The organism is Nocardia sp. NPDC049526, assembly GCF_044465765.1.
GTDB lineage: Bacteria > Actinomycetota > Actinomycetes > Mycobacteriales > Mycobacteriaceae > Nocardia.
In genome coordinates this window covers 57,672-115,342 of record NZ_JBITMA010000002.1, presented here as the reverse complement: position 1 = coordinate 115,342, position 57,671 = coordinate 57,672, and the positions used below count along the sequence as shown (strand labels likewise).

The 57,671-nt window shown below is 65.5% G+C and carries 48 protein-coding genes and 1 pseudogene (2 of these 49 cut by a window edge); 24 read left to right on the top strand and 25 right to left on the bottom strand.

The genetic code is table 11. The features are described from left to right. The 3 genes from ACIBW7_RS05410 to ACIBW7_RS05400 all read right to left on the bottom strand — a co-directional run. Positions 1–7,764, bottom strand: the 5' end (the start) of a protein-coding gene (locus ACIBW7_RS05410; RefSeq protein WP_397044408.1) for an amino acid adenylation domain-containing protein. 8,856 nt of this gene lie to the left of the window's left edge; only the first 7,764 of its 16,620 coding nucleotides appear in the window; the start codon lies at positions 7,762–7,764; its stop codon lies beyond the left edge, outside the window. Positions 7,765–8,102: 338 nt separating this feature from the next. Further along, entirely contained in the window at positions 8,103–8,261 is a 159-nt protein-coding gene (locus ACIBW7_RS05405) for a hypothetical protein (protein WP_397044406.1), read from the bottom strand. 40 nt (positions 8,262–8,301) lie between these two features. After that, positions 8,302–8,508, bottom strand: coding sequence for a hypothetical protein (locus tag ACIBW7_RS05400; RefSeq protein ID WP_397044404.1), 207 nt, complete (start codon positions 8,506–8,508; stop codon positions 8,302–8,304). Between the two features lie 225 nt (positions 8,509–8,733). Between ACIBW7_RS05400 and ACIBW7_RS05395 the strand changes: the two genes are divergently transcribed. Next, complete coding sequence (locus tag ACIBW7_RS05395; RefSeq protein ID WP_397044402.1) at positions 8,734–10,899, top strand: acyltransferase family protein; 2,166 nt, start codon at positions 8,734–8,736, stop codon at positions 10,897–10,899. A gap of 21 nt (positions 10,900–10,920) precedes the next feature. Here ACIBW7_RS05395 and ACIBW7_RS05390 read toward each other — a convergent pair whose 3' ends face one another. Continuing rightward, a complete protein-coding gene (locus ACIBW7_RS05390; protein ID WP_397044401.1) occupies positions 10,921–11,823 on the bottom strand; it encodes a class I SAM-dependent methyltransferase in 903 nt (300 codons plus the stop codon). A 47-nt stretch (positions 11,824–11,870) separates the two neighbouring features. Continuing rightward, a complete protein-coding gene (locus ACIBW7_RS05385) occupies positions 11,871–14,126 on the bottom strand; it encodes a serine/threonine-protein kinase (RefSeq protein ID WP_397044400.1) in 2,256 nt (751 codons plus the stop codon). 338 nt (positions 14,127–14,464) lie between these two features. Here ACIBW7_RS05385 and ACIBW7_RS05380 point away from each other — a divergent pair, with 338 nt between their 5' ends. After that, positions 14,465–17,740, top strand: a complete 3,276-nt coding sequence (locus tag ACIBW7_RS05380) for a protein kinase (protein ID WP_397045720.1) — start codon at positions 14,465–14,467, stop codon at positions 17,738–17,740. Positions 17,741–17,797: 57 nt separating this feature from the next. Here ACIBW7_RS05380 and ACIBW7_RS05375 read toward each other — a convergent pair whose 3' ends face one another. Next, on the bottom strand, positions 17,798–19,222 hold the full coding sequence (locus ACIBW7_RS05375) for a CHAD domain-containing protein (RefSeq protein WP_397044398.1): 1,425 nt from the start codon (positions 19,220–19,222) through the stop codon (positions 17,798–17,800). 601 nt (positions 19,223–19,823) lie between these two features. On the opposite strand from ACIBW7_RS05375, the gene ACIBW7_RS05370 reads away from it, so the two are divergent. From ACIBW7_RS05370 to ACIBW7_RS05355, 4 genes are all read left to right on the top strand, one after another. After that, on the top strand, positions 19,824–20,951 hold the full coding sequence (locus ACIBW7_RS05370) for a hypothetical protein (protein WP_397044396.1): 1,128 nt from the start codon (positions 19,824–19,826) through the stop codon (positions 20,949–20,951). 534 nt (positions 20,952–21,485) lie between these two features. Then, entirely contained in the window at positions 21,486–22,049 is a 564-nt protein-coding gene (locus ACIBW7_RS05365; protein WP_397044394.1) for a hypothetical protein, read from the top strand. A gap of 144 nt (positions 22,050–22,193) precedes the next feature. Next, the gene (locus ACIBW7_RS05360; protein ID WP_397044392.1) at positions 22,194–23,825 is read left to right on the top strand and encodes an MDR family MFS transporter; all 1,632 of its coding nucleotides are present in this window, start codon (positions 22,194–22,196) and stop codon (positions 23,823–23,825) included. A gap of 40 nt (positions 23,826–23,865) precedes the next feature. Beyond that, positions 23,866–24,297 carry a MarR family winged helix-turn-helix transcriptional regulator gene (locus tag ACIBW7_RS05355; protein WP_397044390.1) on the top strand — a complete coding sequence of 144 codons (432 nt, stop codon included), beginning with the start codon at positions 23,866–23,868 and terminating at the stop codon, positions 24,295–24,297. Here the strand turns inward: ACIBW7_RS05355 and ACIBW7_RS05350 are convergent. The 7 genes from ACIBW7_RS05350 to ACIBW7_RS05320 all read right to left on the bottom strand — a co-directional run bounded on the left by ACIBW7_RS05350 (position 24,275) and on the right by ACIBW7_RS05320 (position 32,021). After that, entirely contained in the window at positions 24,275–25,183 is a 909-nt protein-coding gene (locus ACIBW7_RS05350) for a bile acid:sodium symporter family protein (protein ID WP_397044388.1), read from the bottom strand. The two genes, ACIBW7_RS05355 and ACIBW7_RS05350, sit on opposite strands and share 23 nt — an antisense overlap. A 94-nt stretch (positions 25,184–25,277) precedes the next feature. Further along, the gene (locus tag ACIBW7_RS05345; protein ID WP_397044386.1) at positions 25,278–26,543 is read right to left on the bottom strand and encodes a dihydrolipoamide acetyltransferase family protein; all 1,266 of its coding nucleotides are present in this window, start codon (positions 26,541–26,543) and stop codon (positions 25,278–25,280) included. An 11-nt stretch (positions 26,544–26,554) separates the two neighbouring features. Continuing rightward, the gene (locus ACIBW7_RS05340; RefSeq protein ID WP_397044385.1) at positions 26,555–27,538 is read right to left on the bottom strand and encodes an alpha-ketoacid dehydrogenase subunit beta; all 984 of its coding nucleotides are present in this window, start codon (positions 27,536–27,538) and stop codon (positions 26,555–26,557) included. 41 nt (positions 27,539–27,579) lie between these two features. Next, on the bottom strand, positions 27,580–28,647 hold the full coding sequence (pdhA, locus tag ACIBW7_RS05335) for a pyruvate dehydrogenase (acetyl-transferring) E1 component subunit alpha (RefSeq protein WP_397044383.1): 1,068 nt from the start codon (positions 28,645–28,647) through the stop codon (positions 27,580–27,582). A 9-nt stretch (positions 28,648–28,656) separates the two neighbouring features. Continuing rightward, positions 28,657–30,111, bottom strand: coding sequence for a dihydrolipoyl dehydrogenase (gene lpdA, locus ACIBW7_RS05330; protein WP_397044381.1), 1,455 nt, complete (start codon positions 30,109–30,111; stop codon positions 28,657–28,659). A 155-nt stretch (positions 30,112–30,266) separates the two neighbouring features. Beyond that, a complete protein-coding gene (locus tag ACIBW7_RS05325) occupies positions 30,267–31,466 on the bottom strand; it encodes a PucR family transcriptional regulator (RefSeq protein WP_397044379.1) in 1,200 nt (399 codons plus the stop codon). Between the two features lie 72 nt (positions 31,467–31,538). Then, on the bottom strand, positions 31,539–32,021 hold the full coding sequence (locus tag ACIBW7_RS05320) for a MarR family winged helix-turn-helix transcriptional regulator (protein ID WP_397044377.1): 483 nt from the start codon (positions 32,019–32,021) through the stop codon (positions 31,539–31,541). A gap of 87 nt (positions 32,022–32,108) precedes the next feature. On the opposite strand from ACIBW7_RS05320, the gene ACIBW7_RS05315 reads away from it, so the two are divergent. The 15 genes from ACIBW7_RS05315 to ACIBW7_RS05245 all read left to right on the top strand — a co-directional run bounded on the left by ACIBW7_RS05315 (position 32,109) and on the right by ACIBW7_RS05245 (position 43,159). Then, positions 32,109–32,480 carry a VOC family protein gene (locus ACIBW7_RS05315; RefSeq protein WP_397044375.1) on the top strand — a complete coding sequence of 124 codons (372 nt, stop codon included), beginning with the start codon at positions 32,109–32,111 and terminating at the stop codon, positions 32,478–32,480. 175 nt (positions 32,481–32,655) lie between these two features. Further along, positions 32,656–33,324, top strand: a complete 669-nt coding sequence (locus ACIBW7_RS05310) for a hypothetical protein (protein ID WP_397044374.1) — start codon at positions 32,656–32,658, stop codon at positions 33,322–33,324. Positions 33,325–33,329: 5 nt separating this feature from the next. Beyond that, a complete protein-coding gene (locus tag ACIBW7_RS05305; protein ID WP_397044372.1) occupies positions 33,330–34,529 on the top strand; it encodes an SRPBCC family protein in 1,200 nt (399 codons plus the stop codon). Next, entirely contained in the window at positions 34,526–34,930 is a 405-nt protein-coding gene (gene gvpJ, locus ACIBW7_RS05300) for a gas vesicle protein GvpJ (RefSeq protein WP_397044370.1), read from the top strand. Before ACIBW7_RS05305 ends, gvpJ (ACIBW7_RS05300) begins: the two co-directional genes overlap by 4 nt. Then, entirely contained in the window at positions 34,930–35,688 is a 759-nt protein-coding gene (locus ACIBW7_RS05295; protein WP_397044368.1) for a GvpL/GvpF family gas vesicle protein, read from the top strand. The genes gvpJ (ACIBW7_RS05300) and ACIBW7_RS05295 overlap by 1 nt, the downstream gene beginning before the upstream one ends. A gap of 3 nt (positions 35,689–35,691) precedes the next feature. After that, positions 35,692–35,949: a gas vesicle protein GvpG gene (locus ACIBW7_RS05290; protein ID WP_397044366.1), complete on the top strand. Its 258-nt coding sequence runs from the start codon at positions 35,692–35,694 to the stop codon at positions 35,947–35,949. Positions 35,950–35,963: 14 nt separating this feature from the next. After that, the gene (gene gvpO / locus ACIBW7_RS05285) at positions 35,964–36,290 is read left to right on the top strand and encodes a gas vesicle protein GvpO (protein ID WP_397045718.1); all 327 of its coding nucleotides are present in this window, start codon (positions 35,964–35,966) and stop codon (positions 36,288–36,290) included. Beyond that, positions 36,287–36,679, top strand: coding sequence for a gas vesicle protein GvpJ (gene gvpJ / locus ACIBW7_RS05280; protein ID WP_397044365.1), 393 nt, complete (start codon positions 36,287–36,289; stop codon positions 36,677–36,679). The genes gvpO and gvpJ (ACIBW7_RS05280) overlap by 4 nt, the downstream gene beginning before the upstream one ends. Beyond that, on the top strand, positions 36,672–37,466 hold the full coding sequence (locus ACIBW7_RS05275) for a GvpL/GvpF family gas vesicle protein (protein WP_397044363.1): 795 nt from the start codon (positions 36,672–36,674) through the stop codon (positions 37,464–37,466). The genes gvpJ (ACIBW7_RS05280) and ACIBW7_RS05275 overlap by 8 nt, the downstream gene beginning before the upstream one ends. Continuing rightward, positions 37,463–37,696: a gas vesicle protein gene (locus tag ACIBW7_RS05270; protein WP_397044361.1), complete on the top strand. Its 234-nt coding sequence runs from the start codon at positions 37,463–37,465 to the stop codon at positions 37,694–37,696. The genes ACIBW7_RS05275 and ACIBW7_RS05270 overlap by 4 nt, the downstream gene beginning before the upstream one ends. After that, on the top strand, positions 37,693–37,983 hold the full coding sequence (locus tag ACIBW7_RS05265; RefSeq protein ID WP_397044359.1) for a gas vesicle protein K: 291 nt from the start codon (positions 37,693–37,695) through the stop codon (positions 37,981–37,983). Before ACIBW7_RS05270 ends, ACIBW7_RS05265 begins: the two co-directional genes overlap by 4 nt. A gap of 52 nt (positions 37,984–38,035) precedes the next feature. After that, positions 38,036–39,328 carry an ABC transporter substrate-binding protein gene (locus tag ACIBW7_RS05260; protein WP_397044357.1) on the top strand — a complete coding sequence of 431 codons (1,293 nt, stop codon included), beginning with the start codon at positions 38,036–38,038 and terminating at the stop codon, positions 39,326–39,328. Continuing rightward, positions 39,325–41,145 (top strand): hypothetical protein, encoded by a 1,821-nt coding sequence (locus tag ACIBW7_RS05255; protein ID WP_397044355.1) that lies wholly within the window; start codon positions 39,325–39,327, stop codon positions 41,143–41,145. Before ACIBW7_RS05260 ends, ACIBW7_RS05255 begins: the two co-directional genes overlap by 4 nt. Beyond that, positions 41,142–42,776 carry a tetratricopeptide repeat protein gene (locus tag ACIBW7_RS05250; RefSeq protein ID WP_397044353.1) on the top strand — a complete coding sequence of 545 codons (1,635 nt, stop codon included), beginning with the start codon at positions 41,142–41,144 and terminating at the stop codon, positions 42,774–42,776. Before ACIBW7_RS05255 ends, ACIBW7_RS05250 begins: the two co-directional genes overlap by 4 nt. Before the next feature lie 122 nt (positions 42,777–42,898). Continuing rightward, positions 42,899–43,159 (top strand): hypothetical protein, encoded by a 261-nt coding sequence (locus ACIBW7_RS05245; protein ID WP_397044351.1) that lies wholly within the window; start codon positions 42,899–42,901, stop codon positions 43,157–43,159. A gap of 67 nt (positions 43,160–43,226) precedes the next feature. Here the strand turns inward: ACIBW7_RS05245 and ACIBW7_RS05240 are convergent, their stop codons facing one another. Continuing rightward, the gene (locus tag ACIBW7_RS05240; protein ID WP_397044349.1) at positions 43,227–44,213 is read right to left on the bottom strand and encodes a GlxA family transcriptional regulator; all 987 of its coding nucleotides are present in this window, start codon (positions 44,211–44,213) and stop codon (positions 43,227–43,229) included. 74 nt (positions 44,214–44,287) lie between these two features. Here ACIBW7_RS05240 and ACIBW7_RS05235 point away from each other — a divergent pair, with 74 nt between their 5' ends. Continuing rightward, positions 44,288–45,127 carry a dienelactone hydrolase family protein gene (locus tag ACIBW7_RS05235; RefSeq protein ID WP_397044347.1) on the top strand — a complete coding sequence of 280 codons (840 nt, stop codon included), beginning with the start codon at positions 44,288–44,290 and terminating at the stop codon, positions 45,125–45,127. Between the two features lie 439 nt (positions 45,128–45,566). Then, positions 45,567–46,166 carry an FHA domain-containing protein gene (locus ACIBW7_RS05230; RefSeq protein ID WP_397045716.1) on the top strand — a complete coding sequence of 200 codons (600 nt, stop codon included), beginning with the start codon at positions 45,567–45,569 and terminating at the stop codon, positions 46,164–46,166. Between the two features lie 29 nt (positions 46,167–46,195). Here ACIBW7_RS05230 and ACIBW7_RS05225 read toward each other — a convergent pair whose 3' ends face one another. Further along, entirely contained in the window at positions 46,196–46,858 is a 663-nt protein-coding gene (locus tag ACIBW7_RS05225; RefSeq protein WP_397044345.1) for a S1 family peptidase, read from the bottom strand. Between the two features lie 546 nt (positions 46,859–47,404). Here ACIBW7_RS05225 and ACIBW7_RS05220 point away from each other — a divergent pair. Then, the gene (locus ACIBW7_RS05220) at positions 47,405–48,883 is read left to right on the top strand and encodes a dynamin family protein (RefSeq protein ID WP_397044343.1); all 1,479 of its coding nucleotides are present in this window, start codon (positions 47,405–47,407) and stop codon (positions 48,881–48,883) included. 11 nt (positions 48,884–48,894) lie between these two features. Here the strand turns inward: ACIBW7_RS05220 and ACIBW7_RS05215 are convergent, their stop codons facing one another. The 10 genes and pseudogenes from ACIBW7_RS05215 to ACIBW7_RS05170 all read right to left on the bottom strand — a co-directional run. Then, the gene (locus ACIBW7_RS05215; RefSeq protein ID WP_397044341.1) at positions 48,895–50,322 is read right to left on the bottom strand and encodes an Hsp70 family protein; all 1,428 of its coding nucleotides are present in this window, start codon (positions 50,320–50,322) and stop codon (positions 48,895–48,897) included. A 134-nt stretch (positions 50,323–50,456) separates the two neighbouring features. After that, complete coding sequence (locus ACIBW7_RS05210) at positions 50,457–52,298, bottom strand: dynamin family protein (protein WP_397044339.1); 1,842 nt, start codon at positions 52,296–52,298, stop codon at positions 50,457–50,459. A 2-nt stretch (positions 52,299–52,300) separates the two neighbouring features. Continuing rightward, on the bottom strand, positions 52,301–53,023 hold the full coding sequence (locus ACIBW7_RS05205; protein ID WP_397044337.1) for a hypothetical protein: 723 nt from the start codon (positions 53,021–53,023) through the stop codon (positions 52,301–52,303). 186 nt (positions 53,024–53,209) lie between these two features. Beyond that, positions 53,210–54,322: a DUF4344 domain-containing metallopeptidase gene (locus tag ACIBW7_RS05200; RefSeq protein WP_397044335.1), complete on the bottom strand. Its 1,113-nt coding sequence runs from the start codon at positions 54,320–54,322 to the stop codon at positions 53,210–53,212. A gap of 126 nt (positions 54,323–54,448) precedes the next feature. Beyond that, the gene (locus tag ACIBW7_RS05195; protein ID WP_397044333.1) at positions 54,449–54,724 is read right to left on the bottom strand and encodes a cytochrome C oxidase subunit IV family protein; all 276 of its coding nucleotides are present in this window, start codon (positions 54,722–54,724) and stop codon (positions 54,449–54,451) included. Between the two features lie 4 nt (positions 54,725–54,728). Beyond that, a complete protein-coding gene (locus tag ACIBW7_RS05190) occupies positions 54,729–55,337 on the bottom strand; it encodes a cytochrome c oxidase subunit 3 (protein WP_397044332.1) in 609 nt (202 codons plus the stop codon). A gap of 31 nt (positions 55,338–55,368) precedes the next feature. After that, complete coding sequence (locus ACIBW7_RS05185; protein WP_397044330.1) at positions 55,369–56,118, bottom strand: hypothetical protein; 750 nt, start codon at positions 56,116–56,118, stop codon at positions 55,369–55,371. Continuing rightward, complete coding sequence (locus ACIBW7_RS05180; RefSeq protein ID WP_397044328.1) at positions 56,115–56,858, bottom strand: hypothetical protein; 744 nt, start codon at positions 56,856–56,858, stop codon at positions 56,115–56,117. Before ACIBW7_RS05180 ends, ACIBW7_RS05185 begins: the two co-directional genes overlap by 4 nt. A gap of 147 nt (positions 56,859–57,005) precedes the next feature. After that, positions 57,006–57,521, bottom strand: a pseudogene (locus ACIBW7_RS05175) (hypothetical protein); the annotation flags it as partial. 79 nt (positions 57,522–57,600) lie between these two features. Next, on the bottom strand, positions 57,601–57,671 hold the 3' end of the coding sequence (locus tag ACIBW7_RS05170; protein ID WP_397044326.1) for a sugar phosphate isomerase/epimerase family protein. The gene runs 745 nt beyond the window's last position; the window shows 71 of its 816 coding nt (coding positions 746–816); the start codon falls outside the window, past its right edge; its stop codon occupies positions 57,601–57,603.

Here is a 57,671-nt window from a genome sequence, read left to right as displayed (position 1 = left end):
GGCGACCGGGTCCACGGCACGCGTGCCGAGCAGTGGATCCGGTGTGGCCAACACCCGCTGCCAATAACCGAGTTCCTCGACACGGTCCGGTGTGGCAGCCGCTTCCACCAGGGCGTGCGCCCAGCGCCGGAAGGAAGTGCCGACGGCGGGCAATGCCACCGGCTGCCCGGCGCGGCGCTGCGCCCACGCCAGCACCAGATCCGGGATCAGGATGCGCCACGACACACCATCGATCGCATAGTGATGGACCGCGACGGCGACAGCGTCGCGCGCATCGGGTCTGCGCAGCCACGTGAACGTGATCATCCGGCCCGCAGCGGGATCCAATGTGGCCAGCGCGGAATCCATGGCCGCGTTGGCAATTCGGTTCAGCTCGGCCTCGTCGACACCCGTGGGCACCTCGACCTCGGCGACCAGCGCGTCGGCCTCGACGGCGCCACGCGCCAACACCTCGAACCGCCACGACCCGTCCGCCTGCCATACGCGCGAGCGGAGCACATCATGATGATCGAGCACCGCGTCGACAGTGGCCACCACACCCGCGCGATCGATCCCCTCCGGCAAACCGAGCACCATGCTCTGGGCGAACCGGCCGTATGAACCGTTGGCGAGGAACCAGGCAAGGACCGGAGTCAACGGAACCGCGCCGACACCACCGCCGGGCAACTCCGCCAGAACCGCCGCCGACTCCGCACCGACCACGGCAACACGCGCCAACCTCGCGACTGTCTTCTGCTCGAACACATCCCGCGCGGTGAACACCATCCCCGCCGCCTTGGCGCGCGACACCAACTGGATCGACATGATGCTGTCACCGCCGACCGCGAAGAACGAATCGTCCACCCCGACCCGCGCCACACCCAGCACCTGCGCGAAGAGCTCGGCAAGCCGCGACTCCACTGCGCCGACCGGGGCACGCGACACCGCCGTCGGGAACACCGGCTCCGGCAACGCTTTACGGTCCAGCTTTCCGTTCGAAGTCAACGGAACCCGGTCCAGCACCACAATCGCCGTGGGCACCATATGCGACGGCAGGATCCCGGCCGCATAGTCCCGCAGTCCGGCCGGATCCACCACCCGCCCCGGCGCCGCCAGCGCATACGACACCAATGCCGTTGCACCACCGGGCATCTCACGTCCCAGCGTGACCACGAAATCGATATCGGCATGTCGGCCGAGCACCGTGTCGATCTCGCCGAGCTCGATGCGGAAACCACGGACCTTCACCTGGAAATCGGCGCGACCGACGTAGTCGAGTTGCCAATCCGCCGACGGAACGGCGAGATTCCCCGCTCGCTGCTCCGGTGCCGCGTACCAGCGCACCAGGTCGCCGGTGCGATACATCCGCGAACCCGGCCCACCCCAGGGATTGGCGACAAATCGCTGCGCGGACAACCCGGCGCGGTTCCAGTAGCCACGAGCCAAGGCGGCGCCGGCCAGATACAGCTCACCCGTAACACCGGGCGGTACCGGATTCAACCGCGAATCCAGCACGAACGCCGAGCTGCCCAGAATCGGCTTACCGATCGTGATGTGCTGCCCCGCAACAAGTTCCACATTCGACGACATGACCGTCGCCTCGGTCGGACCGTACGCGTTGAACAACCGGCGGCCCGGCTGCCACTTGGCCAGCAGCTCCGGGGTGAGGACATCCCCACCCACGAACAGCGCTTCCATCCGGTCCACACCGGATGGATCGACCGTGCCGAGCACCGCCGGCGTGATGATCGTGTGCGTCACCCCCTCGGTCCGCAGCAACTCGCCGAGTTCGGGTCCGCCCATGACATCCGACGGCACGACCACCAACGTCGCCCCCACCGAGAACGCGCACATCCACTCCATCACCGACGGATCGAAACTCGGCGAACAGATATGCAGGTACCGGTGGTGCGGCTCGAGGCCGTACTGGCCGACCGAATGATCGACCAGATCGCTCAACCCGCCATGGGTTACGGCGACCCCCTTGGGCAGGCCCGTCGAGCCCGAGGTATAGATCACGTAGGCCGGATGTTGCGTCCGCAACGGCGCGATCCGCTCGGCATCGGTGACCGTGTCGGCGGACTTGCCGGCGCACAACACCGCCGTCGCCGGTGCATCCAGCACCAGCCAATCCACCGCATCGGGTAGGCGATCGGCGTAGTCGGATCCGGTAATGCCCAGGGCCGCACCGGAATCGGTCAACATGTGCCGTACCCGATGCGCGGGATGAGCCGGGTCGACCGGTAGGTGCGCACCACCGGCCTTGGCGATCGCGATGGCTGCCAGCACCATTTCGTAGGAACGGGGCAGTGACACCGCGACCGGCAGTTCGGGACCGACACCTCGATCGATCAGGATTCTCGCCAAACGTGACGATTGGTCGTCGAGTTCGCCGTAACTGATCGATCGACCCTGGTATCGCACCGCGATCCGGTCCCGGCCCATGGCGACTCCACGAGTCAGCAGATCAGGCAGCAACCGGTGCGCCCGCCCGTCGTGGTGGACCCGGGTCAGCAGGGCCAGTTCGTCGTCGTCGAGCAACGGCAGGTCACCGATCGGGTCCCCGGGGCGGTGCACCGCGGCCGCCAGCAGCCGGAGGAATCGTTCGGCGAAGACCTCCACGGTGCGCCGGTCGAACAGATCGGGCGCGAAAGAGAGGTTCGCGACGATGCGGGCGCTGTCTCGGTTCTCCCGAATGTGCAGGGCCAGATCGAACGGGCCGCGTGCGACGGGAGTCCGATCATCAGCGGACAACATCACCTGTACCAGTGGGTGACGTGCGTCCGACCGGACCGGATCCAGCAGTGCTACCAACTCTTCGAAGGGCAGTTCTGCTCGTGCGAATGCCTGTTGGGCAATATCTTTCGCCTGCGTGAGCAGATCGTCGAAGGAGATTTCACCCGGCACCCTGGTGCGCAGTACGACCGTGTCGACCGATCCGCCCGTTTCCGCGGGGGTGCCGATAGCGATGTCATCGGTACCCGATAGTCGCGCAAGCAGTACCGCGAGGGTCGCGTGTACGACGGTGAACACCGTCGTGTCGTGCGCGACTTGGTGTAGCCGGTGCCGCAGATCCGCACCGATCTCGAATTCGACGCACGAGTCCGCAAGGGAGGGGATCGCAGGCCGTGGACGATCCACGGGCAGGTTCAGCTCATCCGGCAGGCCCTGGAGCGCGGTGCGCCAGTAGCGCGTCTGCGAGATCAGATCGCCGCGATCATCGAAGAACCGATTTATTTCCGCCGGCGTGCGCTCCGGTGTCGCAACGAATTCACCGATGAGCAACCGCAACCGCGCGGCGAGCGCCTGTGCGGTCGCGGTGGTGATCATGTCGCGCCGGTACTGCACTTGTACATGCAGTTGGGTGCCCAACTCGACCACGACAGCCACCGGATAGTGCGTGAAGTTGCGACCTTGGAGATCGACGACCTCCAGCCCGTCGATCCTCGCGTGGGCCTGCCGCAAACCATCGGTGTCGATGGGATACGACTCGAAGGCCACGAGAGAATCGAACAACTCACCCGTACCAGCGGCGCGTTGAATATCGGCCAACCCGATGTGATGGCAGTCGAGCAATGAAACCTGTTCGGACTGCAGCCGAATCAGCAGCTGCCGCACCGGCGCATCGGAGTCGAACCGAACCCGAACCGGGACGGTATTGGCGAACAGGCCGACCATTTCGTCGACCCCGTCGACCTGCGGCGGCCGCCCGGAAACCACCGCGCCGAACACGACATCATCGCCGCCGGCACACGCCGCGAGCACCAGACCCCACGCCGCCTGGACCACCGTATTGACGGTGACCTCGGTTGCGGCGGCGAACCTCAGCAGCTCGGCTGTCTCATCAGGTGACAGATCGGCGGCGCAAACCCCGTGGCCGTCGGCGGGAGTCGCGGGCGGCGGCAGGGTCGTGGCCAGCCGAGTCGGTGTCGGAGCTGCCAGCGCCGCGCGCCACGTCTGCAGGGTGGCGTCCCGGTCGTAGCGCGCCAACCAGGCGAGATAGTCCCGATACGGCCTGACCCGCGGCAGCGGCGTCGAATCACCGTCGGCCGCATAGGAAACCAGTAGTTCCTTCATCAGCAACGGCATCGACCAGCCATCCAACAGGATGTGATGCGCGGTCAACACCAGATGTACGCGTCCGGAGTTCGTGCGATACACCGTGAATCGCAGCAGCGGCGCCACCGTCGGATCGAACCCGAGGCGTGCTTCGGCGGCCAGGAGCGAGGCCGGATCGGTGTCCGAGATGTCGACGATCCGCCACGGGACCTCGAGACCCTCCGCGACGATCTGGACCGGGGTGCCCTCGACCGAAGTTTGGAAGGCGGCCCGCAGGATCATATGCCGATCCAACATCGCTTGCGCCGCCCGCCGTAGGCGATCCAGATCGATCACACCGGACAACTCCACCGCCAACTGCAGCAGATAGGGATCTGCCGAATCATCCGAAAGCTGTGTCAGGAAAAGCAATCCGAGCTGCAGGGGCGACAGCGGCAGGACATCGACCAGACCCGGGTGCTCCCGCTGCCAGATATCGAGTTCACCCTGGGTGATCCGCACGAGCGGGACATCCGCCGGAGTCAGGCCACCGGCCGCCGGATCGTGTACATGTCCGGCGAGCATGGTCAGTGCGGCCACCCAGTACTCGGCCAGCTCCCGCACGGAGTCCTCGTCGAGGATCTCGGACGCGTAAGCGAAGGACGCACGCATCTGCGCGCCCGCGTCGGTATCGGTAACGATCGCGTTGATATCCACCACGGCGGCCGCGGGCATCGCCCGATCCTGGTCGGCTTCCGGGGTGCCCCAGTCGGCGGTCGGTAGCCAACTGTGATCCGTCAGCCCCTCCGGTACGTCGCCTGCGGAAATCCGACCGAGATAGTTGAAACCGATCTGGCCGAGCGCACCGTCGAGTTCGCCTGCGGTATCGGTGTCGAGATGACGCAGCATGCCGAAGCCGATGCCTCTATCCGGCACCGCGAGCAGCTGCTCCTTCACTGTCTTGAGCATCGCCGCGGTCGCGTCGGCGGTGTTCCATGCGGCATCGGCGTCGATGCCGGACAGATCGAGCGCAACCGGGTACATGCTGGTGAACCAGCCGACAGTGCGGTTCAGGTCGGCACCGGCGACGGCGGTTTCTTCACGACCGTGTCCCTCGAGCCGGATTCGCGTGGCCGCGGCATCGACCCCTCTTGTCGCTCGCCACGAGCGCACCGCCAGCGCCAACGCCGCGAGCAGACCGTCGTTGACTCCGCTCCGATACAGCCTCGGCAACTCGGTCAACACCGAATGGGTGATCTCGGCCGGCACCGTGACGGTGAAATGCCGCACCGTGGCCGCGGTGTCGACGACCGGGTCGAGTGGCCGCGCGCCCAATAGCGGATCAGCGACGGTCAGAACCTGCCGCCAATACGGCAGTTCGCTGGTACGGTCCGCGGCCGTCGCCGCCTCGACCAGACCGTGCGCCCACCGCCGGAACGACGTGCCGACGTCGGGCAGCTCGATCCGGTGCCCAGCGTCGCGTTGCGCCCACGCGGTCACCAAGTCCGAGATCAGGATTCGCCACGAGACGCCATCGATCACGTAGTGATGCGCGGCGATGATCAGCGCATCCCGGCCGTCCGGTCGAGACAGCCAGGTGCAGGCGATCATCCGGGCCGCCGCCGGGTCGAGCGTGTCGAGGGCGGAATCCATTGCCGCACTGGTGGTTCCGCATAGCTGATCGCTGTCCAGTCCCGCGGGCACGTCGATACGAGTGAGCAGCGCGTCCACGTCCACCGCATCCGGCGGCAGAGTGTGCAGCTGCCATCGCCCGTCGTCGGACCACAACCGTGCCCGCAGCATGTCGTGGTGGTCCAGCACCGCGGCGAGCGTGGCCACCAAACCCGCCCGGTCGATGTGCTCGGGTAGGGCAAGCACCATGTGCTGGGTGAACCGGGCGAACGACCTCCCTCCGACGAGGTGGGCGGCCAGCACCGGTGTCAGCGGAATCTCCCCGATACCGCCGCCGGGCAACTCCGAGAGCCTCGGCACGGGTTCGGCACCGACAGCCGCGACCCTCGCCAACCCGGCCACGGTGCGCTGCTCGAACACGTCCTGGGGGGTGAACACTATCCCTGCCGCGCGGGCCCGCGAGACCAACTGGATCGAGAGGATGCTGTCTCCACCGGCGGCGAAGAACGAGTCCTCCGCCCCGACCCGCACACCGAGCACTTGGGCATACAACTCGGCGAGCCGGGATTCGACGGCGCCCACGGGGGCACGCGTCACCGCCGCCTCGAACACCGGCTCGGGCAAGGCCTGCCGATCGAGCTTTCCGTTGGCGGACAAGGGGATCGCATCGAGCACGACGATCGCGGATGGCACCATATGGCCGGGCAATGCGGTTCCGGCGAAGCGCAGGAGTTCTCCGGCATCGAGGGAAATGCCGTTGCGCGGCAGCACGTAGGAGACCAGTACGGTCGCGCCGGAGGGCGCGAGCTTGCCGAGAGTCGCGGCGTATTCGATATCGGGGTGACCGGTCAGCGCGGCGTCGATCTCACCTGGCTCGATACGGAAGCCGCGGATCTTGACCTGGAAATCCGAGCGTCCCAGATATTCGATCGCGCCATCGGCCATGCGGCGCCGCACCAGATCGCCGGTGCGATACATCCGTGCGCCAGGGATGCCGGCTTCCCCGCCGAACGGATTCGCCACGAATCGTTCCGCCGTGAGCGCCGCCCGCCCCAGGTAACCCTGCGCGAGCGCGGGACCGGACAGGTACAGTTCGCCGATCACTTCGGCGGGTACCGGCCGCAACCGCGAATCGAGTACCACCGCGCCGACACCCGGTAGGGCGGTACCGATGGTGATCGGCTGACCGGGCGCCAACTCGGCGCTAGCAGTGGCGAGAACGGTGACCTCGGTGGGGCCGTAAGCGTTGTAGAAATACCGTCCGGCGACCGCCCACCGCTCGACCAGCCGGGGGCCGAACGCATCACCCGCGACTACCACGACCCGCAACGCGTCGAGTCCGGCCGGATCGACCGACTCCAGCGCCGCGGGCGTGATCAGCATGTGCGTGACACGCTCACGACGTAACAGGTCGCCGAGTTCGGCGCCGCCGAACACCGCCGGCGGGGACACCACGAGCGTCGCGCCGGAACTGAAGGCCAGCAGCAGCTCGAGTACCGATACATCGAAGTTCGGCGAACAAACGTGCAGCACCCGCGAATCGCCGTCGACCGCGTAGCGCTCTCGCTGAGCGTTCACCAGCATCGCAATACCGGCGTGAGTCACCACAACGCCCTTCGGGCGACCGGTGGAGCCGGAGGTGTAGATGACGTAGGCCGGATGCTGTTCGGTCGGTGTGCCCACCCGGTCGACGTAGGAGATCGGATGTGCGGGCTGTGCCGCGATCCGCTCCCGGTGCAGCGGATCATCGATGTCGAGCCAGTAGATCTCGCTGCCGAACCGCGAGCGATGCGTCGAGTCGGTGAGCCCCAGCACCGCCCGAGAGTCGGCGACGATGTATGCGCTGCGCTCCGGCGGAAGGCTGGGGTCGACCGGCACGTAGGCGGCACCGGTCTTGGCGATGGCCCATACGGCCAGCACGGATTCGATCGAGCGCGCCAAGCCGACGGCAACGACGTCGCCGGGGCCCACGCCCCGCCGGATCAGTTCCCGTGCCAGTCGCGATGACGACTCGTCCAGCTCCGTGTAGGTGAGTTCGCGCTGATCAGCGAGTTCGCCCGTCGGGTTGTAGCGGATCGCGATCGAGTCGGCCGCGGATTCGACCGCGGCCCCCAACAACTGCGTGAAGAGCGGGCTACTCGATCTGCGGCGAATTCGACCCCGAACAGTGCGACGAACCCTATCCATTCGAGTACTACAGTCCTCTCGCGTCGAGCCCACAGGTCTTGCCGAAACCCACGAACCCGGCCGTATCCCGGCACACCGTTGGCGGACCAGTGTCGAACAAAGCGAGAAGGAATCGATTTTGGAGTATTTGTGCCCTATCAAATCACAGGCACCGGCGTCATGACGTCAGACGGGTTGCATCCGGGGCGGGGCGCTCACCAGTTGCTGGATCAATAGCCACCCGCACGCGGAGCGGTCCTGAGACTCCGTATCCGGCGGGGAGTCACTCAGAGCGCTGCGAGAGCCAGTGCGGCGACCCACAGCTCTCGATCGATCGGATCGTCCGGCACACCGTGATCGGCCGACCGGAATGTTTCCACGACGTCGGCGCCGGGGTGCTCCCGGGACGCCGACCAGAGATTGCCCCGCGCGTCGGCGGTCCGCACAACAGCCGCTTCCGCGTGGAATCCGAACCCCCACAGCGTCTTACGGGGCGCCCGCGAGAAGCGTCGCCAGATCCTGGAACGGCGGATCAGCAGACGTCGGCAGCGTGAGAAGGCCGATCTGATCCGGACCCGCCAGGGTGAGGCCGAAAAAGAGGGGAGTCGAGTCCGACGGCTCGTCGGCTCCGAGCAAGGTGGCGGTCACGGTTCGGATCAACTCGTCGGATGGGTAGAGAATCGTTCGCGACATAGCTGCCTTCCGCCTTCCCAGGATGGACCGCGCTTGCCCCACGTGGTAGTCGGCCTCGATCGTGGGCGGGACCACAGTAGCGTCGGATTCGACCGCGCGCTCGGCGCACAGTGCAATCCCGATACCGAACTCGATCTGCCTGTGGTGCCGAACGTTCGAGGTCGGGCGCCTGGCGCGCGGTGAGTTGCCGTGACTTAGCCAGCGAGACCGATAACAATGCCGCCCATGACGGTGGCGGCGAGCGGCGGATTGATAAATCGGCGGATTGATCAGACGCCCGATGCGACGCCGCGCGGTTCATTTCGGGCCGACATCGAGGGGTTACGAGCAGTCGCCGTACTGGCCGTTGTGCTTTTTCATGCGAACACGCCCGGGCTCGTGGGCGGATTCGTCGGGGTCGATGTCTTTTTCGTCATTTCCGGCTTCCTCGTCACCGGAATCCTTTGGCGGGAAACGGCTTCCGCCGATACCGTCGGGCTGCTCCGGTTCTACGGCGCGCGTGCCCGCCGCCTGCTGCCCGCGGCGGGTGTCGTGGTGGTCGCCACCGCGATCGGCGCGGCGGTACTGCTGCCGCCGCTGCAGGCTCGTCAAGTCCTCGGCGATGGGATCGCCAGCGCCTTGTACGCCGGGAATTATCGGCTCGCGCTGCACGGCACCGACTACCTTGCCGGCGACACGCTTCCGTCGCCGTTTCAGCACTTCTGGTCGCTCGGTGTGGAAGAGCAGTTCTATTTGTTGTGGCCCGCACTGATCGCCGGCACGGCCTGGTTCGCGCGGCGGCGCGGGATCGGATCGGCCGCCGTGTTTCCGTACCTGGTCGTCCTTGCGGTTGTCACCGCGCTCTCCTTTACGATCGCGCTGACCTGGACCCGCACGCTGCCACCGTGGGCGTTCTTCTCGCTGCCGGCGCGGGCCTGGGAGCTGGGCGCCGGCGGCATGATCGCGCTCTCGGCCGGTGCGTGGTCCCGGTTGCCGAAATCGGTCGCCGCCCCGGCCGGATGGATCGGTCTGACCCTGATCGTTGCCGCGTGTACCCAGCTGAACGGGAAGACACCGTATCCGGGGACTGCGGCCCTGCTGCCCGCTCTCGGTACCGCACTGGTGATCGTATCGGGTTGTGTGGAAACAGGATTCGGGGTTGGTCGCGGACTGGCATTGCCGGTAATGCGGGCGATCGGCCGCGTGTCGTACTCCTGGTATCTGTGGCACTGGCCGGTATTACTGCTGGCGCCGTGCGTGCTCGGTCACCAACTCGGCCGGGGTGGCTCGATGGGGGCGGTCATGATGGCAGGCGGACTCGCCATGCTCACGTTGTGGCTGGTCGAGAATCCGGTTCGCTTCGCCGCCCCGTTGCGAGGGTCGGCGGCACGCAGCCTGGCCTGTGGTGGCGCGATTACCGCGGTCGCCGGTGGTGTGGCACTGATGCTGCTCGTGCTCACTCCCGTCCCGGTCGGCCGCGGCGCAGCCGCCGCGGCTCTCACGCTCGCCACGCCGGCCGCACCGGCCACTCCCAGCGCGGACGCGCGCGACGCAGCGGTCCGGCAGCTGACCGCACAGACGCAGGCCGCAGTCGCTGCCGCGGCTGGAATCCGTGCTGTCCCTTCGAATCTCACCCCGTCGCTGGCCGACGCGCCCAGCGACAAGGCGGGCGTGTTCGTCGACGGCTGCGTGCGATCGTGGCGTGACGTGGGACAAGCCGAGTGCGCCTCCGGCGATCCGGACTCGGCCACGACAGTGGCCCTGGTCGGCGATTCACACGCCGCGATGTGGCATCCGGCGTTCGAGTCGATCGCCGCGGAGCGGCACTGGCGGCTGGAAACCATGGCCAAGGTCACCTGTCCGTTGCTCGGCTTGCCCATCACCAGCCCTTATCTGGGCCGGGAGTACACCGAATGCGAGCAGTGGCGCGGCCAGATCCTGACCAGGTTGCAGACCGAACGCCCCCGGCTGATCGTGGTGAGCATGTCCCGGCGCTACGGCGCCGACTTCGGCTTCGTCTCTTATGACCAGGCCTGGATCGAGAGCCTGAACCGCCTGGTCGGCCAGCTGCGAGCGACCGGAGCGGCGGTCCTCGTTCTCGGGTCGATCCCCGATCCGCACACCACCGTGCCTGCGTGCCTGTCCGAACATATCGACAATGCCGCGGCATGCACGCCGACGCGGCCGGAAGCGGTCGACGACGCGGGTACGGCGGCTGAGCAGGCGGCAGCTACCATCGGCGGCGGCCAGTACGCCGATCTGACCTCACTGTTCTGTACCGCCGCCAGCTGCCCCCTCATCATCGGTGACAACCTGGTGTACCGCGACGACAACCATCTCACCGTCAGTTACGCCAGAACACTCGGACCGGTCATCGCCGCACTGGCTGACCGTGCGCTCGCCAACGGCTGAGCCGGCCACGCAGGTCCGCGTTCACCGGTGCTTCTCGGCCGATACATAGGACGCCTGCCGCAGCCGGTCGAGCAGCTCGGCGGGCAGGTCGGAGGGCAAGTCGGTGATCGGGTGGCCGTAGGTGGCGGCCAGGTCGATGGGGGTGACGCGGTGGACCGACCAGTCGTGCTGAGACAGCCAATCCCCGGGATCGGCGCGGGTGTCGTCGTACCACAGGTCGTGCACGTTCAAGTTGCCGAACGGGTTGGGGCCGAAGAACTTTTCCTCCATGTCGAAGTGGCGCTGGTCCATGCCGCGGCCGAAGTCGTCGGCGGCCACGCAGCTGCCGGGTACGGACAGGGCGTCGATGCGTTCGAACAATGCGTCGTGTGCCGAACCCGGCAGGAACGGCAACAGTCCCTCGGCCGACCACGCCGACGGCCGCCCCGGATCGAAACCCGCAGTAGTCAGCGCGGCCGGCCAGTCGTCGCGCAGATCGACCGCCAGCGCGCGCCGATCGGCCGTGGCCACGGCACCGTGCTCGGCGAGCACCCGGTTCTTGAACTCCAGCACATCGGGCTGATCGATCTCGAAGACGACTGTGCCCGCGGGCCAATCCAGCCGATAGGCCCGCGCATCCAGACCGGATGCCAGGATCACCGCCTGCCGCAGACCCTGCTGCCACGCCGCGGCGAAGAATTCGTCGAAGAACCTTGTCCGAACCCCCATGAACCGCCCGAACAATCCGGCCGAACCCGCCGACGCCGGCTCGTGCAGTTTCTGCAGAAAGTGCGGTTCACCCGCCGCCTCGACGAACCACGCTGCATAGACGTCGTTGATCATCGGCTCGGGATCGAGCGTCTCGAGTGCGCGAAACGTGGCGACGCCCAGGGCGGTCAGACCCACGCTCGTCACGATGTCCCAGCTGTCTCCGTCCGTTCGCATAAATATCACCCCATGGTGTCAGCGATCAATGGCAGGTCGTTCAGCGGTCAGGTGCGGGTACGGTAATGCGGGTTCACGATGCGCTCGAGGGCCGCCAGATCCGATTGCAGGGCGTAGAAGGTGCGTAGCGCGACAGCGAAAGCGACAAGCCCACCGATACACAGGGCTACTATCGAGCCGATCACCGTGTGCTGCTGATGCGGAGTCAGGAATATCAGCCCCAACGACACGCCGATCAGTGGAACCGATGCTGCCACACCGAGATACACGCGGCTGCGCCGGATCAGCCGATGCAGCCTGGGCGCGTCGTCGGGGGAGATGTGACCGGCGGCGACCAAACCTGGGTAGTACCAGCGCAAGACGAAAAAGGTGGCCGGAAAGTACGTGTACACGACCGCCACTGCGGCCGCGACGAGGCTCGAGGCAATCAGATTCGCCAGCAGCCCGGCCGGTATCGGCCCCAGCGACAGCAGCTTCACCGCGAAGATACCCATGGCCAGAACCCATCCGATAAGCGCGACTGCCGCGATCCGGTCGCCGCAGGCCAGGGTGTCGGCGCGGGCCCGGGCGAGAGTGGCCGCGTCGAATTGCTTGCCCCGGCGCAGGCCGTCGGGCACCAGAAAGACGTTGCGGCACCAGTACAGCAAGCCGGCGATGGCGATCGGATAGGAGATCGCGATCACCACGTACCCGAGATGGGTCAGCCGCCCGGCAGCCTCGGATCCCAGTTGGAGTTGGATCAGCCGGACGTTGTGCGCCGACAGGTACAGCCCCGCCGCGACCTGGCCGAACATGCTTGCCGGAATCACCACCGGGATCGGCCGCATGCGCAGCCGTGCCCGCAGGCTGTGTGCGGGCGGGTCGACCAGGTCACGGGCGGCCCGGTCCTGGCTCAATTCCAGCTGCTGGGCCAGTTCGGCGCCGCTGGGGTAGCGGTCTGCGGGGTCGGGGGCAAGGCAGGTGAGTAGTGCGTGACGCAGTAGAGCCGGGCAGTCCGGGGGCAGGTCGGCCTCCAGGTTCGCATCGACGAGCCGGCGGCGTCGATCGATCATCGCCTGCAACGATTGCTCCGATTCGCCTGCTCCGAACCCGTCGTCGAACGGTCGCCGTCCGGTGAGTAGTTCCCACAGGACCACAGCCAGCGAGTAGAGGTCGCTGCGCGTATCGAGATCGGCGGCAGTGGTGGCCAGGGTGGGGTGGCAGGCCTCGAGTTGTTCGGGGGACATGTAGGCCAGGGAGCCGCCGAAGTAGGCGACGGGGTTCGCACCGGGCAGGTGGCAGCTGAAGCTGATGTTGAAGTCGGCCAGTTTGGGCTGGCCGTCGGCGGTCAGCAGCACATTTGCGGGTTTGATATCGCGGTGCAGCACACCGTGGTGATTGGCGTACTCGAGCGCGGTGGCGAGCCGGCCGCCCAACCAGGCGACGGTTTCCGGCCAGGTGAGCTGTTCCAGTTCCGCGCGCGCGGGCGAGAGCTGCGGCTCGAGCACACCGCCACTCGTGGTGGCGGCGTCGATGGCCTGCAGTAGCAGCTTGCCGCTGCGTCGGACCGGTGGGGTGCTGCGCAGCTGCCGCAGCACGCCGAGCAGGGTGCCGCCGGGAATGTACTGCATGTACATCAGCTTCAGATGCTGTTCGGCGAGCTGACGCTGATCGAAGACGCGGACGATGTAGTCGTGGTCGAGCTGGGCCAGCGTCTGCGGTTCGGTGCCGCGGTCGCGGGAGATCTTCACAGCCACCAGCCGGCTCATCGATCGCTGCCGAGCCAGGAATACGCGTGCGAAGGCGCCGCGGCCCAGCGGCAGCAGCAGATCGAAATCGTCGATGGAGGCGCCTATACCGATGGACTCGAGGGCATCGAGCGCCCGGGGGTCGGCCAGCAGCGTGCTGCGCAGGCCGCCGACATCGAAAGTCTCGGTAATGCGGGCCATTTGGGTCGGATAGTCGTGCTCGTACTCGGTGAGGTCGACGTCGTCGCGGCAGCTGCGGGCACTGATCTCCTCGTAGATGAGATCCGGCGGCAACGGGGCAGTGCCCAGTTCGGGGAACTGTTCGCGATAGTCGGCGAGGCGCAGTGCATCGTCGCTGCGCTGCCACCTTTCGTGCAGATCCACTTTGATCAGCTCGATCAACGTGGTCCGCCGCAGCGCGGGCTCGACGGGCAGATGCGCCGACAGATCGGGCGGTTCGCTCGATGCCTTCCAGTCCCCGGCGAACTGGGCAACCAGAGTCGTCAACGCGGTCTGCGTTGCCGTCGCGCGGGCGACACCGGCGCCGGGTGTGCTCGCTCCGAGGTTCTGATCCATCGTCGCTCGCTTCGAAGTGGTCGAGCCCGGCCGCCGCACCGAGGGGTATCGGATCCCCTCCGGCGAGTAGCTGGCACTTCACTAACAGCCTTTCGCCCTTGTGCCCATTTGTCCACCCCCCGACCTCGTTTGGTGAACGGGCCTCGGCTGCCCCGAATCTCGCGACCGCCGACGGTCGACCGGCCGATATTCGAACCGTCGCTCCCCGCGAAGGCCGGGAACCGCGATGCGAACCGGCGGACCGTCCACCTTTGTTGGCGATACGCTGGGCAATGTCGGAAGGGTGAGCAGATGGTGCCCGGTTTCGGTGCACATGCCGAGTGGATCGCACGCCGCTGATGGTCGACGATGATCCGCCGCAGACCCAACGTGACGTGAGCATGCCCGTCGCGGTGGAGTTGAGTGCGTCCGGGTTCGAGGATGCCGAAGAGATCGGCCGCGGTGGTTTCGGTGTGGTGTATCGCTGTACGCAGGTGGAGTTGGATCGCACGGTTGCGGTGAAGGTGCTGACCGATGAGCTGGACGAGGACAATCGGGAGCGGTTCTTCCGCGAGCAGCAGGCGATGGGCCGGCTGACCGGGCATCCGAACATCGTGACGGTGCTGCAGGTGGGTGTCACCGCGGGCGGCCATCCCTATCTGGTGATGCCGTATCACCCGTTGGATTCGCTGGACGCGTGGGTTCGTCGGCAGGGCCCCTTGCCGGTGGAGACGGTGTTGTGGTTCGGGGTGAAGATCGCTGGTGCGCTCGAGAGCGCGCATCGGCTCGGCATCGTGCATCGGGATGTGAAGCCGGGAAATATTCTGCTGACCGATTACGGTGAGCCGGCGTTGACCGATTTCGGCATCGCGCGCATGTCCGGCGGGTTCCAGACGGCGACGGGCATCTTGACCGGGTCCCCGGCGTTCACCGCTCCGGAGGTGCTCGGTGGCGAGGCCGCGACTGCGGCCGCGGATGTCTATGGGCTGGGTGCGACTTTGTTTTGTGCGTTGACCGGGCATGCGGCCTTCGAGCGTCGTAGTGGTGAGCAGGTCGTGGCCCAGTTCTTGCGGATCACCAGTCAGCCGGTGCCGGACCTGCGTGCGGGTGGCATTTCCGATGACGTGGCGTCGCTGGTGGAGTCGGCGATGAACCGGGATCCGCAGCAGCGGCCGTCGGCGACCGGGGTAGGCGAGGCCATCCGGCAGGTACAGCGGCGTCACGGATATCAGGTGGGCGAGATGGCGCTGCGGACACCGGAGGGCGGGCCGCGCGAGCATACGCCGCCGTCGCAGGCATGGGCTGCGCCGCAGCCAACGGAGGGGCGCGGCAGTACCGGTGAGCTGCCGCTGGAGTTGACCAGTTTCGTCGACCGTCGCGCCGAGACGGCGGAGATCAAGAACCTGCTGTCGGTGTCGCGGTTGGTGACGTTGGCCGGGATCGGTGGTGTCGGCAAGACCCGGTTGGCGTTGCGGGCGGCGTCGAACGCGCGACGCGATTTCCCCGATGGGGTGTGGGCGATCGAGTTGGGCGACGTGCGCGACCCGTCACTGCTGATCGGCGTCGTGGCGTCCACCCTGGGCCTACGCGATGATTCGGCCCGACCGATGCAGGACGTGCTGGTCGAGTTCCTGTGTTCCCGGGAAACGTTGCTCGTTGTGGACAATGGCGAGCAGGTGGTGGAGGCGTTGGCGGAGCTGGTCGAAACATTGTTGCTGGCGTGTCCGAGCCTGCGGATTCTGGTCACCAGCCGCGAGCCGCTCGACATCGCAGGGGAAGCGGTGCTGCGGGTGCCGCCGCTGACTGTTCCGGGCACCGACGGCGAGCCGACGCTGCGGGGATTGCCCAAATACGATGCGTTGACGTTGTTCGCCGAACGCGCCGCGGTGGTCGTGCCGGGCTTCGAAGTCACCGACGACAACAGGGCCGCGGTGGCCGGTATCTGTTCGCGGCTGGACGGGTTGCCGCTGGCGATCGAACTCGCCGCGGCGCGGATGCGCGCCATGTCGCCCGAGCAGATCCTGGCGCGGCTCACCGACCGGTACGCGCTGTTGACCCGCGGCAGCCGCACCGCGCCGAAGCGGCAACAGACGCTGCGCTGGTGTATCGACTGGAGCTACCAGCTGTGCACGCCGGTCGAGCAGCGGTTGTGGGCCAGATTGTCGGTATTCGCCGGCGGCTTCGAACTCGACGCCGCCGAAGGGGTGTGCGGTGCGGACCTGGAGCGGGAGAGTCTATTGGATGCGTTGTCCTCCCTGGTGGACAAGTCGATTGTGAACCGGGAAACGCTGGGCGAGGTCGTGCGTTTCCGGATGCTCGAGACGATGCGCGAATACGGGCGGGAGCAGCTGCAAGAGACCAGCGAATATCAGGATCTGCGTCGACGGCACCGCGACTGGTACGAGCGGCTGGCGCTGGATGCCGAGGCCGGCTGGATCAGCGATCGGCAGCCCTACTGGGTGACCCGGCTCGAACGCGAGCAACCCAACCTTCTGGATGCGCTCGAATTCTGCCGGTCAGAGGACAGTGCGGAGTCGGCCGAGGCCGGTCTACGCACCGCGGCCGTGTTGGCTACTGTGTTCTGGGGCTTTCGGGGGCTGTGTGGGGAGGCCAGACGCTGGCTCGGCCGCGCCCTTGCCAACCCTGCCGCGCAGTCGATACCCGCCCGCGTCAGGGCGCTTCATGACAGCGTCAACATGGCCTCGATGCAGCGGGACCTTCAGTCCGCAGCTGTCTTCCTCGACGAAGCGCGCGCACTGACCGAACAGGATCCCACTCCGCTGAACCAGGCGCTGATTGCCAAGGCCGAGGGCACGTTGGCGCTGTATCGAAACGAACCTGCTCATGCGATCTCCTGCTTCGAGCGTGCGGTCGAAGTATTCAGCTCGAACCCGCGGGGACACCTCCATGTCGCTTCGTTGGTATTGCTCGGTTGGGCACATGCTCTGCAGGGCGATAAACGGCGGGCGATCGAATATCACGAGCAAATTCTTTCCATCACCGAAGCGGGCGGCGAATCGCTGTTTCGCTCGGCCGCCCTGGGGGCGAAGGGCATTGCCGTATTGCAGCAAGGCGAGCGGTCGGACGCACACCAGTTGCTGCAGGAATCGCTGCGAGTCAGCCGGTCCGCGCGCACCCCCCTCGTCACGGCCATCGATCTCGAGGGGCTGGCCTGGATAGCCGCCGATCGCGATGGTGAGCGCGCCGCCGTTCTGATGGGCGCCGTGGAAAATCTGTTGCGGTCCGCCTCCAGTTTTTCGATCTATTTCCCGGAGCTATCCCGATCTCACGACGAATGCGAGCGCACGGCGCGTCGCGCGCTCGGTGACCGCGGATTCGATGCGGCGTTCCGGCGCGGTCAGGTCATGGGAATGAACGCCGCGGTGGCCTACGCACTGGGGGAGCCGACAACTGCCAGCCCGCGAGCTTCGGAACTGACATTGACCAAACGCGAACAGCAGGTTGCAGACCTTGTGGCCCAAGGACTCACCAATAGGCAGATCGCCGCGAAACTGGTGATCTCGCAACGCACCGCGGACGGGCACGTCGAGCACATCCTGAGCAAGCTCGGATTCACCTCCCGCGCACAGATCGCGGCCTGGATCGTGGACCAAGCCCAGCAAGAGACTTCGTGACCAAATAGTCCAGCTGATCCGGCGCGCGAGTCGCGCCCAGACAACTCCAGCCGCTTGCTAACTTCTTGCGATTTTGGCGGCCTTACGCCGGGCGTCGTCTGCGGCGTGCATTTCGTTTGCGTACAGCAGGCCGAAGGTGAAGCCGTTCTCGCCCGCTGCTGTGCCTGCGGCCGTTGCGGTGCGCCACAGGAATTGTGAAGATACGATTCCGTCGTTGTAGTCGCCGAGTACGGTTTGAATCTTCTTGTAGTACTTGATGTTCGGCTTCGCTCGCGTATGTTTCCCCGCGGGCTCGAGTAGTTCGGCGGCGTAGCGGGCTCGTTTGGCGGCCTTGCGGGCACGATGCAATGACGCCTGCCGTTGATCGTGTAGGGCGGTCGCGAGCCGGTGATCGGCTTTGCGCGCGGCTTTACGAGCCCGCTGCACGAGTTCACGTCTGCGAAGTCGCCTGTCGAACGGCGGGTGCGATTGCCAGGCATGCAGGGTCGCGAGCAACTCCAGGTAGCGAGTCGAGTCCATGGCCTCGGTGAGTGCATTGCGGCTGGGCACCTGTCGAGCCAGAATCGTCGCGTCGATGCGCGCGGCGACCGGGCCGAGGACGAGTTCGGACGGCAGTTTGTGCACCTGGTCGGCCAGACGGCGATGTTGGACGTGGCAGTCGCGCACATCGCCGAGTAACCCTGCATACCACTTCAATTCGTCTTCGACAGCACCGATGGCGGAGCGGTCGAACAGCTTTTTGAACACGCGCAGGGTGCTGCGCAGGCGTCGCGTCGCGACGCGGGTGTCGTGGATCGGTTCCTGGCCGCGGCGCAAAGCGACGTCACCGGCGAAGATCATGTCGATCTGCGCGGTCATGTATTCATAGATGGCGCGTTCCGCCGCAGTGTCCGTGACCGGCCTGGGCTGCGCGGGCAGCACGTGCGACAGCTTGGAGGGAAACTCCGACCTGCGTGCGCCCGCCTCGGCGAGACTGTCCACCAGCGCCTCGGGTACAGCGTCGATCCGCGGGCCGAGTTCGACCTCGATCTCGTGCCAGGCGACGGAACTTCCGTCAGCCGGTGTCGTATCGACGATGTCGTCGTCGACTTCGAGTATCAATTCGCCGTCCGGCCCGAGTACGCGGTGGCGATTCCGCAGCGTGTGAATCGTGGTGACCGCGTGCAGTGGTTTGCCGAGCGCCGCGCCGGTGACTACCTCGACGAACTCGGGCGGCAGTCCCTCCGAGAGCGGGGCATGTAATTCGGTGCGACCGTTCGGCTGGGGAACTTTCAACTGCCAACCGGATTCGTCGGCACCTTCCCGGCGGCGCAGGGTGAGATTGTGAGCGAGCAGATCTCGCTCTGGGGTATCGAAATAGGTACTGGTCAATTCGACCGACGTCTTTTCGATACGACTGTCGGAGACGAGGTTGTCCAATGCCGGAAGAGAAAAGACCCCGTCGACCTCCCATTTGCTTTCACGTTCCAGTACTTCCTCCATAAATTGGGCGTTCCCGGCCCACCGCAGCTGAAACAGGCGGCGTCGCCTTCATCGAGATCGATCTCGTGGCGTATCCGGCCGCGCTTGCCGCGGCGCCAGATCGTGGATGACGATCTCGATCGTGCGGCGCACGTCGGGTTCGGTGAGTGTCGCCTTCTGCTCGTGCCGCTCGTAGACCGTTACCGGTTGCGATCACGAAGTCGATCACGGCCTCGGCCGGCGCCGCCCTTGTACCGAATGCCTGGTAGCCACTCTCCGCTGACCCGCCCGCCCGTTCGGCGACCGCGGCCACTGTCGTCGCCCGAAACCGTCGCGTTCGGAGAACTCCCGCGCGCCGACCACCATCGCGCCGCGCCGAGGCCTGCGTCGAACACCGATCGCCGGAGACGGTCGGGGTGATATCGCGAAACTGGAGCTGAGCGGCGTCGTGCGCGATTCGACTTCGCGGGTCCACGAAATCGGCTGCGGCAGTTGATCTTCGGCGTGCGAAACCGGAAAAACATCGGTCGCGAATTCGGTGAGTCGGCGGAGTGCGGGTGCGATCCTTGCTCGGGGGGCGAGAGTGCGCCCCGCGGTGCCGCACTTCATCGGAGGAGCAGTCATGACCCATTCAGTACCGAAGTCGACGGACGACGCGAAGGCGACTTCCGCCCAACCGCCGAAACCCGCTGCGGGGCAGCTGATTCAGCACCAACAACCGAAATCGAAGTTCAAGATTGTCGTCCGTGCCAAGAAGCCCGACAAGGAGCCACAGGCCGAAGTTCCGGCGCAACCGCCGACAGCGTCGGTCGTACAGCAACCCGCTGCCGCATCCACTTTCTCGCCTGCCGCCGAGCGGCATCTGAAGTGGTTGCACGACAGCGGACCGGCGGTACGCGGGGGCGGGCTCACGGATCTGTGGCGCTCCCATAAGGATTGGATGGATTACACGGCCGCGCACGGCTGGCGGCATTACACCGAATTCGATGACGCTGACCGCCAGTACATCTGGCGCTTCAGTGCGACGCCGTACGATGAGAAGATTTCGATCGGTGCCGATACGGCCATCTCGGAAATCATCAAGATCATCGGCGCACACAGTAGCGGGAACGAGAAGAAGAGCGCGCACGTGCGAACTTCTTCGTTCTGTCGCAACATCGGCGCACTCATCGGTACCGCCGCGTCGGCGGGCGGCGACAAGAATGTCCTGAACATCATCAACAAGGCGCCGTATCTGCTCTGCATAGATGTCGCCACCCTGCGCGACAAGGGCGTTTCCGCCATGCCCGCACTCGACCGCGGCATCAGCCTGTACGAGACGGAATACGTGCTCGTCGCGACACCTGGCGAAGAACACTTCCTGGCCTGCCACCCGGTGGACCTCGATCCGGTGCTGTTCCGCAATCCGTTCAAGGGATGCATCGACTCGACCGGAAAGTTCATGGGCTGCACGGTTTTGGACGGAACGCTGATCGGCGCCGATGTGCCGCTGACAATCAGGGCGACCGAATCGTTCGTCAAGACGGTCGTCGATTCGCCGCTCGTCTTCGAGGACATCGTCACCGACTTCGCTGAAATTCCGCCCGCAGACCTCGAGAACATCCTGTGGTTCGCCGCCGCTTCGGCCGACGCGGCCAGCGAACAATCCGGCTCGGTCCAGACCAAGGACGCGCTCGGCGGACTTGCCAAGGCCGCGAACATGATGAAGACCTACAACGACGATATCTACAAGCTGTACAAGAAGTCCTGATCGAACATCCGAATAGGTTGCGGGCCGGGCTATCAGGGCCACGAGCCCGCAACCGACGGTATGGATCGCGATCCAGTGCGATGCACGGCGAATGGCGGTATTCCGCGTGTCGGTGCGATGCCGAGGGCATACTGTGCGAGCCAAAGCTGCACCGAGGAGAGACAAGACCCGAAGGGGCCCGTCGTGACCAGTGCGATCGTCGCTCGTGTTGCCGAAATCGCCGAACCGTGCGCCGAACTACGCCAGACCCGCGCGGCGGTGGACGCATTGAAAATCCAACGCGCGCAGCTATAGGCGAGCACAGGTCAGCAGACGCGTCCGCAGCGAGCAGGCCGTATTCGACCGGCACGCGACTGGCTTGACGGCACTACACCAATTGCGGAGCACAGAGTGCGACGCCCGCTGTGCTGTGCGCCGGCTGTTCGCGAACCTGGATTGCCCACTGCCCGCGCTGATATCGCTCGATTCATGACCCCTACCAGGGCGGCAATCAACCCCATCGGTCGCCGCCTTCGCTAGTTATTGCCCAGCTGCATGTTCGAGGTCGGCGGCGGCGAATCCCAGCCATTCTCGAGCTTTCTCAACTCGGAGGAACGCATGAACCCATGGACTGAGCGACTCTCGGTCACCAGAGTCGCTGTCGTGTCCGCTTCGGTCCTGATTGCAGTGGCGGCGGTCGCGTCCTTCGCGTTCGCACACCATCTGGCAAGGTTGGCCGGAACGCCGTCGACCATCGCATGGCTGTGGCCGATCGTGGTGGGCCTCACGGTCTTTCAGATCGCTTACTGCTACGTGATGGTCGGGACGTTGCCGTATCGGACTGGAATCGTCCGACTGTACTTCGGGGTTCTCCTGCTGAGTGGTGTCGCCGCCGGCGTCCTCGGAAACGCCTTCAACGCAACGGATCCCGGCGAGCTTTCGCCGGCCGCCAAAGCAATCATGAGTGCGGTTCCGCCGCTGTGTCTGCTGCTGATGGTCCTCAACACCTCCATATTCCTCAGCGCAACCAAACCGTGGCTGCACGGTGCGGACAATTTCCCCCGACGTACAGCAGCTGAAACGCCCGTCGTCGACGCGGCCGGACGTCTTCTGTCGTAGCTCGGCCTGTCCTGGACTAGTTGCCTTGGGCAACTAGTCTGATATGGTAGCCCCGAGCAACTATCGACGGGGTCCGCGGTGACGTCCACTCAACGGGCAATCCGGTGCCGCGTGCACTAGCGCCACGAGAGAGTGAGGCCTGCTTTGTCGCAGAATTTGCAGGACGCCGACCAGCAGAACGCCGCACCGGACCTGAACAAGCACGCCGATCCCGGCGCTCCGATGACACACCGTCAGATCATGGAAACGCTGACCGGACTGCTGACCGGCATGTTCGTCGCGATCCTGTCCTCGACCATCGTGGCGAACGCGCTGCCGACGATCATCTCGGATCTGCATGCGGGCCAGACCGCCTACAGCTGGGTGATCACCGCAACCCTGCTCGCGATGACGGTGACCACGCCCATCTGGGGAAAACTGTCGGATCTGGTCGACAAGAAACTTCTCGTGCAGATAAGCCTGGTCATCTTCGTCGTGGGCTCGATCATCGCGGGACTGGCGGCCAACGTGGGACAGCTGATCGCGGCGCGGACGATTCAGGGTGTCGGCGCAGGCGGTATGACGGCGCTGACCCAGACCATCATGGCGGTCATGATCTCGCCCCGTGAACGCGGTCGCTACGGCGGTTACATGAGCGGTCTCTTCGCCGTCGGCACCGTCGTGGGACCGCTGGTGGGCGGTGCCATCGTGGATACTTCCTGGCTGGGCTGGCGGTGGTGCTTCTTCATCGGCATCCCGATCGCGGCGGTCGCATTGGTCGTACTCCAGAAGACGATGCGCCTGCCGATGGTCAAACGGCAGACATCGGTGGACTGGCTCGGAGCGTTGCTCGTGGCCGCCGCCACCTCGCTGCTGCTGATCTGGATCTCCTTCGCCGGCGACAAGTACGCCTGGCTGTCCTGGCAGACCGGCGTGATGATCGGTGGCACAGTGGTTTTGGTCGCGCTGTTGCTGCTGACGGAGTCGAAGACGAGCGAGCCGATCATCCCGCTGTACCTGTTCGGCAATCGCACCATCGTGCTGGCCGTTGTGGGCTCCTTGGTCGCGGGTGTGGCCATGTACGCCGGCACCACCTTCCTCAGTCAGTACTTTCAACTCGCCCGGGATGCGTCACCGACCGCGGCCGGCCTGCTCACCCTGCCGATGATCTTCGGCCTGGCCATCGTGTCGATCGTGTCGGGGCGGCTGATCTCCTGGACCGGTCGCTGGAAGATCGTCCTGGTCGTCGGCAGTGTGCTCATGGTGGTCGGTGTCGCCTCGTTGGGGACCGCCCGCGCCGATACCCCTTACGGACTGCTGGCCGTCTACATGTTCTGCGTCGGCGCCGGAGTCGGCATGACCATGCAGAACTTGGTACTCGCCGTCCAGAATCAAGTGCGCATCCACGAGATCGGCGCGGCCAGCGCGACGGTCGCGTTCATGCGATCTCTCGGCGGCGCGATCGGTGTTGCCGCACTGGGTGCCGTCATGGCGAACAGCATCACCCACTACACCGAAACGGGTTTGGCCCGGCTGGGAATCCCCGGCAGCGGCGTTCATTCGGGTAGCAGCCTGCCGAGCTTGTCCGCGCTCTCGGGCCCGGTCCGCTCGGTAGTGGAAGACGCCTATGGACACGGCGTCGCCGATGCGTTCCTCTGCACCGCGCCGCTGGCCGTGCTGGCGCTGGTCGCTGTCCTGTTCATCCGAGAGGTCCCGCTGCGCACCACGAATACCCCGGACCCCGTAGTCGAAGCGGCCGGGTCGCGGACCGAGGGTAAAGTCGGCACCCCTGAGTAACCCGTATGCTTCACGCGGTGCTGTGGAGGTGGGTAAGACGGTGAACGACACGATCGACGAGATCGAGGAACAGCTCATTGTGGCGCTGCGGCGCAGCCGCAGGACCTCGTTCGAGTCCGCGGAACGCGTCCATCCCGGTCTCGAACCCGCCGCCTACGCCTTCCTGATGCGGCTCGATGCCATCGGCCCCAGCCGTCCCAGCGACCTGGCCAGCTACTTCCGCATCGGGAAAGCCACTACCGGACGCCAACTTTCGGCACTCGAGGAACTCGGGCTCATCGACCGGCAACCCGATCCGGACGACGGTCGCGCCCAGCTGCTCGCACTGACCACGCTCGGCAAACAGCGGCTGGACGCGACCCGCGCGGTCCGCCGCCGAGTGCTGCACGAACGACTGTCGAGCTGGCCCGAATCCGACCTGGCCACACTCGCCGAACTCCTGCACCGCCTCAATGCCGAATTCGGCGACTGAGACCGTCACCCTCTTCGGTACGCACCGCGGCGTGTCGCCGGGTGATGAGCCAACCGACAGCGCCCGCGACCGGGAGCATGATTCCGCCGTAAACCCCTGCGGGCACACTTATTTCGGTGCTGTCGAGAACGCTGATGGCGATGGTGATGGCGATGGCGCTGTTATGGATACCGATTTCCATCGAGCAGGCTATCGCCTGGCGGATATCGACGCCGAGCCAGCGGGGGACGAAGTAGCCGACAGTCAAGCTGAGCAGGCAGAAGACAAAGGTGACCGCGCCGACGTCGAGGAGATATCCCGGCAGGTCGGCGGCACCGCTGATCATGCTTGCGGCTATGACGAGTACCAGGGTCAGCGCCGAGCCGATGCGCACCGGCCGGTTCATCCGGTCGGCGAAGTCGGTGGACAGCCGCCGCACCAGCATGCCGACGACGACCGGGATCAGGATCATCGCGAACACTTGGACCACCTTGCCGAACTGCAGGCCCAGTCCGCTCGCACCGGCTTCGGGTTCGAAGTAGTCGATTGCGAAGTTCGTGATCAGGGGTGCGGTGACGACCGCGATGATCGAATTGACCGCCGTGAGGGACACATTGAGCGCGACATCGCCGCCGAACAGGTGACTGAGCAGGTTGGCCGTGGTACCGCCCGGCGATGACGCGAGCAGCAGCATGCCGACGGCAAGGGTTGGCGGTAGATCGAAGAGCAGGACCAGACCGAACGCGATTACCGGCAGTACGAGCAACTGACACGCCAGCGCGATAGCGACCGTCCTGGGTTGGCGCGCGATCCGGGTGAAATCGTCGACGCTGAGCGAGAGTCCCAGCCCGAACATGATCACGGCCAAAGCCAGTGGCAGCGCCAGTGATACGAGCGATGAGTTCACCGGTGTTCCTTCGTCGCGTTGGAATGGACACGGAAACGGTATCCGGCTGGGGCGGTGAGGTGGCCTGGTCCTTCCGTTCAGCGAGAAGACCCGGTCAGGCGATGATGCGCAAGGGGTGTTCCAGGAGTTCGGTCAACTGTTGGAGGAACCGTGCGGCGGTGGCGCCGTCGATTGCGCGGTGGTCGGCGGAGAGGGTGACGCGCAGGATGCTGCGGGTGACGACCTGGGTGTCGTCGAGGCGCAGTTCGTCTTTGGCCGCCCCGACGGCGAGGATGGCGGATTCGGGTGGGTTGATGACGGCGGTGAATTGTTCGATACCGAACATGCCGAGGTTGGAGATGGTGAAGGTGCCGCCGCTCATTTCGTCGGCGCGGAGTTTGCGGTCGCGGGCGCGTTCGGCTTTGTCGCGGGTTTCGGTGGCGATTTCCGAGACGCTCTTGCGGTCCGCATCGCGGACGACGGGAACGAGTAGTCCGGCGGGGGTGGCGACGGCGATGCCGAGGTGAATTCCACGGTGCCGCAGGAGTTTGTCGTCGGCGATGGAGACGTTGACCGCGGGGTCGGTACGCAGTGCGGTGGCGACCGCTTTGACGAGTAGGTCGTTGACGCTGACCTTGGTTTTGCCTGTTTGTTCGAGAGTGCGGTTGATCTCGGCGCGGAAGGCCAGCAGGTCGGTGACGTCGATTGCGCTGGTCAAGTAGATGTGCGGGGCTTGCTGTTTGCTTTCGGTGAGGCGTTTGGCCGAGACCTGCTGGATGGTGCTGAGCGGGATCTCGTCGTAGTCGCCTGCAGAGGTCACGGATGCTACTGGCGGTGCGGCAGGAGTGGATTCGATAGCGCGGTAAGCGGATTCGACATCGTTGCGAGTCACCCGTCCGCCCGGCCCGGTGCCGGTGACGGTGGCGAGGTCGACGTCGAGTTCGCGGGCTATCTTGCGGGCCAGTGGTGAGGACTTCTTGCGAGTTCCAGTCTCGGTAGTCGCGGGCACAGTTCCGGCTGCGTCGATCGGATTATCGTGTGCACCAAGGCGTTCCGGCGATGCTATCTGTTCGTTCGCGCCCGATGCCGCACCACTTCCGGTAGCAGCGTCGTTCGATCCGGCAGAGCTGCCCGCCGCGGACCCGTTCCCGTCACCGATCAGCGCGATCGTGTTGCCGATCGGGACCCGCGAGCCAGGTTCGAACAGAATCTGTTCGAGGATGCCGTCCTCGTAGGCTTCGAGTTCCATCAGTGCTTTGTCGGTTTCGATTTCGGCGAGGATATCGCCGCGGCTGACCTTGTCGCCGACCTGCTTGAGCCAGGCGACGACGACGCCTTCCTCCATGGTGTCGGACAGGCGGGGCATGATGATGTCAGGCATGTGAAGTCCTCTCAGCGGCGTCGGCCGACGGCCGCGAGTGTTTCCGCGGCGGCGGTGTAAAGGGATTCGGCGGACGGCAGCGCGATCTGTTCGAGAGTCTTGGCGTAGGGCAGCGGCACTTCCGCGGCGGCGACTCGCCGGACCGGTGCGTCGAGATAGTCGAAGGCACCGTCGGAAATGGAGGCGGCGATTTCCGCGCCGATGCCGTAGGTGAGCCAGTCGTCTTCGGCGACCACGGCGCAGCCGGTCTTGCGTACCGAGCTGACAATGGTGTCGCGGTCAAGGGGGCGCAGGCTGCGCAGATCGATGACCTCGGCCGAGATCCCTTCGGTGGCCAGGCGTTCGGCGACCTGGGTGGCGATCGTCGCCATGCGCGAGTAGCCGATGAGGCTGATATCGGTCCCCGGCCGCGTAATCGCTGCCTTGCCGATCACGGCGGGCGGAAGATCCTCGGGCACTTCGCCTTTGGTGTTGTAGAGGGCGAGGTTTTCCAGGAACAGCACCGGGTCGTCGTCCTCGATCGCGGCGCGCAGCAGTGCCCGTGCGTCGGCCGGAGTGCTGGGGGCGACGACCTTCAGGCCGGGCACGAACGCGTAATACAGCTCGATGTTCTGCGAGTGGGTGGCGCCCAGTTGCTGGCCGCCGCCACCGGGAGTGCGGATGACCATCGGCACGCTGGTCTGTCCGCCGAACATGCCGTAGATCTTGGCGGCGTGGTTGACGATCTGGTCCAGGGCCAGCAAGGAGAAGTTGATCGTCATGAGTTCCACGACCGGGCGTAGGCCGAGCATGGCCGCACCGATGGCCGCGCCGACGAATCCTTCTTCGGCGATCGGGGTATCGCGCACCCGTTTCTCGCCGAATTCGGCGAGCAGTCCGGCGGTGATCTTGTAGGAGCCTTCGAAGATGCCGATCTCTTCCCCGATGAGCAGGACGTCGTCATCGCGACGCATCTCCTCGCGCAGGGTTTCGCGCAGCGCTTCGCGATAGGTCATGACAGGCACGGTGGTGTCCTCAGCGGTTGCGGGAAGTGTTTTCAGAACAGCGGATCGGCGGGTAGCCGCCGGGATTCACCGGCCACCGGGGTGGCGTAGGTGTAGTCGAACAGGCTCGTCGGCTCCGGGTGTGGACTGGCGTCGGCGAAGGCCACGGCGGCGTCGACTCCCTCGCGCACCTCGGCTTCGATGGCGGCAACGGCGTCCTCGTCGAGGACACCGGCGGCGATCAGCTGGAGCTGTAGCCGCGCTACCGGATCGGATTCGCGTGCGGTCGAAACCGCTTCGGCGCTACGGTATTTCGCCGGGTCGACCACCGAATGCCCCTTGAGCCGGTGGCTGACGGCTTCGAGCAGGGCGGGTTTGCCCTCCCGGCGAGCAGCTTCCACCAGATCGGTGGCGATATCCCGCACCGCGAGTACATCGGTCCCATCGACTCGTTCGCCGCGCATACGGTATGCGCTGGCCCGCTTGTAGAGGTCGGGTTCGGCGGAGGACTGTTCCACGGTGGTGCCCATGCCGGTCTGGTTGTTGATGACCAGAAACACGACGGGCAGATGCCACAGGGCCGCGATATTGAGCGATTCGTGGAATGCCCCGATATTGGTTGTGCCATCACCCATTTGGCAGACCACCACATCGTCGCCGCCGCGGTAGTCGATCGCCAGCGCGGCCCCGACGGCCAATGGCAATTGACCGCCAACGATGCCGTATCCGCCGAGCAGTCGGGTCGCGGTGTCGAACATATGCATCGAGCCGCCCCACCCCTTGGAGGTGCCGGTGGATCGGCCGTACAGCTCGGCCATCACCCGGCCGGGTTCGATGCCTTTGGCGATTGCGTAGCCGTGTTCGCGGTAGTTGGTGAACAGGTAGTCGGTCGGGCGCATCGCCGCGGCGAGTCCGACGACGGTGGCTTCCTCGCCGAGGTTGAGATGGCAGTAGCCGCCGATCTTGGCCTGGGTATAGCCCTGCGCGGTGCGCTCTTCGAAGCGGCGCACGAACAGCATGTCGCGGAAGTAGCCACGCAGGGTGTCGGTATCGGTGCCGGCGAATGCCTTGCGAGCCGCGGCCTTCGACGTGGCCTTACGGGGTGCGGTGGTCGTGGTCACGGTGGCTCCTCAGCGTTTGCGTGGCGCGATGTGTACGGGCAGTCCGAGGCCGGCCAGCGCCGCCTCCATGCCGATCTCGCCGAGGGTCGGGTGGGCGTGGATGGTGCCGGCCAGCTCGTCCAGCGTCGCCTCGAGCGAAATCGCCAGTGCGCCTTCGGTGATCAGGTCGCTGGCCGATGGACCGATGATGTGCACCCCGAGCACTTCCTGATGCTGTTGCCCGGCAACAATTTTCACGAACCCCTCGGTATCGCCGAAGGTTTTGGCGCGACCCAGGGCCGCGAACGGGAAGCGCGCGGTGATCACCTCGTGCCCGGCGGCGCGGGCGGCGGCCTCGGTGAGTCCGACGGCGGCGATCTCCGGATGGGTAAACGTGGCCGCGGGGATCACCGTGTAATCGATATGCGCCTGACGTCCGGCGATCACGTCGGCGGCGGTGAGGCCTTGATGGGAGGCGACATGCGCGAGCAGCGCCCGACCGGTGACGTCGCCGATGGCGTATACGTGCGCGGTACCGGTACGCAACTGCTCGTCGACGGTGACGAATCCCCGGTCGTCGGTGGCGATTGCGGCAATATCCAAGCCGAGGTCGGCGGTGTTGGGTCGCCGACCGACACCGACCAGTACCACGTCGGCATCGAGCTCGCGCGACTGCGCGCCGTCGACTGTCACCCGAAGTGCCCGATTCGACTCTTGTGCAATCGATTTCACCGTCGATCCGGTGAGCACCGTAATGCCGCGCTTGCCGAAGGAGCGGCCCAGCGCGGTCCCGATATCGGTGTCCTCCGCGGGAACGAGCCGGTCCTGCATTTCGACGATCGTCACCTCGGCGCCGAAGGTGGCGAACAGGCTGGCCCATTCGGCGCCGACCGCGCTGCCGCCGATGATCACCAGCCGCTTCGGCACCTCGGTCAACCCGAACGCGCCGTCGGAGGTGATCACGCCGGGCAGATCAGCGCCCGGAATCGGCAGCCGAGCGGGCACCGAGCCGGTCGCGATGATCACATCGCGCGCACTGACCTGCCGGATCGGCGTGGTCGGGGCGGCGGCGTAGCGCGGGCCCTGCGAGCCGACGGGGGAGGGACCCACCTCGTGCACCTCGACGGTGGTGGGATCGACGAAGCGGGCATGGCCCTCGATGACCGTCACGCCGTTGGCCGCGAGCAAACCCGCGACACCGTCGGTGAGTTCCTTGACGATGCCGTCCTTGCGCTGGCGCACGGCGGCGAAGTCGAAGCGCACGTTGTCGGCGTAGACGCCGAAATCCGCTGCGGCGCTGACAGTCTGGAAAACCTCCGCGGACCGCAGCATGGCCTTGGTCGGAATGCAGCCCCAGTTCAGGCAGACCCCGCCCGGCCGTTCCTTCTCCACCAAGGCGACCGCCAAGCCGTGCTGGGCCGCGCGGATGGCGGCCACATAGCCGCCGGGGCCGCCGCCGACCACCAAAAGATCGAAGTCCGGCACTCGTGGTGCTCCTCGTCTCGAACGATTTCGACTCGGCACGGGTATGGCGCGAGTCATCATCGACGAGTCTCGTCACCACCCAATGCACAAACAATCACTCCGAAGCCCAGGAAATCGGTCTCGAAAATGGGCGCTGAGCCCAATTCCACGGGTGGCTATCGGTCCTCTGATTCGCCGAGTCGGAGCGCCGCGAGCGCGAGCGAGAGCTCCAGATGGGAGCGTTGTCCGTCGAGCGGACGACCGAGCAGGGTCGAGATGCGTTGCAGCCGGTTGATGACGGTATTGCGGTGGCAATGTAGACGCGGCGCGGCATTGGCCGCCGAGCAGTTCTCCGCCAGCCACACCGCAAGGGTGTGCAGCAGCGAGTCGCGCTCTTTGACCGGGAGCGCCAGCACCGGGCCGAGGGTTCGGGTGACCAGCAGTTCGGTCAGGTCGGGCGAGCGGACCAGCAGTGCTTCCGGATAACGCTCGTCCAAGGCAACCAATCCGGTTGCGTCCCAGGGCATTGTCTGCATCGCGATGAGAGCGAGTGCGTGCGCGGTATCGACATCCGCGAGTCCCGCGACGGCGGGGGAGACGCCGCCCAGTCCACGTATCTGGGGACGAAGATGGGCCAGCACGGCAGCGCTGTCGTGACGGGCCAGCGAAACCAGCCCGATCGTGGCATCCACCCGGTCATGCCATACCGACCGAATCCCCAACGCGCCCAACGCGGTTTCGGCGCCCGCGCGCAGCGGCCGTCCCTCACCGCCACGGACCGCGACCACCAGATAGGCACCCTGGGCGGGCAAGTTCAGCTCGCGCGCCACCCGCGCGGCGAAGGTCGCATCATGCGCGCGCCCGGCGAGCAGATCCTCGATCAGCGCATGCCTGCGGCGTTCGTCGTGGCGCACCTGTTCGAGTTCGGCGTTGCGATACGAGGTGACCAATGCCGAGGACAGCCCATCGATCACCGTCCACATCGCGGTACCCGCCTCGCGGACCTCCCGCGCGTCGATCGCCTCGGCCTTGTCCAGCAACGCCTCCCACACGATCCCGCCGCCGAGGCGGAACGTGCGCAACATCGCCTCCAATGGCACCGCTTGCGCAGCGCGATGCCTGCCGATCGCCGCGGCCACATCATCGTGTTCGGGATCGGTCGCTGCCCCGCCCAGCAGATCCAAGATCCGGGTCAGGTATTGCCTGCACCCTTCCCGCAACTCCTTGCGCGGTACCGAGGTGTAATCCGTCCACTCCGGGTTATCGGTGAAAATCGCCGACAGCAACCGCCGGGTCAGCACTGGAATCTCCGCCCGGCAGGCCGCGGCCAACTTCCGTGTACCCGCCGTGGCGACCGGATGCTGGGGTGTAGCCATACCAGTCGACGCTACTCAGTGCCGTGGCGGCGTCGGTATGCGACACCGTCCCAATAGATTTCGTTGACCGGCTCAGGGGCAGGTGGTTGTCTCGTCGGCCAGGCGTTGCAGGTAGGCGGCGAATTGGCCGCGGTCGCGTTCGTGCCAGGACGCGGTGAGTTGATCGAAGCATCGGCGTTGCCAGTCGTGGGATCCGGCGAGCAGGTCTCGACCGTTGTCGGTGAGTTTCAGGACCACTCGTCGCCGGTCGTGGGCGGAGTCGACGCGGGTGAGGTAACCGGCCGCGACGGCTTCGCGGACCATGCGGCTGGCGCCGGAGTGATCCAGGCCGAGTTGATCGGCGACGGTCGAGACGGTGGCTTCGTCGGAAGTTCGCAGTCCGGCGGTGACGGCTTCGACGACCTGGATGTGCTGGACCTGGCGCAGGTCGTGGTCCGGGGCTGTCACGGTGTGTGTCATGGCCTGATTGATCCAGCGGCGTGACCAGAAGCGAACCAACCGGAACAACGCCGGTCCACCGTCGGTCTCACAGTTTCGGACAGCACTGACATCCACCTCGACATTGTATGCGATCCGCACGTATATTTGTGTGCGTATCGCATACAAATTGGCCTTGGCCGGTTCCCGCACAGGAGGCTCGCAATGCCCATCGTTCTCGATCACACAATCGTGCCCGCGACCGACAAGCAGGCGGCGGCAACGTTCTTCGCGGAGTTGATGGGGCTTTCGGTGTCGCCTCCGAACGGGACGTTCGTGCCGGTGACCGTCAACGACGAGCTGACCTTCGACTTCGACGACCGTGGCCGTGTCGAACCAGGGCACTACGCATTCCTCGTCGATGACGCGACCTTCGACGCGGCGCTGCACCGATTGTCGAAATGGCCTGCTGTCGATTACGGTTCCGGCCCCGAGAACGGCTGGGATCGGGAGATCAACCACCTCGCCGGCGGGCGAGGGGTATATGTTCGCGACCCCGATGGCCACAGCTACGAACTGTTCACGGCTGTTCCCTGAACCTCGATGTCGGGCCGCTTTCGCTAGCCGCACCCATAGACCTATCCGGTAACCAGGAATACGCTGAACTTTGCCAAATGTTCTGCGTCCCGATTTACCCCACTCTGGGCGTCGTACATCGGACGTCCGGGCTTCGCTGATGCGTTTGGGTGTCGAGGCGAGCAAGGAGTGAGCCGTGAAAGGTGGAGCAAGAATTGCCATAGGGGTGGGCATTGGGTACGTGCTGGGGCGCACGCGCAAGATGCGGTTCGCGCTGGCGCTGGCAGGGGCGGCGATGTCGAGGCGGTCGACGGGAATGCCTGCGGAATTGCTCGAGCGGGGGACGTCGTTGCTCAAATCGTCGCAGGAGCTGACCCAGATCACCGATACCGTCAAGGGCGAGTTGGTGGGCGCTGTGCGTTCGGCCGCGGTCACCGCGGCCAGCAATCGCATCGACGCGCTCAACGCCCGGTTGCAGCAGCGTGCGATACCCGACGCGGAGGAGGACCGGGTCGAGTCGCGGGAGCCGGATTCCGACGAGGACGAGTACGAACGGCCCGAGGACGAGTTGGCCGAGGAAGAACCCGCTGAGGAAGAACCGGCCGAGGACGACGAAGGCGACGAGGACGAGTACGACGAGGACGATTCCGGCCGAACCCGAGACGAGTACGACGAGGACTCCGCGCGGACCAGCGCTCGGCCGCGGGCACGCCGGACGCGTACCGCCGCGCGTACGACGGGCTCCCGGACATCGGACCGAGTGCCCGGCTCCGCCGAACGTAAAGCGCCTTCGGCCCGTCGGCGCCGTAGTCGCGTCGACACCGATGAAGCCGACGAGGCGCCTGTGCGACGCACGAGGAGATGAGGGCGATGGCGGCCAAAACACTGCGTGATGCTACGACCGGAGTCGGCAAGAAGGCCGCCGACTCCGCGGGCCGGGCAACTAAAGCCGCGACTGGGGCGGGATCGACCATCCAGAGGAAGACCCGGAAAGCCGTTCCGACCAGCCCTCTGCAGCAATCGGTGCAGAATCTGACCGCAACACTCGCCGAACGCGCGGCATCGGGGCTCTCGGGCACGGTATCGAAGACCGCCGACCGGCTGAATCAATACGCTGAAGACGGTGGGGGAAATCTACTTTCGGCGATAACGGGAGTGGAAAAACTCAGCCAAGGCGCCTCGCCGCTGCGAGCGGCGATGAGTGCGGGCATGGGCAAGTTGAAGCACTCCGTCCGCGACAACTTCGAAACAGTCAAGGAGTCCATAACCGGCGGCAAGGGCAAGGGGGGCGGCAAGAAGCGCAAACCGACCAATATCGTCGAGCAACTCGATCTCGGCGTTCCGATCGATCTGGCCTACGACCAGTGGACCCAGTTCTCGGACTTTCCGAAGTTCACCAAGAAGATCGAGCAGGTCGAGCAGGAATCCGACGAGAAACTCACCTGGACCGGCAAAGTGTTCTGGTCCAGGCGGACTTGGAAATCCACGATCCTCGAGCAGGTGCCCAACGAACGAATCGTCTGGCGTTCGTCGGGCGCCAAGGGGTATATCGACGGCGCGGTGAGCTTTCACGAGATCACGCCGGGTCTCACTCGCATCCTCGTGGTGCTCGAGTACCAACCCAACGGGGTCTTCGAGAAGACGGCCAACCTGTGGCGCGCGGCTGGTCGCCGGTGCCGTCTGGAACTCAAGCATTTCGAGCGGCACGTCATGACGGAGGCCGTGCTGCATCCGGATGACATCGTCGGCTGGCACGGTGAGATCCACGACAGCAAGGTCGTCAAGGACGACGAGACCGCACGGCGCGAGGAAGAGGAAGAGGAGACGGCCGAAGCCGAAACCGCGGACAACGAAGATCAAGAGGAAGAGGAGACCGCCGAAGCCGAAACCGCGGACAACGAAGATCAAGACGAAGATCAAGACGACACGGAACCCGAAGACGAATCCGACGAGTTCGACGAGGGCAAGCAAGACGAGGGCAAGCAGCCCGCGCCGCGTCGCCGTCGATCGGGCACTCAGCGCCGCACCACAGCGGCCCGCCGGTCGAGCAAGAGCGGAGCACGAACATGACCATCGAACCCGCAGGTGGTGGCGGAACCGGCACGGTGGCGCGCCCGAATTCCTCCAGCCTTGCCGATGTTGTAGACACGATTCTCGACAAAGGACTGGTTATCGACGCGTTCGCGCGCGTGTCGTTGGTAGGCATCGAACTGGTGACGATCGACGCCCGAGTCGTGGTAGCCAGCGTCGACACGTATCTGCGCTTTGCCGAGGCCGTCAACCGGCTCGAAATTTCCAGCAGTGAACCCAAGGGCTTGACCGATATCGTCGGCGACGTCACCGAAGGCGCCAGCAAACACAAGACGAAGGGTGCGCTCGAGGCGGCGGGCGAGAAGGTCAAAAGCTTCCTCGACGATGTCGAGGACAAGCGCCAAACAGCAAGCCGGCCATCCAGGCGCAGGGAGGAATGATGGCTACCGGCCACGCCGTATACGTCTATGGCATCGTGCCCGCCGATGTGGAGCCGCAGCCGCATGCCAGTGGCATCGGTGACCCTCCGAGCGACGTCGCGGTGGTGCGGCACGGCGAGATCGCCGCACTGGTCAGTGACATCGCCACCGATCACCCGCTCGGCGAGCCCGATGACCTCGCCGCGCACGCCAAGCTGCTGGACGAATCGGCGGCCGTGGTTCCGGTGCTGCCGCTGCGCTTCGGAGCGGTGATGACCGATGCGGAAGCGGTGGAGAACGAGTTGCTCGGCGAACACGAGGACGAGTTCCGCGCCGCGCTGCAGGAACTGGAGGGTCGTGCGCAGTTCGTGGTCAAGGGACGCTACGTCGAGGACGCCGTCCTGCGTGAACTCATCGACGAGAACGCCGAAGTCGCCCGGTTACGCGAGGAGATCCGCGACAAACCCGAAGACGCCACCCGCGATGCCCGGATCGCGCTGGGCGAAATGATCAACCAGGCGATCGAAGCCAAACGCGCCGAGGACACCCGCAGGGTGATTTCCGAACTCGAGGAATTCGATCCGCTCGTCAACCAGCGGCAGCCCACCCACGAGGAGGACGCGGTCCACGTCGCAGTTCTGCTCGACAGTAGTCGGCAAGGCGATCTGGAGGATGTGCTGGGCCGGCTCGCCAGGGACTGGGACGACCGCGTCGAACTGACCCTGCTCGGACCGATGGCGGCCTACGACTTCGTGACGAAGCAGGCACCCGAGAGCTGAACCATGGGTCTGGTCTCAGCGATCTTGTCGTTGCCCCTCGCCCCGGTGCGCGGCGTGATCTGGCTGGGCGAACTGATCCAGGACCAGGTCGAGCAGCAGCTACAGGATCCCGCGGCAGTGCGGCGCGAACTCGAGGAGATCGATGCGGCCGCGGCAGCCGGTCGCCTGTCCGACGAAGAGCGGAAACAAGCGCAGCAGTCCGTTCTCGATCGCAGGCTCCGGTCGGCAGGCGGCACGACGGCGCCCAACCGGAAGGAGTGACTCGCGTGGCACGCATGACCACTCCGGAAAACCCCGAGGATGTCGACTCGGTGTCGGACGAACCGCCTCCCATCACCGCGGCGCAGGCCTCGGCCGCGGCAATCGAGATCCTCGTGGAGCTGACCTCGAAGCACGTGGAGGGAGTCACCTCCATGGAGCCGATCGAGGACGGATGGCTGGTCGAGATGGAGGTGCTCGAAGATCGCCGTATCCCCTCATCGTCGGACATGCTGGCGCTCTACGAGCTCGAGCTCGATTTGGACGGAAATCTGCTGGCCTACCGCAGAACCAGGCGCTACAACCGTGGAAGCACCGATATCGGCGGAAGAACTCGACGATGACGGTGGTCGGAGGCACGTCGTCCACACCGGAGCCGTTCGGTGGCGGGCATCAGTCGACGAATCTCGCCGACATCCTCGAACGGGTGCTCGACAAGGGGTTGGTGATCGCGGGCGATATCCAGGTGAATCTGCTCGACATCGAACTGCTCACGATCAAGCTGCGACTGGTCATCGCGTCCTTGGAGACGGCCAAGGCGGTCGGCATCGACTGGTGGGAGACCGACCCCTGGCTCAACAGCAAGGCCCACACGCTCGAGCGGCAGGATCACGACCTCGAACTCGAGAACCGGGAACTGCGTGACCGGATCGCCGAACTCGAGGCCGCGGGCAAGCGCCACCAATCCATCGAACGGCGCCGTGAACCCGAGGAATCGAGAGAGCGTGACTGACGAGGTCGGCGTCTGGCTGTACGCGGTGACTCGCGCCACCGACGCCGCGGCGGGGCTGGGCTCGATCACCGGCGTCGCGGGCGAGCCGGTACGCACGGTGGTCTCGGATGCGCTGGCGGCGTTCGTCGGATCGGTTCCGCTCGCGGTATTCGGGGAGCAGCCACTACGGCGGAACTTGGAGGATCTGGACTGGCTGGCGGCGACGGCACGGGCGCACGACGCCGTCGTATCGGCGTTGGTGCGCCGCGGCCCGACTGTCCCGCTCCGGCTGGCCACGGTCTTTCTCGACGACGAGCGGGTGCGCGACCTGCTCGATACGAGGCGTACCGACTTCATCGCAGCGCTGAGACTGGTGACCGGCCGCACCGAGTGGGGCGTGAAAGCCTATACCGACCGTGCCACCCTCACTGCCGCAGTGGCCGATGCGAGGGCCGCGAGCACGGGGAGCGAAAAGGGCAGCGGCACGGCCTATCTGGCCCGTCGTCGCGCGGAACTGTCCGCGCAGGCAACTGTCGAACGCGACGCGGCAGAACGGGCCGAGGAGATCCATGCGAACTTGGTCCGACACTCCGCCGCGGGACGTCGTCAAGCGGCGACGGATCCGGCGCTGAGCGGCCGCCGTGACTGGATGGTGCTCAACGGCACCTATCTGGTCGATGACGACCACGCCGGTGACTTCGCCGCGACCGTGGACGAACTCGGTAAGGAATTGCCCGGCATCCGGCTCGAACTCACCGGTCCGTGGCCGCCGTATTCGTTCGCCGGCGTCGACCAGGAGCCGATATGAGACCCGCCGAACAGAGCGTCGACGGCGAGCGCCGGGTCGCACTCGTCGACCTGTTGGACCGAGTGCTGGCCGGCGGGGTAGTCATCTCCGGCGACATCAGGCTGGCCATCGCGGACGTCGACCTGGTCGAGATCTCGCTGCGAGCCTTGATCTCATCCATCAGTGCGCTGTCTGCCTCCTCGGTCGAGTCCACGGCGGCCCGCCCTGAACTGGAACCGCCCCCGAGATGACTGAAATCGGTGGCATTCCACCGCGTATCGATACCGATCCCGAATCCGTCGAGCGCGGTCTGGTCACGCTTGTGCTCACACTGGTGGAGCTGCTGCGGCAACTGATGGAACGGCAGGCCCTGCGGCGCGTGGACGATGGCGAGCTGACGGAGAGCCAGATCGAACGCGTCGGCACGACCCTGATGTTGCTCGAACAACGGATGGAGGAACTGCGCGACCATTTCGGCCTCACCCCAGAAGATCTCAATATCGACCTGGGTCCCTTGGGAAAGCTTCTTCCCGACTAGCAGCGTGATGCAATAATCCTCGGCGACACCATAACCGCTCTGTTGGGGGAGCATGGGGACGAGAAGAGCTTTGCTGCAAGCGGGTTGGGTGCTGCCGCTGGCCGCGTGTGCGCCGCAGCTGTTGTGGGGCGATTCGGGGTCGATCCGGATCGGGGTGTCCTGGAGTGGGGCGGAGCTGGCTGCCTTCCGGAAGGTGTTGGAGCCGATGCCGTTCGCGCGATCGGTGGATGTGATTCCGATGGGCGACGAGGTCGGTACCGCGTTCAGCGCGGGCGGGAAGTCGGCGCCGGACATCGTGCTGCTGCCGCAGGCCGGTCAGGTTCGAGCACTCGCCGACGACGGTAAGCTTCGGCCGGTCCACGATGCGCTCTGGACCGACGACCAAGGGGTGCGGTATCCCGAGTTGTGGCGACAGCTGTTGTACCACAACGGAAAACCGTACGGAGTGCCGTTCAAGGCCGCCGACAAGTCGCTGGTCTGGTACGACCGGCAGACCGTCGACAAGTACCACCTCGGCGACCCCGCCGATTGGACGATCGCGGATTGGGTCGACCGGATCGAGGTGCTGGCGGGCACGCCGATCCGGTTGCTCGCCCTCGCCGCGGCGGACGGCTGGGTACTGACCGATGTGTTCGAGAATGTGCTGCGCGCCGAATCTCCGCGCACCTACGACGATTTGACGTCCACCACGCAGGAGCGCGTCTGGGACCGGCCTGCCGTGCGCGCAACGTTCGGAAATCTCGCGCCGCTGTGGGGCCGACGGTATGCCATCGCGGGCGGCGTCGCGGTGGCGTTGACTCGTCAGTTCCCGGACGCGATTCGAGAGGTGTTCGAGCACCGCCGCGCCGCCATGGTGATCGCGCCGGATTTCGCCGAACCCGTTGTCCGCGAGTGCCTTCGAGCCTCGGGTCGACGGCCGGAGGAGGTGGCCGGTATCGCACCGTTCCCGGTCACCGGCCTCGGTGGTGAACGGCCCCGGATTGTGGGTGGCGATGTCATGGTGGTGACCAGATACGCCGGCTCGCACGCCGATGAGGTGGTGGCGGCGCTGGCCGCGCCGGAGGCGCCGCTGCCGTGGATTCAGGGCGACGGCGGCTTCATCGCCCCGAATACGCGGACCACCGTGCGCTATTCGGCACTGCTGGAACCGATCGCGCGTTCGCAGAGCCCCTGGAGCGCGTTCGATTTGTCCGATCAGCTGGGAGCGGTGGGCGGCCGTAATGGGTTGTGGCGCATACTGACCGACTTTCTCGTCGCGATCGGTGACGGTGCCGCCGAGCGGCCGGATGCCGCGATCGATCGCGCGATCGCCGCACTGGACGGATTCGAGCGGAGTCGCCGATGACGGGTGTCGCCGACTTCCGTGCCAACGGATTGCGCATCGAGCTCGCGACTCGCCGGATGCGCGGCCCACTGATACCGGGCGGGCGGCCGCATCGCTGGCTCGGTTGGGCGGGTCTGCTGGCGGTCGGGTTGATCGCGGCGTTGCTGGTGGCGCCCGCGGTGTGGACGGTGGCGATCGCGGTGCCCGCGCGTCCGCGAATCGTGTTCTCCTGCACGCTTGTTGCCTGTGGTGCCGTCGCCTTCACCCTGATCCGCAGGCGTGGATCGTCGAGCCGGGCACGCCTGTCGGTCCTGGCGGTTTGCGCCGTGCTCATTGCGCTGGGGCTCTGGTTGCTCGCCGACGCCCTGGCCGGCGACGGGAGATGGGCGTACCTGCTGACCATGCTGTGGGTCGTGTTCGGTCTGGTCTTGCTGCTCGTCGCGGTAGGTATCGCCTGGCTGTCACGCGATTCGCGCAGGTTGTGGGCGCCGCTGATCGTGCCGTTCGGTATCTCGGCATTCGTCTCGGGTGTCGCCTTCCGGATAATCTTCCAATATCTCGCCGCTCGGTTCGGCATCGAAAGCGTTGGCGGGTACCGGATCTGGTTCGCGCTGATGCTCGGTTCGGCGTTTCTATGGACCTGGCTGGGCTTCCTGACCGGCTTGTTGCGCGCCGATATCCGTGCCATCGAGGCGGATCCGGTGCGGTCGGGCTATCTACACGGGCAGGGAAAGCGTTTCCCGCTGCTGCGCCTGCTGGAGTTGGTGCGTCCGATCCTGCTCATTCTCGGATTGGTCGTCGCGGTGGCCGCGGCCAGGGTCTTCGACGTGGTGCTGATCGGGGTACCTGGTTCGATGCAATACCAGCTCGACAGTGCGACCGTGCAGTGGTGGCGCCTGGCCACCGACGGCGATCTCGGCGCGGGTGTCGCCGCGGCGTACGCGCTGCCGTTGGCGGTGCTGGTCGGCTTCGTGGCCTGGCTGCCGCGGACCGGCGTGCGCGGGCAGCGCGGCGGTCAGACCTATACGGCGGTTTCGCCGCCGGTGGATGCCAGTCGCCGCATCGGTGCGGTGCGCGCGATCGGGATCGCCGCGGTGTCGCTGTTCGCGTTGGTGCCGATCCTGGTGCTCATCGTCGTTTGTCTGCACGGCCCCAACGGATTCGGGCTTTCGGCGCTCACCGGCATGTGGCGCGATGAATCCTTCCGTGCGGCATGGCAGACGACGTTGCTGGTGGCCGGGTTGGCGACGATCGTCGTGGTGGCGGCCGCACTTCCGGTGGCGCATCGACTGGCCGCGGGGCGTCCGGAGGGGGTGGTCTCGCGGATCGCGGTGGTGTCCCTGGTCGTCCTGTCGGTGCTGCCCGCGCAGAGCTACCTCGGTTCCCTCGATGCGTTCATCGACACGTTCAGCTTGTCCGGCACCAGGATTCCGCTGATCTTCGTGCACGCCGCCGCGGGATTGCCGATCGCGATCCTGATCCTGCGCGGTGCGATGCTGGCCCCGCCGGATACTCCGGCCGATGCGGCGCTGCACGGGCTGGCCAGTCCCGGCACCGTTACTCGGCGACTGCTGGCATCGGCGGGCCCCGCCGTGGTGGCGGTCGCGGTGCTGGAATTCATCCAGGTGTGGAACGACTTCTTCATCGGGCTGATGATGAACGGCGCGGGTGCCAGCCCCTGGTCGTTGCTGCTGTGGGGCGAGGCACGGCAATTCAACGAGAACGCAGCGGAATTGGCGGCCGGGTCGCTGCTGTCGGCCGTGCTGCCCGTGCTGCTGCTGCTTGTCACGTGGCGGCGCTGGCTGGTACCGGGACTGACCGGCGGGACGCTGTCGTGACGGCGCCCCGCGGATACGAGGCTCCGCAGCAGAGCACGCCGCGCTCGTCGATCTGGGAGGGAGTGCTCGGCACCGCAGAGGTCGTCGCGTGGGCGCTGGTACTCGAACTCGGTCGCAATATCGTGGTCAACTCACTCGGCGACAGCGATGTCGTCAAGGTGATCGGTGGGTTGCTGCGTGGGCTCGCCATCGTCGCCGTGCTCGGCGCCGGCGCGTATGTCGCTTACCGACGCATAGACAGCTTTCGCGAAAGAGTGCGCACCGAAAGGGAACTCGCCCTGATCGCCGAACTCGTCGAACCCGGCGAGCCGGTACGCGTCGTCGACGCCAGAAGCTGTCGCGATCGGCCGCAAGAACTTGCCGAACTCGATCACGACCCCGTCCTCGCGGCACTGCGGGACCTGCCGGTTCAGAAATTCGAGACAGCCGCTCTGCTCGGGGTGTTGTCGGCCATCCTCGAGGCGCCGACCCGGTTGCCCTCGGATTCAGCACCCGACGGGCGTACCGCGAGCCTGTTGCTGGCCGACCTAGAGATGCGCGGAGTCGTCGATTATCTCGGCGCCGACCGATATTGCCTGCGCAAAGCTCCGAAGTTGCCACTCGCCGCGGAGGTCGTCCACGGACCACACTGGCAGGCGGCGTTACCCGCACTGCTGCATCACTATGCCGACCGGGCCAACCGCTGGGCGATCGCCTTGGAAACGGTTCGTTTCGCCAAGGGGGCGCGCCGCTGGTTCGAAGCGGAAGAAGAATATCTGCGCACGCTCTTCCGAAATCCGGGAACGCGGCTTCCGACCGCGGCGGTACACGAACTCGCCAGAATCGCGGACGCCCTCGACGTCTGGTATGCCAGGCAGGGTTTGCCCGAGAACGCTTACGGCGTTGCAGAAGCGCTGTGCGATCTCACCGATTCCGGTGATTTCCCGCTGCGTAGTGAGCTGGCCGCGATTCGGGCGGGACGCCGCCTGCACCGACGGCCGCCGAAATACCGTCCACGCGCTCTGTCCACCAGTCTTGCCGCGCGCTGGTCGCACTACGAAGCGCTGGATCGACTCGACACCGCGCCGCCGAGTCCGACCGTGCTGTCAGAGTCGGTCGAACAACTGGAAGCTGCCTGGTGGTTGCTGCCGCGTGCGGATCTGGCCGCAGTGGTGTGCGCGCTGATCAACCTGGCCGTTGTCCACTTACATCAGGGTCGGCTGGACGCCGCCCAGGACCGCCTGGAATTGGCCGAATCCTTGACCCGCGACGGCCGCGACCCCGATGGCCGTGCCCAGACGAGCGAAACGCTCGGCGTCCTCTGGTGGACCCGCGGTGAACCCCGCCGGGCCCTTCGACATTGGCAAACCGCTCTCACCGCGTACCGCGAACTCGAAGACGATCTCGGTACCGGCCGCTGCCTGCAGCATCTCGGATCGGCGGTGGTTCTCGCACCCGAACACGGTGGCCTGCTGCTGGGTAACGACCCTGCGCTCACCCGTGCCGAAGTTCTCCGGCAGGCCGGCGGCTGGCTGGCCGCCGCCCGCCGCCTGCACCCCAACGCCTTGCACGCCGAACACTATGCGCGCCAAGCCGGTTCGAGACTGCACACCGTGGATCGCTGGCCGCTGGCCGCCCCGGATCCGCAATAGCCGGGTCACGGCCCCGGAATCCTGAAGCTGGCCCCAGCCCCAAAGTAAGGCCGCCTGAAGCCATCCAGGTCCGTTTGTCCTGGGCGGCAGCCGGGTTGGCTATCTGTTCCGCTTCCTTGGAAGTGGAACAACCCGACGCCGCGCCGGACACGCCGCGGTCGGTGATCGGATACCAGGGCGAACCGGAACGGCATTCGTTCCGAAAATCGTTCCATCGAAGATGCCACATCGGCCGACCCACCGCCTGGCCCGACGGCAAGATCGACCATGTCCGGCTGCTGCGCGAACAAGGAAACAGCCTCGGTGAAATCACGAGCAAGACCGGCATCCCGAAGACATCACTGCACCGCTACCTCACGCCGGCGACCGAACAAGAACAGTGATCGCGGTGGCTACCTGACTGAACAGGGCTTTATGTACCAGGTGACACGACCGTTAACGGCACTCCTATCAGGTCGATTCGGCCGCGCGGGTGCGGGTGGCGGTCGGTGTCTCGCCGGTGTGCCTGCGGTAGATGCGCCGGAAGGCCGCCGGATCGGCGTAACCCACCGCGCCCGCGATCACGTCGACGGGTTCGCGCGTGGTCGTGAGCAGGGTGGCCGCCTGCCCGACCCGGAGGCGATGAACGTACTGGGTGGGTGAGACGCCGACGCGGTCGCGGATGCGGCGGTTTAGAGTGCGCGGAGAAACCGCTGCGACACTGGCCAATTCGTCCAGCGATAGTTGCCGGTGCAGATTGGCGTGCACGTGCTGTTGCACGGCGCGCAGCACCGGGTCGGTGGCCCGTAGATGCTCGAGCACCATGTAGCGCGACTGCGACATGCGGGCATCGAGCACCAGGTAGTGAGCCACCTGCTCGGCCAGTGCGCCGCCGCCGAGGCGGGCGACCAGCGCCAGCAGCAGATCTGTGTGGGCGAAAGCCGCACCGGCGGTGAGTATTGCGCCGCTGTCGACCACCATGCGATCGGAGTGCACGGTGACATCGGGGAAGCGGCGGGCCAACAGCGGCGCCAACCACCAAGTAGTGGTGACGGCCCGGCCAGACAGCAGCCCCGAGGCCGCGAGCACGAAGACAGCCGAGCAGGAGGCAGCTACCGTAGCGCCGGAATCAGCGGCACGCCGGATGATTTCGACGGCCTGCATGGTCCGGGGTCCCATCAGCAGTTCCTCGACACGCGCTTCGCTGGACGCGGACGGCCCCGGCAGCACCAGAATATCGCCGGGTTCGAACTCTGCCGCGCCGAGCGGGGTTTCGGTATCGACGCTGATCAGCCGCCCACCGCTGGATCGGACCGGCAGCCCATCGAGTGATGCGACGCGCTGCCGCAGCCGCCCGCCCGTCGTGTCACCGGCGATCCCGGCTGCCGTGTCGACGATGTCGATACCGAGGCCGAGTGCACCTTCGAGCACACCGTCCAGCGCGAGGTGGGTAATCATGTGGCGAGACTAGACCGAAGAGTGGCGATCTTGCCAATGGCGGTGTGCTGACCTGCTGCGGCAGGGTTTGGGGTGTGCAGCAATCTCTCCCGCAGGATTCTCTCGACGACGACCTCGCCGATTTCGCACCCCGGTCGATCACGCTCGACGGAGTAGCCCGCACGGTGTACGTCAGCGGCATCGGACCGGCGGTCATCGTCATGGCGGAAATGCCCGGCATCAGTCCCGATGTGGCTCGCTTCGCCCGCTGGGTGCGCGACGCCGGGCTCACCGTCTACCTGCCGTCACTGTTCGGCCGCGACGGTGCCTATCCGGAGGCAGAGGCCGGCGTGGAAGTCTTCAAACGAGCCTGTGTCAGCGCGGAATTCCGGGCCTTCGGCGCGGGCAGGTCCAGCCCGGTCGCGGTGTGGCTGCGTGCGCTGGCAGCCCTGGCCCATCGCGAATGCGGCGGTCTCGGCGTCGGCGCGCTGGGTATGTGCTTCACCGGGAATTTCGCGCTCACCATGATGCTCGAGCCCGCGATGCTGGCGCCGGTGCTGTGCCAGCCGTCGCTGCCACTGGATGAGCCTGGCGGACTAGAGATTTCGCCCGGTGAGCTCGCGGCCGTGCGGGAGCGACTCGATCGCGATGATCTCGTCGTGCGCGCCTATCGCTTCGAGGGCGACCGCTTCTGCACCGCGCAGCGTTTCGCCGCCTACGCCGCAGCGCTGGGTCCGCGTTTCGAGCCGCGAGTGCTGCCCGCCGACGCGGCGAATCCCTCTCCGCCGCCTTTTTTCTCGCAGATCGTCGGCTGCCCGCACAGTGTGGTCACCGCGCATCTGGTCGATACGGCGGGGGAGCCGACCGCCGCGGCCCGCGACGAGATCCTCGCCTTTCTCGTGGACCGGCTGACTGCGGACGTCCCGTTGCAGTGACATAGCTCCACTGCTGGTCCAGCTTCGCGGCCACTTCCGACGTACAGGAATTCTCTAGCCCGCAACACGTTCTCGGCTCAGGTCCAGGCGTGTGTCCATGTCGAGCCGGAATCGGCCACAAGGATTGATATTCGACCAGAACAACGGCGACATCGCCCGGCATTCGTTGTCGCCCGGACTCCTGGTTCGGAATATTTTCGAAAATGAGACCTAGCGAACGATCAGACCCCCACCCCGTATACCAAATTAGTTGAATTCTTACATGGAGCGGCTCGAAGCGCGCATTCTGATCTTATAAGTCGGTGCCCGCAGTTCATGACGTACCTCGAATCGGGAAAGACGCATCATGTCCACGTCATACGGACAACAGGCGCTGCGTTACGGACCCTATCCAGACGCAGGCGAGCGTGCGCGGCATCGGTCAGCCGGTGGTGGCACGCTGTCCCAGCGGATCGGCTACGGGAATTGGCGCGAGATTCCACTCGATCACGACACACACGGGATGACAATCGGACGGTCGGAGGCAGCCGACATCACCGTGACCGCCGACGCGACCGTCTCGCGGCTGCACGCCATAATCAAGCGGGTTAGCGACTGCTGGGTCGTCATCGATAATGGGCTGTCGACAAATGGGACCTTCGTCAACGGCGAGCGCGTCGGCGGCTATCGCAAACTCGAGTCCGGCGATACGATCCGGCTCGGAAAATCGGTATTCATCTTCACCGATGGCCACCCATCCGAGGATGAACGAACGATTGCCCAGGCTGGTCTGCCGGCCCGTACCGCGTTGACCGACGCTCAGTATCTGATTCTCGAGGCACTATGTCGCCCGTACGACGCTGAGACCGGGTTCACCTACCCCGCATCGAACTGGCAGATTGCAGAGGATCTCTGCCTGAGCGTCGCCACGGTGAAGACTCACATGCGGGCGCTGTTCAAAATATTCGACGTCGAATCCTTCCCGCAGAACAAAAAACGTATGTTTCTGGTCGAGCGCGCACTCGACAGCGGTGTGATCGTCAATCACCACGGGCGGTAGGACTTCGGCCGGAATATGCGGTGACGCAGCTAGATCGGGCGGAAACCCGCTCCGATATCACCGCGCGCGTCGATGTCGCCCATGATGGCGGCAATATTCGCGCCGAGTTGCGGTCCCAGGCACGGCACTCTCAGGTATCCGTTCACCATGCCTACGAGCGTTGTGCCGACTACGACCGGGCCGCCCGAGTCACCGGGAAGAACGCATATCTGCGTCCAGGTCCAGGTGTCGGTCTGGAACACATCTCCGTAGGCCAGTCCACAGGTCTGGCCCGTGGTATAGCCTTCCTTGCACGCGACGTCCGGGAACTGCGCCGGACCGCCCAATCCGGTAATCGTCGTATTACCCACGCGATTCACGGGTACGACCTTGTCCGGATCGAACACGATGACGGCGTAGTCCATATCGTTGTTCGCGTAGGCGAAGGTGCCCACGACGCCGGCGTCACGGTTGGCGTCGGCAACGACCGTGGTACCCGCCTCACCGCAATGACCTGCGGTGAGCCCGACCAGCCGACCCGCGGCATCGTGCCCGATCGTGGTCAGCGTGCAGACGCCCTGGTCGTTGACGATAATGCCGGAACCACCGCCCAGTACAGACGGGTCTGTGGCATGCGCAGTGCCTACTTGCACCCCGGCTGGCGCTGCGCATGCTGCGAGCACAGCCGCAGCCCCCGCGAGCTTCCTGAACATGTTCAATCCAATCGCTGAGCTGCAACTATCCGGTCATACGAGGCAGATGCCCGTACCGAGGGGGAAGATCGGCGGTACGAAGCAGACCCACCACAGCAGTGGGTTCCACCACAAAACGGCAGGCTCGACCTGCGGGGGGAGTTGTTCGGAGGCGGGTGCCACTTGGACAGGCGCCGGGGGAGCAACCGGGGCGGGAGCGGCGGTAGCTACGCCTGACCCGAGAGCAATCATCGGTGCGAGCGCTGCCGCTGCTACGGCCGCGCGAATTTTGGTGCTGTTCATGATGGTTCCTTCAACTGGGCTTCAGGGACGCCCTCGTCCGTCGAAGGCTTCCCGCGCGTGAACACCACCAACTCTTCTCGTAGAGTGCGCGGAAGATCATCCTCCCCCGGGTTGGAAACACTCACACCCCGGCGACGCGAGCTGTCGCCCCGGGCCATCGGAGCACGTCAACGCAGATAATGAAGTGTTAGGCACGCGCTGCGGATTCGGTGGCGCAATGATGTTCGGTATGGGTGAAACCATCCGGGTTACCCGAGTGCCGATATGAACACCGCGGCGCCGATCGCCAGGGTCGACAGAATCATCGAGGCCGCCCATCGCGTGTACTTCGGTAACCGCGCCGCTACCGATCGCCTCGAAGAGGGCGCGCGACGGCTGCACGAACCGCTGCGCATCGCGTTGGCCGGTGCCGTCAAAGCTGGAAAGTCGACACTGCTCAACGCACTGGTAGGCCAAGATATCGCGCCGACCGACGCCACCGAATGCACCCGCGTCGTGACCTGGTACCGGCACGGTGCCACGCCGACGGTTATCGCCCAGCTCGCGAGCGGCCAGGCCGAGTATGTACCGATACAGCGAGCCGAGGGTGGTCTGACGTTCGACCTCGGCAAGCTTATGGCCGCGCAGGTCGATCGAATCGATGTCGACTGGCCGGTGCCCCGCCTCGCGCGCACCACGATCATCGACACCCCCGGAACCACGTCATTGTCGAGGGATGTGTCCGCGCGCACACTGCGGTTGCTGACTCCGGACACCGGCTCCGCCGGAGCCGATGCGGTGGTCTATCTGTTTCGTTCGCTCGACGATTCCGACCTCACACTGATTCGTCAGATCGGCGAGCACGTCGGCGGCAACGCCGGTCCGCTCGGAATCGTCGGCGTCCTCTCGCGGGCAGACGAACTCGGTGCGGGCCGTCCGGACGCAATGCACTCCGCCCGCGCGGCCGCCAAAGACTTCACGCGCGAATTGGAAACGACGGGCTTGTGTCAGGCGGCCGTAGCGGTTGCGGGTTTGCTCGCCTTTACCGCGAAAACTCTTCGACAGAGCGAGTTCGTGGCTCTTCGCCAGCTCGCCACGGTCGCACCGGCCGACCTGGAATTGGCCATGCTCTCGGCCGACCGATTCCAGCGAGCCGACTATCTGCCGATTGATTCCGCGGCGCGGCAGCACCTCGTCAGACGTCTGGGGCTATTCGGAATCGGCATGGCACTGACTCGATTACGGTCCGGAACCAGCGATTCGGCGGCTCTGGTCGACGAATTGATCGCACGCAGCGGTATCGGTGAACTCGAGCGCGTCATCGACATTCAGTTCGGCCAGCGGGCGGACGAATTGAAGGCACATACCGCGCTGCTGATGCTGCGGCAGATATTCGCCGCCGACCCGGCCGCGCAGGCCGCACCGCTCGGCCGGGAAGTCGCGACACTGCTCGCGAATGTGCACGGCTTCGAAGAACTCCGACTCCTGAGTCGGCTCCGCTCGACCGAGACGGTGTTGTCCGAACACGAACTCACCGATCTGCAACGGGTGATCGGCGGTCACGGGACGGGACCGGCCGAGCGCTTGGGAATCGAACCGTTCGCGGTCGCGGGCGTGGGCCAGGACGTCGCATTGGCGGAAATCAGCCGATGGCGATCCCGGGCCGAACACCCACTTGCGGATCAGTTCACGGCCAATGCCTGCATTGTGGCGGCCCGCAGCGCCGAAGGTGTGCTGAGCGAGTTGCGGCGGGGTGTTCGATAGGACTGGACTGCTTATGAAACAGGCCTGGTGGGGTAGGGGAGTTGCGTGGTGGTTGTCGCGGCAGGTGAAGGCGTGTCGGTAACTTGCTCGGTTACCGTGGGCTGCGGCTGGGTCTTCGGTGCGCTGTGCGTAACAATTCCGACAGTCGCCGCCGCGAGCGTAGTAATCGCCGCCGCGGCGAGCAGTGCTTGTTTGCGACGTCGACTGCCGACCTTCTTGCCACCTCCGGTTGATTCCGGCGCCACTGGATTCGCGGACGCGGCGACCGCCGGCGGCGTGCTCGCGACCTGCTCGGCGGATCGAGACGGTTCCGGAGCTTGCGGCGGGGTAGCAGGTGTCGGTGCCTGTGTCGATAGCGGCGGCGCCGGCGCCGATGGGGCGACACTTGCCGAAGAACGCGCCAGCAGCGCAGCACCATTCGCGGATGTGAGGCCCGGATCGGGTTCCGCTATCACCGGTACGTGCAACTCCGTGGACAACACCTCGGCCACGAGCGGGGTTGCCGACGCCGCACCGGCCAGCACTACTGCTCGCACATCGCCGGCATCGATTTCGTTGGTGCGCAGGGCTTCTCGGACAAGTCCGGCGGACTCGACGACCTGCTCTCTGATCAGCTCCTCGAGTTCGGAGCGGACAAGTCGCACGTCGTGACGCACGGGTCCCAGCTCTACCTCGATCACCGCGGTCGTTTCGGTGGAAAGCGTCTCCTTGGCCTGCCGGCTTCGCAGCCGCAGTTCGTTCAGTGGCGCCAGCAAAGCGGGGGCCGCGAGATCGATATCTCCGAGTTCCCCAGCCAGGCCTCGGAGAACGTGCAGCAAGATCGCGTCATCGATGTGCTTGCCACCGAATTCCGCGCTCCGGACCGTTCTGCCGATCTGTTCGGTAGCGCGGGCCACCGAGACGCTGAGACCGTTGCCGCCGAGGTCGTACACCACGACGGCGCCGTCCGACGGCAACCCCCGTGTCGACTCGACACGAGCGAGAATCGATCCGACCTCGTCCACGAGTGCCACACCGGTCATGTCCATCAGGTCGAGCGCCTCGCGAAGCGCCCGCACGCCCTGTGGCTGCCAGTAGCTGGGATATGTCGCGGCGATGGTGGGAGGCCCGGCGAACGCACCGGCCGAATACCGGGTCAGATACCGGACGGCGCTGGCCACCAGTTTCTCCGGCCGATGGGCGGAACCGTCGGCGGCGACGAGGTCGATCGGGTCGCCGACGCGGTCCACGAACCCGGTGACCATCAGCCCCGGGTGCGCCGGACGGGCACCGCTGCCGAGCGGAGACAGTGTCGGCGCCATGCCTTGGGTCATGATCAACGTCGCCTGATGCTGGGTCGTCTGGAGACGTGGGGCTCGCCGCTCGGAACCTTCCGACGCCGCGTCAGCTGCGGTGACGAAACCTGCTGTGCCGATCTTGATGCCAAGACTGCCGGACATGCACACCTCTCGGTTGGTGGTCGCTGGGGATTTGCGCTTATAAATCTCCTGCACCGACGGATCGTCGGCCATATCCCCAAGTGGTGAACCGGACCCCGCATGGGGTGAGGTTCGTTCACCCAAGGTGGAATCGGTTATGTTCGCTGGGACTGCACGGCCCGCAGCCGGGCGGCGCCTTCGCGAACCCTGGCCAGCGCGATGAGATTCTGTTCGACCTCGGCGGCACGCTTTTCCCGCGCGACCCGCTCCATGCCTGCCGCGTCCTGTGCTGCCTTCATCGAACTCTGCAGTGACGCCAAGGCTTGTTCGGCAGATTCCCTGAAATGATCGCGCAGCTCCCGCTGCATATTCCGGAGGCGGTCACGGGAGAGCTTGTGCACCTGGAAGGACACGTCGTCGACGTACTTTCGGAGCGTGAGCTGAGCGACGTTGCGGCGGCGGGCCAGTCGCCCGGCGCGGTCCTGCTGGTAGGCCTTCACACCGATCACGACCCCGGCTCCGATCGTGATCGGGTTCATCATCGCCGCGCCGACCATGGTGGCGCCCATGCCGATCATCATCGCGCCGCTGTAGCCACTGCGCACGGCGGTCAGGCCCCTGTCCGCGAGCGAAACCTTCGTATCGCGCAGCTCACCGATCTGCAGCCGTGGGTCGATCAGGTCGCCCTGGCAGATGGCCTCTAGCACAGGAAGATCGACGCCGTTGCCGTCCGCCGCGAACGATGCCGCCACCCGCTCGGCCAGTGCCTGAGCGGACTGGTACGCCCAGACGAAATTGTCGCCGACCGCAGCGCTCACCTCTTCCTGCACCCACTCGGTCAATACCGGCCATTTCTTGTCCGGATCGCCGTCCGCGAGTTCGGACTCGATGTGCTTGTTGATGCTGCGCAGCCGTTCCCGAAGGTCGTGGTCGATCTCGGAATTGAGGTCCGCGACACCGTCGTTCAGTACCTGCTGCCACGACCGCGCCGACTTCACCTGCGCGTCCGACATCTCCTTGCGCGCCTTCAACTCCTCGGCCATTCGCTGCTGGAACCCTGGGTCCCGCAGCGCATTGAATTCCGCCTCGTACGGCACGGTCAGATGGTGCGCGACAGACTCGATATCCCTCGCTGTGCGGATGCGCCGCTTGGTTGCGATATCGGCGAGGCCCTCGGTGCGCAGGAACGCGAGCAGTTCGGGATAGCCGGATTCGGCATTGAGTTCCTTGTCGCGCAGGCGCACTGCGTGGCCGCGCAGCGTCGACGAAACCGGAATGATTCGGCAGCCGACCCCGGCATCGGCGAGGTGGCGTCGATCGGCGTCCGCGATTCGGCGCCATTCGGGGTAGATGTCGACCTTGGTCAACGCGATGACGGCCGCGGGGCACAGGCCGATCACCTGTTGCACGAACCGAAATTCGGGTTCGGTGAACTCCTGGCTGGCGTCGGTGACGATGACGACGGCGTCCGCCAGCGCCACCTCGTTCAATACCCGCGGGACATGCCGCTGGCCGATGCCGCCGACACCCGGGGTGTCGATGAGGGCCAGACCGTTCGGCAGCGTCGCGGTATCGATGCCGACCTCCGCGCACACCACCTGGCCGCCTCGCGCGTGCGGGGACTTCGCCAGATCGGATTGCAACTCACCGAATGGGAGTGCCGCCGCCACTGGAGTTTCGGCGTGCGGCATCTCGACCACGAGCTTCGCGACCGGTTGGTCCGCATGCCGGACGACGGTGACCACCGAGGTTGCTCGACGGTCACCGACTACGCAGACCTGCTCGTTCAGCAGGGCGTTGAGCAGCTGACTCTTGCCCTGCTGGCGCGATCCGACAACGGCGACCCGCATGGCAGCGTCGGCGGATCGGCGTCGCACGGATTGGAGGGTGCCGAGCAGGTCTTCCCGGTTCGCCGACTGTGCGAGTCGGATCAACCAATCGAACAGGGGCGGGGCGGCAGCGGCCGATCCACCCGCCGGTAGTTGATCGGCTGGCATGCTCAGAACATGTCCATGGCGTCGGCAATGGTGTCACCGATATCGGCCAAGGGCCCCTCGGAAAACATGTCTGCCGTCCCATCGCTCATGCCGACGCTGTCGGAACCCGTGTTGTAGACGTCATCGGGCGGCAGGCCGTCGTCCATGGACATATCGTCGATCGGTTGCTGATCCATAGGTTGCTGGTCGATCGGTTGCTGGTCCATGAGCGGCTGTTGGTCGACGGGTGCCTGTTGATCGACGGGCTGTTGTTGGTCGATGGGTGCCTGCTGGTCGACAGTCGGTTGCTGGTCCATGGGCGGCTGTTGGTCCATGGGGAACTGCTGGTCGACGGGTGCTTGCTGGTCGACGGGTGCTTGTTGGTCGACGGGAGCCTGTTGGTCGACGGGAGCCTGCTGGTCAACGGGTGCTTGCTGGTCGACGGGCTGTTGCTGGTCCACGGGTGGTTGCTGCTGATCCACCGGTTGCTGGTCGACCGGCAGCTCGAAGCCGGGAATTTCAATCGGCCCCTGCGGCTGTTCGAGACCGGGAATCCCGCCCAGCTGATTCATGATGTCGTCGAATCCCTGGCTCAGCTGTGCCGTCATATCCTGCGGATCCGTCGCGGCGCCACCGCAACTCGGGGCTCCGCCAAGCTGGTTCATGATGTCGTCGAATGGGTTTTCCTGTGACAATTTTTGCCTCCGTGGGTGTCTGTCGTCGAATTGTGGATGGGGCCAATCCACGTCTGGACTTCCCGGTACCAATGGCTCGTGATCTATGGTCCGGGCATACGACGGCAGGAAATAGACACCTGAGGTGGAGCAAACCCACCCCCTTGGAGGCGGGCATTCGCCCCGAAGGTGAACGCTGTGGCCGCCTGCGACGTCAACCGCGTCTGTCGTCGTAGAGACAGCCGGAAGACGACTCGCCTAGCGCGTAGGGGTGGTGGAATGCGTTTGGCTGGAAGACGGTGTCGCGCTCGGGGTATTGCCGGCGGGGGCGCCGAGGCTGGTCTTGACATAGGGCTTCAAAAGGGTCTCCCACGCGGCCTTCATTCGGTTGTATTCGTCGGGACACCCGGCGGCGCGCTGATATGGCAGGAACCCCTTTTTATCTGGGTCACCCGGTTTGTTCACCAGCGCGCCCAGCACGTTGGGTTGGGAGCCGTAGGCCCAGCACTCCAGGTTGTAGGCGCGCACCTGACTCAGCGAGTGTTCGTCGGCGAAGGTGCGCGCATCGAGACTTGCCGGATCATCGGAGACGTCGAACCAGAAGTCGGCCGCCGCGGCCACGCTACCGGCACCGAGGGGACCGGGGATGGTCAATAGGACCAGGGCGCCGAGCTGGTCCGCGGAGTCCTCTTCACGTCCTGTCGCGGGGAGCGAATACAGGTTGATCGCCATGTGTGCGGACTCGTGGAAGGTAATCATGCGAGTTACGCCGTCGAAGTACAGGTTGAAAATGTCAGTAGTTCCCATGTAATTCGCATTCGCAGGTTCCGCAGCCTGCATCTTCGCGTATCTGTCGGCGACCGCGAACATCTCATAACAGAGGATCATCGACTGGTTCTGCGGATCCCAGTAGGCGTTGAACTCGCCACATTCCTTGGCGATGACCGGAATGTCCTTCGGCAGCTTGTACATCGCCCCGAGGGCATCGGTGAGGTCCTCGAGGACCTTGTTGTCTTGAATGGCTTGCTTACCTTCTTTGGCAAGGTCCGAAGCCATCGCACGCTCGTACTTGGGCACGAACTTTCCGCTGTCCGCAACCTTGCTCGCGCTCGAAGTCGCGGCGCTCGTCGTCCCCTGCGACGCCGGCTTTCCGTCCTTATCCGATGAACACGCCGTCGTCGCCGCGGCCAGTATGGCCACCGCCCCGGCCCATCGACACCATTTGGAAATCATTGCAATACGCCTCTCCAAGTCGCAGGGCGCCCGGTACGCGATGATTGCTAAATGGTAGCAAGGTCGTGTGGTCGGCATGTTGGGTTTTCGTCGCATCGTTGAAGCGTCGTCTCGGTCCGGGATGTTTACCGAGGTCATCGGTGAACCTTGTGGTCGCTTGCCCTCGACTGCTCGATTTCTTGGTCGCGCCGACAGGCGGACGCGGCGTTGCTGCGTCGTAACTAAATGACCGGCTCCGGCGCGCTCGCCGCGCCGATGTCCCGGTCAGTACAGATATATGGCCAGCGCCGCAGCCCAGAAGGCCAGCAGCCAGATGTCGGTGAAAAGGCGCAGCCACCGCGGGCTGGTGCGGACTTCCATGAAGTACTGGATGACGAGTCGCCCCTTGATGACTGCCATGGTCAACACGGCGACTGTGATCGTCGTGTCGGCGGTCGGCCGGGCGGTGTGGTCGGTGTGGCCCAGCAACCATGAGAGCAGAGTGATGACGCACAGGGTCGCCCAGACGTAGGTGATCCGTGCGGCGGCTGTCGGGTTCATCGCGTCACCTCATCACGTATACGAGGGCGAAGATGATGAGCCAGAGCAGGTCCACCATGTGCCAATAGACGGCTCCGGCCTCGACCAGCGATATCTGGCGGTGCGGCTTGCGGAGCTGGACGTAGACGACGGCCAGGAATACGAGCCCGAGCCCGACGTGGAATACGTGGATGCCGGTCAGCATGTAGTAGTACATGAAAAAGTCGTTGTGCGGGAACGTCATTCCCCGTCCGACTTCCACGGTCCATTCGTAGGCCTTGATCAGGATGAACAGCACCCCGCAGGCGCCGCCCGAAACAACCAGTTGCCGTGATCGGTCGAGATCGCCGGCGCGCGCGGCGATTACGGCTCGTGCGACGAGCCAGGAGCTCGTGATCAGCACCAGCGTGTTCACGAATCCGACGTTCAGGCTGAGGTGCTGCTGGGATTCCAGGAACAGGTCGCGGTGCTGATCGCGGTCGACCAGGAAGATGAGGAAATAGATCCCGAAGATGATCAGGTCGCCGAGCACGAAGATCCACATGTCGGCGTCGCCGGGGAGGTGTGTGCTGGGTCGTGGGTCGAGGTTGCCGACGGCGGACCCGTCGTCGGTGGTTCGGTCGGTATCCGTCATGCCCTGTGGTCCTGTTCGATATCGCGTCGGGTCAGTCTTGCGCCTGTTCATCAGTCGGCTGATTCTTGATCGCGCGGTGGAGCAGGGCGATCATGGATATCTCCCACCCGACGAATATCGCGGTGCCCAGCCAGAAACTGATGGCGCCGTTCCATGCCAGGGTGCCCGATTCGAAGACCCACACCGGGGCGGCGAGGATTTCGGTGACGATCATCCAAATCGATATGTAGGCAAGCCATTTGGGGAAAATGCCGTTGTGGTCGAGGAAGATCGCCAGGGCCAGCACCATGCATTGGGTGGCGAAGCAGCCCAATGAGCCGACGAACGAGAGCAGGCCGAGGTCGTAGAGCATGGCGACGAGCTGCGGGTCGCGGTCGGGGCGGAAGGTGGCCGCCAGGAACGCGAATGCGGCGAACAGGCACCCCGGGATCGCACCGACGGCCAGTGCGGCGATATAGGCGTAGGCGAATACCGGGCTGACCGACATCCGCTTCATCTGGTGGGCGATCAGGCCGTTGGCCAGTCCGGTGAACCCGATCACGGCCATCAGCAGCGCGAACCCGATCCGTATGGTCAGCGAGTGGTCCTGGAAGAATTCGACGATCTGCGCGGTGGTGATATCGGGCCGTGGTGGTGGCATCACCCGGGTGAGCGCGACGAAGATCAGCCCGAATACGTTGTAGAAGATCGGTATCGACCACCAGCAGATCCACAGGTCGGTCTTGCGGTTTCGGGTAGTGCCGGGGGCGATGGCGACCGGTGCCGTACCCGCGGTGGTCATCGCCCGGCCCTTTGTTCGTCGGCTTGGCGCGCGACGGCAGCACGGACGACGAAGAACATCACGGCGAGGTAGAGGCCGAAGGCGACGATCCGCAGCCAGAACGACACCACACCGTTCCAGGCCAGCGGGCCGCTGCGGAAGATGACCGAGCAGGCCGACGGCGTCATCGCGAGGGCGACGACCAGGCTGAAATGTGCCACCCAGCGCGGGAAGATCGGCCGAGGCTGGTGGTCGAGGTAGATGGCCAGCGCCAGACAGACTCCCTCGGCGACGAGCATGCCGACCGGTGCGGTGAATGTCAGCCAGGCCAGGTCGTTCAACAGTTGGACCAGCTGCGGGTCGCGTTCGGCGCGGAATGCCGCGACAAGCCAGAAGATATCGGCGATCGCGAACAGTGTCGCGCCGGTGACCACGGCGGCCAGGTAGCTGTACGCGAGTACCTGACTCGGCGTTGCCATGCGCTTCATCTGGACGACGATCACCGTGAAGAACGGGATCAGCATGATCCCGCACAGGTTGTATGTGATCATGCTGAACCGGATCATCGCGGTGTGCCGGCGGTAGAAATCGGCTACCTGATCGGCGGTCAGTTCCGGTGACATGGGCGGGAAAAACCCGGGAAATGCCAAGAACGCGATGAGCAGCACGGCCCCGAATCCTGGCAGGAGCCATAGACCGATCCGCTGTGCTGTCACTGTGGTCGCGGCGGGGGCTCGTTCCGGTTCAGCGATGGTCTGCATAACGCCCTTGATTCGAAATGTCTTGCAACCTGGTCGATCCGAGCGACGCGGCGGTCCGGCCCGAATCTCCCGGCCGATCGGCTATCGCATGAGACTAGCCGATGGGATAACTTAATTCTCCAAATTCGATAATGGTATTTTCGCCGACGGCACGCCCGCGCCGACGAGCAGCTTGCGAGTTTCGTTGACCTTCAAGCTTTCCCATGTGCCGGCCAGCATCGCCGGTTCGGTCAAGGTTTCGGTCAGCACCGGCGCGGTGGGATCGGCGACGTCGAGCACCTGGACACCTTGTTCGGGCCCCAGCAGGTTGCCCGGGAAGAACGTACCGACGTAGACGCAGTGGTCGAAGCTGACCGAGGAGATACCCCCGCCGCGCCCTGCGTAATTGCCGACCTGCGACATATTGCAGCGGTAGCCGAGGGTGCTGCGGCCGCTGTTCCGGTCGGCGGCGGGTACGTCGCCCTGGTGTCCGGATTCCGGGTCGGAGCCGGGGCCGCAGTCGGCGCGGGCGACGGCGATATCGGTGAGCGCGGAGATTTCTCGAACACTGCCGGTTATATCCGACTGCGTTTGGGCGGCAAGGGTTCCGGTCGGCAGCAGCAGTGCCGTGGCCGCGACCGTCACCAGCGAACGCCGAGCCAGGGGGAGCAACGATGATGTCATGGTGGCCCTCGGGGAAGAGGGTTGCCATCCGGAGTCAAGACCCGTGCTGCTCATACCCCCGGATTTCGCGGCAGGCCGCTTACCGCAGCTGATCCAGCAGTGCACGAGTTGCTTCGATGGCCGGCCGGATGCGGTCGGCATGACCGATGC

What these genes read in the sequence shown, in the direction of transcription:
- ACIBW7_RS05400 (WP_397044404.1), bottom strand. Translation starts at nt 8,508, where the DNA reads ATGTCGCGAACGATTCTCTACCCATCCGACGAGTTGATCCGAACCGTG.
- ACIBW7_RS05395 (WP_397044402.1), top strand. Translation starts at nt 8,734, where the DNA reads ATGACGGTGGCGGCGAGCGGCGGATTGATAAATCGGCGGATTGATCAG.
- ACIBW7_RS05390 (WP_397044401.1), bottom strand. Translation starts at nt 11,823, where the DNA reads ATGCGAACGGACGGAGACAGCTGGGACATCGTGACGAGCGTGGGTCTG.
- ACIBW7_RS05385 (WP_397044400.1), bottom strand. Translation starts at nt 14,126, where the DNA reads ATGGATCAGAACCTCGGAGCGAGCACACCCGGCGCCGGTGTCGCCCGC.
- ACIBW7_RS05380 (WP_397045720.1), top strand. Translation starts at nt 14,465, where the DNA reads ATGGTCGACGATGATCCGCCGCAGACCCAACGTGACGTGAGCATGCCC.
- ACIBW7_RS05375 (WP_397044398.1), bottom strand. Translation starts at nt 19,222, where the DNA reads ATGGAGGAAGTACTGGAACGTGAAAGCAAATGGGAGGTCGACGGGGTC.
- ACIBW7_RS05370 (WP_397044396.1), top strand. Translation starts at nt 19,824, where the DNA reads ATGACCCATTCAGTACCGAAGTCGACGGACGACGCGAAGGCGACTTCC.
- ACIBW7_RS05365 (WP_397044394.1), top strand. Translation starts at nt 21,486, where the DNA reads ATGTTCGAGGTCGGCGGCGGCGAATCCCAGCCATTCTCGAGCTTTCTC.
- ACIBW7_RS05345 (WP_397044386.1), bottom strand. Translation starts at nt 26,543, where the DNA reads ATGCCTGACATCATCATGCCCCGCCTGTCCGACACCATGGAGGAAGGC.
- ACIBW7_RS05340 (WP_397044385.1), bottom strand. Translation starts at nt 27,538, where the DNA reads ATGACCTATCGCGAAGCGCTGCGCGAAACCCTGCGCGAGGAGATGCGT.
- ACIBW7_RS05325 (WP_397044379.1), bottom strand. Translation starts at nt 31,466, where the DNA reads ATGGCTACACCCCAGCATCCGGTCGCCACGGCGGGTACACGGAAGTTG.
- ACIBW7_RS05315 (WP_397044375.1), top strand. Translation starts at nt 32,109, where the DNA reads ATGCCCATCGTTCTCGATCACACAATCGTGCCCGCGACCGACAAGCAG.
- ACIBW7_RS05305 (WP_397044372.1), top strand. Translation starts at nt 33,330, where the DNA reads ATGGCGGCCAAAACACTGCGTGATGCTACGACCGGAGTCGGCAAGAAG.
- gvpJ (WP_397044370.1), top strand. Translation starts at nt 34,526, where the DNA reads ATGACCATCGAACCCGCAGGTGGTGGCGGAACCGGCACGGTGGCGCGC.
- ACIBW7_RS05295 (WP_397044368.1), top strand. Translation starts at nt 34,930, where the DNA reads ATGGCTACCGGCCACGCCGTATACGTCTATGGCATCGTGCCCGCCGAT.
- ACIBW7_RS05290 (WP_397044366.1), top strand. Translation starts at nt 35,692, where the DNA reads ATGGGTCTGGTCTCAGCGATCTTGTCGTTGCCCCTCGCCCCGGTGCGC.
- gvpO (WP_397045718.1), top strand. Translation starts at nt 35,964, where the DNA reads ATGACCACTCCGGAAAACCCCGAGGATGTCGACTCGGTGTCGGACGAA.
- gvpJ (WP_397044365.1), top strand. Translation starts at nt 36,287, where the DNA reads ATGACGGTGGTCGGAGGCACGTCGTCCACACCGGAGCCGTTCGGTGGC.
- ACIBW7_RS05270 (WP_397044361.1), top strand. Translation starts at nt 37,463, where the DNA reads ATGAGACCCGCCGAACAGAGCGTCGACGGCGAGCGCCGGGTCGCACTC.
- ACIBW7_RS05265 (WP_397044359.1), top strand. Translation starts at nt 37,693, where the DNA reads ATGACTGAAATCGGTGGCATTCCACCGCGTATCGATACCGATCCCGAA.
- ACIBW7_RS05260 (WP_397044357.1), top strand. Translation starts at nt 38,036, where the DNA reads ATGGGGACGAGAAGAGCTTTGCTGCAAGCGGGTTGGGTGCTGCCGCTG.
- ACIBW7_RS05255 (WP_397044355.1), top strand. Translation starts at nt 39,325, where the DNA reads ATGACGGGTGTCGCCGACTTCCGTGCCAACGGATTGCGCATCGAGCTC.
- ACIBW7_RS05240 (WP_397044349.1), bottom strand. Translation starts at nt 44,213, where the DNA reads ATGATTACCCACCTCGCGCTGGACGGTGTGCTCGAAGGTGCACTCGGC.
- ACIBW7_RS05225 (WP_397044345.1), bottom strand. Translation starts at nt 46,858, where the DNA reads ATGTTCAGGAAGCTCGCGGGGGCTGCGGCTGTGCTCGCAGCATGCGCA.
- ACIBW7_RS05220 (WP_397044343.1), top strand. Translation starts at nt 47,405, where the DNA reads ATGAACACCGCGGCGCCGATCGCCAGGGTCGACAGAATCATCGAGGCC.
- ACIBW7_RS05215 (WP_397044341.1), bottom strand. Translation starts at nt 50,322, where the DNA reads ATGTCCGGCAGTCTTGGCATCAAGATCGGCACAGCAGGTTTCGTCACC.
- ACIBW7_RS05210 (WP_397044339.1), bottom strand. Translation starts at nt 52,298, where the DNA reads ATGCCAGCCGATCAACTACCGGCGGGTGGATCGGCCGCTGCCGCCCCG.
- ACIBW7_RS05200 (WP_397044335.1), bottom strand. Translation starts at nt 54,322, where the DNA reads ATGACCTCGGTAAACATCCCGGACCGAGACGACGCTTCAACGATGCGA.
- ACIBW7_RS05195 (WP_397044333.1), bottom strand. Translation starts at nt 54,724, where the DNA reads ATGAACCCGACAGCCGCCGCACGGATCACCTACGTCTGGGCGACCCTG.
- ACIBW7_RS05190 (WP_397044332.1), bottom strand. Translation starts at nt 55,337, where the DNA reads ATGACGGATACCGACCGAACCACCGACGACGGGTCCGCCGTCGGCAAC.
- ACIBW7_RS05185 (WP_397044330.1), bottom strand. Translation starts at nt 56,118, where the DNA reads ATGACCACCGCGGGTACGGCACCGGTCGCCATCGCCCCCGGCACTACC.
- ACIBW7_RS05180 (WP_397044328.1), bottom strand. Translation starts at nt 56,858, where the DNA reads ATGCAGACCATCGCTGAACCGGAACGAGCCCCCGCCGCGACCACAGTG.